The 54,524-nt window shown below is 68.6% G+C and carries 56 protein-coding genes and 4 tRNA genes (1 of these 60 cut by a window edge); 30 read left to right on the top strand and 30 right to left on the bottom strand.

The genetic code is table 11. The features are described from left to right. Window positions 1-307 precede the first annotated feature (307 nt). Complete coding sequence (locus JOD27_RS25310) at window positions 308-1,747, top strand: MDR family MFS transporter (protein ID WP_204764756.1); 1,440 nt, start codon at window positions 308-310, stop codon at window positions 1,745-1,747. 299 nt (window positions 1,748-2,046) lie between these two features. Here the strand turns inward: JOD27_RS25310 and JOD27_RS25305 are convergent, their stop codons facing one another. Then, the gene (locus tag JOD27_RS25305) at window positions 2,047-2,418 is read right to left on the bottom strand and encodes a hypothetical protein (RefSeq protein ID WP_204764755.1); all 372 of its coding nucleotides are present in this window, start codon (window positions 2,416-2,418) and stop codon (window positions 2,047-2,049) included. Window positions 2,419-2,559: 141 nt separating this feature from the next. Next, the gene (locus tag JOD27_RS25300; RefSeq protein WP_204764754.1) at window positions 2,560-2,793 is read right to left on the bottom strand and encodes a hypothetical protein; all 234 of its coding nucleotides are present in this window, start codon (window positions 2,791-2,793) and stop codon (window positions 2,560-2,562) included. A 123-nt stretch (window positions 2,794-2,916) separates the two neighbouring features. Between JOD27_RS25300 and JOD27_RS25295 the strand changes: the two genes are divergently transcribed. Then, a complete protein-coding gene (locus tag JOD27_RS25295) occupies window positions 2,917-3,651 on the top strand; it encodes a site-specific integrase (RefSeq protein ID WP_307830314.1) in 735 nt (244 codons plus the stop codon). A 78-nt stretch (window positions 3,652-3,729) separates the two neighbouring features. Here the strand turns inward: JOD27_RS25295 and JOD27_RS25290 are convergent. Beyond that, window positions 3,730-3,805: transfer RNA gene (locus tag JOD27_RS25290), tRNA-Lys, on the bottom strand. A gap of 374 nt (window positions 3,806-4,179) precedes the next feature. On the opposite strand from JOD27_RS25290, the gene JOD27_RS25285 reads away from it, so the two are divergent. Continuing rightward, window positions 4,180-5,295 carry a serine hydrolase domain-containing protein gene (locus tag JOD27_RS25285; RefSeq protein WP_204764753.1) on the top strand — a complete coding sequence of 372 codons (1,116 nt, stop codon included), beginning with the start codon at window positions 4,180-4,182 and terminating at the stop codon, window positions 5,293-5,295. On the opposite strand, the gene JOD27_RS25280 is transcribed toward JOD27_RS25285, so the two are convergent. Both JOD27_RS25280 and JOD27_RS25275 read right to left on the bottom strand, forming a co-directional pair. Beyond that, complete coding sequence (locus tag JOD27_RS25280; RefSeq protein ID WP_204764752.1) at window positions 5,296-6,207, bottom strand: CobW family GTP-binding protein; 912 nt, start codon at window positions 6,205-6,207, stop codon at window positions 5,296-5,298. It abuts the gene before it with no gap. A gap of 15 nt (window positions 6,208-6,222) precedes the next feature. Next, window positions 6,223-7,038 (bottom strand): LLM class F420-dependent oxidoreductase, encoded by an 816-nt coding sequence (locus tag JOD27_RS25275; RefSeq protein ID WP_204764751.1) that lies wholly within the window; start codon window positions 7,036-7,038, stop codon window positions 6,223-6,225. Between the two features lie 95 nt (window positions 7,039-7,133). Between JOD27_RS25275 and JOD27_RS25270 the strand changes: the two genes are divergently transcribed. Genes JOD27_RS25270 through JOD27_RS25260 form a run of 3 tightly spaced genes read left to right on the top strand, consistent with a single transcriptional unit; the run spans window position 7,134 to window position 14,010 of the window. Then, window positions 7,134-7,664: a hypothetical protein gene (locus JOD27_RS25270; protein ID WP_239568720.1), complete on the top strand. Its 531-nt coding sequence runs from the start codon at window positions 7,134-7,136 to the stop codon at window positions 7,662-7,664. Between the two features lie 2 nt (window positions 7,665-7,666). Further along, on the top strand, window positions 7,667-9,592 hold the full coding sequence (locus tag JOD27_RS25265; RefSeq protein ID WP_239568718.1) for a flotillin family protein: 1,926 nt from the start codon (window positions 7,667-7,669) through the stop codon (window positions 9,590-9,592). Next, window positions 9,589-14,010, top strand: coding sequence for a DNA repair ATPase (locus JOD27_RS25260; protein WP_204764750.1), 4,422 nt, complete (start codon window positions 9,589-9,591; stop codon window positions 14,008-14,010). Before JOD27_RS25265 ends, JOD27_RS25260 begins: the two co-directional genes overlap by 4 nt. On the opposite strand, the gene JOD27_RS25255 is transcribed toward JOD27_RS25260, so the two are convergent. Together JOD27_RS25255 and JOD27_RS25250 are read right to left on the bottom strand one after the other, a co-directional pair. Beyond that, the gene (locus tag JOD27_RS25255) at window positions 14,007-14,474 is read right to left on the bottom strand and encodes a hypothetical protein (RefSeq protein WP_204764749.1); all 468 of its coding nucleotides are present in this window, start codon (window positions 14,472-14,474) and stop codon (window positions 14,007-14,009) included. The genes JOD27_RS25260 and JOD27_RS25255 overlap by 4 nt on opposite strands. Window positions 14,475-14,566: 92 nt before the next feature. Then, entirely contained in the window at window positions 14,567-14,977 is a 411-nt protein-coding gene (locus JOD27_RS25250) for a PPOX class F420-dependent oxidoreductase (protein ID WP_204764748.1), read from the bottom strand. 34 nt (window positions 14,978-15,011) lie between these two features. Here JOD27_RS25250 and JOD27_RS25245 point away from each other — a divergent pair, with 34 nt between their 5' ends. Continuing rightward, window positions 15,012-15,833 (top strand): oxygenase MpaB family protein, encoded by an 822-nt coding sequence (locus JOD27_RS25245; RefSeq protein ID WP_204764747.1) that lies wholly within the window; start codon window positions 15,012-15,014, stop codon window positions 15,831-15,833. A gap of 84 nt (window positions 15,834-15,917) precedes the next feature. Beyond that, window positions 15,918-16,733 (top strand): glutamate ABC transporter substrate-binding protein, encoded by an 816-nt coding sequence (locus JOD27_RS25240; RefSeq protein WP_204764979.1) that lies wholly within the window; start codon window positions 15,918-15,920, stop codon window positions 16,731-16,733. 212 nt (window positions 16,734-16,945) lie between these two features. On the opposite strand, the gene JOD27_RS25235 is transcribed toward JOD27_RS25240, so the two are convergent. Next, window positions 16,946-18,058, bottom strand: a complete 1,113-nt coding sequence (locus JOD27_RS25235; RefSeq protein ID WP_239568716.1) for a L,D-transpeptidase — start codon at window positions 18,056-18,058, stop codon at window positions 16,946-16,948. A 360-nt stretch (window positions 18,059-18,418) separates the two neighbouring features. On the opposite strand from JOD27_RS25235, the gene JOD27_RS25230 reads away from it, so the two are divergent. Continuing rightward, window positions 18,419-18,622, top strand: a complete 204-nt coding sequence (locus JOD27_RS25230) for a cold-shock protein (protein WP_030473173.1) — start codon at window positions 18,419-18,421, stop codon at window positions 18,620-18,622. Window positions 18,623-18,703: 81 nt separating this feature from the next. On the opposite strand, the gene JOD27_RS25225 is transcribed toward JOD27_RS25230, so the two are convergent. The 4 genes from JOD27_RS25225 to JOD27_RS25210 form a co-directional block, all read right to left on the bottom strand. Next, window positions 18,704-19,003 (bottom strand): hypothetical protein, encoded by a 300-nt coding sequence (locus tag JOD27_RS25225; RefSeq protein ID WP_189253511.1) that lies wholly within the window; start codon window positions 19,001-19,003, stop codon window positions 18,704-18,706. A gap of 487 nt (window positions 19,004-19,490) precedes the next feature. Beyond that, the gene (locus tag JOD27_RS25220; protein WP_204764746.1) at window positions 19,491-21,662 is read right to left on the bottom strand and encodes a heavy metal translocating P-type ATPase; all 2,172 of its coding nucleotides are present in this window, start codon (window positions 21,660-21,662) and stop codon (window positions 19,491-19,493) included. Further along, window positions 21,662-21,868 (bottom strand): heavy-metal-associated domain-containing protein, encoded by a 207-nt coding sequence (locus JOD27_RS25215; protein ID WP_204764745.1) that lies wholly within the window; start codon window positions 21,866-21,868, stop codon window positions 21,662-21,664. The genes JOD27_RS25220 and JOD27_RS25215 overlap by 1 nt, the downstream gene beginning before the upstream one ends. 54 nt (window positions 21,869-21,922) lie before the next feature. Beyond that, a complete protein-coding gene (locus JOD27_RS25210) occupies window positions 21,923-22,183 on the bottom strand; it encodes a hypothetical protein (RefSeq protein ID WP_204764744.1) in 261 nt (86 codons plus the stop codon). Between the two features lie 154 nt (window positions 22,184-22,337). Here JOD27_RS25210 and JOD27_RS25205 point away from each other — a divergent pair, with 154 nt between their 5' ends. The 5 genes from JOD27_RS25205 to JOD27_RS25185 all read left to right on the top strand — a co-directional run bounded on the left by JOD27_RS25205 (window position 22,338) and on the right by JOD27_RS25185 (window position 23,756). Beyond that, on the top strand, window positions 22,338-22,583 hold the full coding sequence (locus JOD27_RS25205) for a hypothetical protein (RefSeq protein ID WP_204764743.1): 246 nt from the start codon (window positions 22,338-22,340) through the stop codon (window positions 22,581-22,583). A 125-nt stretch (window positions 22,584-22,708) separates the two neighbouring features. Beyond that, window positions 22,709-23,347 carry a ScbR family autoregulator-binding transcription factor gene (locus tag JOD27_RS25200; RefSeq protein WP_204764742.1) on the top strand — a complete coding sequence of 213 codons (639 nt, stop codon included), beginning with the start codon at window positions 22,709-22,711 and terminating at the stop codon, window positions 23,345-23,347. Between the two features lie 130 nt (window positions 23,348-23,477). Then, window positions 23,478-23,550 (top strand) — tRNA-Glu (locus JOD27_RS25195). 42 nt (window positions 23,551-23,592) lie between these two features. Continuing rightward, window positions 23,593-23,666 (top strand) — tRNA-Asp (locus JOD27_RS25190). A gap of 16 nt (window positions 23,667-23,682) precedes the next feature. Next, window positions 23,683-23,756, top strand: a tRNA-Phe gene (locus JOD27_RS25185). Between the two features lie 59 nt (window positions 23,757-23,815). Here the strand turns inward: JOD27_RS25185 and JOD27_RS25180 are convergent. Continuing rightward, the gene (locus JOD27_RS25180; RefSeq protein WP_307830313.1) at window positions 23,816-24,520 is read right to left on the bottom strand and encodes a protein phosphatase 2C domain-containing protein; all 705 of its coding nucleotides are present in this window, start codon (window positions 24,518-24,520) and stop codon (window positions 23,816-23,818) included. A gap of 61 nt (window positions 24,521-24,581) precedes the next feature. On the opposite strand from JOD27_RS25180, the gene JOD27_RS25175 reads away from it, so the two are divergent. Next, complete coding sequence (locus JOD27_RS25175; RefSeq protein WP_030473166.1) at window positions 24,582-24,791, top strand: helix-turn-helix domain-containing protein; 210 nt, start codon at window positions 24,582-24,584, stop codon at window positions 24,789-24,791. Continuing rightward, complete coding sequence (locus tag JOD27_RS25170) at window positions 24,788-25,315, top strand: Clp protease N-terminal domain-containing protein (protein WP_239568713.1); 528 nt, start codon at window positions 24,788-24,790, stop codon at window positions 25,313-25,315. Before JOD27_RS25175 ends, JOD27_RS25170 begins: the two co-directional genes overlap by 4 nt. Here the strand turns inward: JOD27_RS25170 and yczE are convergent. Then, window positions 25,281-25,919: a membrane protein YczE gene (yczE, locus tag JOD27_RS25165; protein ID WP_204764740.1), complete on the bottom strand. Its 639-nt coding sequence runs from the start codon at window positions 25,917-25,919 to the stop codon at window positions 25,281-25,283. The genes JOD27_RS25170 and yczE overlap by 35 nt on opposite strands. Here yczE and yczR point away from each other — a divergent pair. Further along, complete coding sequence (yczR, locus tag JOD27_RS25160; protein WP_443673966.1) at window positions 25,918-27,417, top strand: MocR-like transcription factor YczR; 1,500 nt, start codon at window positions 25,918-25,920, stop codon at window positions 27,415-27,417. The genes yczE and yczR overlap by 2 nt on opposite strands. A 296-nt stretch (window positions 27,418-27,713) precedes the next feature. Here the strand turns inward: yczR and JOD27_RS25155 are convergent, their stop codons facing one another. The 5 genes from JOD27_RS25155 to JOD27_RS25135 all read right to left on the bottom strand — a co-directional run bounded on the left by JOD27_RS25155 (window position 27,714) and on the right by JOD27_RS25135 (window position 33,697). After that, window positions 27,714-28,493: a hypothetical protein gene (locus JOD27_RS25155; protein WP_204764739.1), complete on the bottom strand. Its 780-nt coding sequence runs from the start codon at window positions 28,491-28,493 to the stop codon at window positions 27,714-27,716. A gap of 958 nt (window positions 28,494-29,451) precedes the next feature. Beyond that, complete coding sequence (locus JOD27_RS25150; protein WP_204764738.1) at window positions 29,452-31,557, bottom strand: CHAT domain-containing protein; 2,106 nt, start codon at window positions 31,555-31,557, stop codon at window positions 29,452-29,454. Continuing rightward, window positions 31,554-31,910, bottom strand: a complete 357-nt coding sequence (locus tag JOD27_RS25145; protein WP_204764737.1) for a hypothetical protein — start codon at window positions 31,908-31,910, stop codon at window positions 31,554-31,556. The genes JOD27_RS25150 and JOD27_RS25145 overlap by 4 nt, the downstream gene beginning before the upstream one ends. Continuing rightward, the gene (locus JOD27_RS25140; RefSeq protein ID WP_204764736.1) at window positions 31,907-32,437 is read right to left on the bottom strand and encodes an RNA polymerase sigma factor; all 531 of its coding nucleotides are present in this window, start codon (window positions 32,435-32,437) and stop codon (window positions 31,907-31,909) included. Before JOD27_RS25140 ends, JOD27_RS25145 begins: the two co-directional genes overlap by 4 nt. A 96-nt stretch (window positions 32,438-32,533) precedes the next feature. Further along, complete coding sequence (locus JOD27_RS25135) at window positions 32,534-33,697, bottom strand: pyridoxal phosphate-dependent aminotransferase (RefSeq protein ID WP_204764735.1); 1,164 nt, start codon at window positions 33,695-33,697, stop codon at window positions 32,534-32,536. 29 nt (window positions 33,698-33,726) lie between these two features. On the opposite strand from JOD27_RS25135, the gene JOD27_RS25130 reads away from it, so the two are divergent. Beyond that, on the top strand, window positions 33,727-34,974 hold the full coding sequence (locus tag JOD27_RS25130; RefSeq protein WP_372441730.1) for a DUF445 domain-containing protein: 1,248 nt from the start codon (window positions 33,727-33,729) through the stop codon (window positions 34,972-34,974). Here JOD27_RS25130 and JOD27_RS25125 read toward each other — a convergent pair. Beyond that, a complete protein-coding gene (locus JOD27_RS25125; protein ID WP_307830312.1) occupies window positions 34,947-35,444 on the bottom strand; it encodes a CGNR zinc finger domain-containing protein in 498 nt (165 codons plus the stop codon). The genes JOD27_RS25130 and JOD27_RS25125 overlap by 28 nt on opposite strands. An 86-nt stretch (window positions 35,445-35,530) precedes the next feature. Here JOD27_RS25125 and JOD27_RS25120 point away from each other — a divergent pair, with 86 nt between their 5' ends. The 3 genes from JOD27_RS25120 to JOD27_RS25110 are packed head-to-tail and all read left to right on the top strand — an operon-like array spanning window position 35,531 to window position 38,972. After that, window positions 35,531-36,055, top strand: coding sequence for a PadR family transcriptional regulator (locus JOD27_RS25120; RefSeq protein WP_204764734.1), 525 nt, complete (start codon window positions 35,531-35,533; stop codon window positions 36,053-36,055). Beyond that, window positions 36,052-36,741 (top strand): ABC transporter ATP-binding protein, encoded by a 690-nt coding sequence (locus JOD27_RS25115; RefSeq protein WP_204764733.1) that lies wholly within the window; start codon window positions 36,052-36,054, stop codon window positions 36,739-36,741. Before JOD27_RS25120 ends, JOD27_RS25115 begins: the two co-directional genes overlap by 4 nt. Beyond that, the gene (locus JOD27_RS25110; RefSeq protein ID WP_204764732.1) at window positions 36,738-38,972 is read left to right on the top strand and encodes an ABC transporter permease; all 2,235 of its coding nucleotides are present in this window, start codon (window positions 36,738-36,740) and stop codon (window positions 38,970-38,972) included. The genes JOD27_RS25115 and JOD27_RS25110 overlap by 4 nt, the downstream gene beginning before the upstream one ends. Here JOD27_RS25110 and JOD27_RS25105 read toward each other — a convergent pair. Together JOD27_RS25105 and JOD27_RS25100 are read right to left on the bottom strand one after the other, a co-directional pair. Beyond that, window positions 38,908-40,926: an NACHT domain-containing protein gene (locus JOD27_RS25105; RefSeq protein ID WP_239568707.1), complete on the bottom strand. Its 2,019-nt coding sequence runs from the start codon at window positions 40,924-40,926 to the stop codon at window positions 38,908-38,910. The genes JOD27_RS25110 and JOD27_RS25105 overlap by 65 nt on opposite strands. A 71-nt stretch (window positions 40,927-40,997) precedes the next feature. Continuing rightward, window positions 40,998-42,065, bottom strand: coding sequence for a methyltransferase domain-containing protein (locus tag JOD27_RS25100; RefSeq protein ID WP_204764973.1), 1,068 nt, complete (start codon window positions 42,063-42,065; stop codon window positions 40,998-41,000). A gap of 118 nt (window positions 42,066-42,183) precedes the next feature. Between JOD27_RS25100 and JOD27_RS25095 the strand changes: the two genes are divergently transcribed. The 5 genes from JOD27_RS25095 to JOD27_RS25075 all read left to right on the top strand — a co-directional run bounded on the left by JOD27_RS25095 (window position 42,184) and on the right by JOD27_RS25075 (window position 44,913). Continuing rightward, window positions 42,184-42,561: a helix-turn-helix domain-containing protein gene (locus JOD27_RS25095; RefSeq protein WP_189253533.1), complete on the top strand. Its 378-nt coding sequence runs from the start codon at window positions 42,184-42,186 to the stop codon at window positions 42,559-42,561. A 5-nt stretch (window positions 42,562-42,566) separates the two neighbouring features. Beyond that, window positions 42,567-43,226 (top strand): hypothetical protein, encoded by a 660-nt coding sequence (locus tag JOD27_RS25090; RefSeq protein ID WP_204764730.1) that lies wholly within the window; start codon window positions 42,567-42,569, stop codon window positions 43,224-43,226. Between the two features lie 200 nt (window positions 43,227-43,426). Further along, window positions 43,427-43,702 (top strand): DUF2516 family protein, encoded by a 276-nt coding sequence (locus tag JOD27_RS25085; protein WP_204764972.1) that lies wholly within the window; start codon window positions 43,427-43,429, stop codon window positions 43,700-43,702. Then, a complete protein-coding gene (locus tag JOD27_RS25080; protein WP_204764729.1) occupies window positions 43,699-44,355 on the top strand; it encodes an alpha/beta fold hydrolase in 657 nt (218 codons plus the stop codon). The genes JOD27_RS25085 and JOD27_RS25080 overlap by 4 nt, the downstream gene beginning before the upstream one ends. A 9-nt stretch (window positions 44,356-44,364) precedes the next feature. Further along, window positions 44,365-44,913: a type 1 glutamine amidotransferase domain-containing protein gene (locus JOD27_RS25075; RefSeq protein ID WP_204764728.1), complete on the top strand. Its 549-nt coding sequence runs from the start codon at window positions 44,365-44,367 to the stop codon at window positions 44,911-44,913. A 28-nt stretch (window positions 44,914-44,941) separates the two neighbouring features. Here the strand turns inward: JOD27_RS25075 and JOD27_RS25070 are convergent, their stop codons facing one another. Next, complete coding sequence (locus JOD27_RS25070; protein ID WP_204764727.1) at window positions 44,942-45,694, bottom strand: MerR family transcriptional regulator; 753 nt, start codon at window positions 45,692-45,694, stop codon at window positions 44,942-44,944. A gap of 74 nt (window positions 45,695-45,768) precedes the next feature. On the opposite strand from JOD27_RS25070, the gene JOD27_RS25065 reads away from it, so the two are divergent. Then, the gene (locus JOD27_RS25065) at window positions 45,769-46,329 is read left to right on the top strand and encodes a YbaK/EbsC family protein (RefSeq protein ID WP_204764726.1); all 561 of its coding nucleotides are present in this window, start codon (window positions 45,769-45,771) and stop codon (window positions 46,327-46,329) included. On the opposite strand, the gene JOD27_RS25060 is transcribed toward JOD27_RS25065, so the two are convergent. Further along, window positions 46,306-47,373, bottom strand: a complete 1,068-nt coding sequence (locus JOD27_RS25060; protein ID WP_204764725.1) for an LOG family protein — start codon at window positions 47,371-47,373, stop codon at window positions 46,306-46,308. The two genes, JOD27_RS25065 and JOD27_RS25060, sit on opposite strands and share 24 nt — an antisense overlap. A 125-nt stretch (window positions 47,374-47,498) precedes the next feature. On the opposite strand from JOD27_RS25060, the gene JOD27_RS25055 reads away from it, so the two are divergent. Beyond that, the gene (locus JOD27_RS25055; RefSeq protein WP_204764724.1) at window positions 47,499-48,473 is read left to right on the top strand and encodes an aminotransferase class III-fold pyridoxal phosphate-dependent enzyme; all 975 of its coding nucleotides are present in this window, start codon (window positions 47,499-47,501) and stop codon (window positions 48,471-48,473) included. Window positions 48,474-48,641: 168 nt separating this feature from the next. Here JOD27_RS25055 and purU read toward each other — a convergent pair whose 3' ends face one another. The 4 genes from purU to JOD27_RS25035 are packed head-to-tail and all read right to left on the bottom strand — an operon-like array spanning window position 48,642 to window position 51,539. Continuing rightward, a complete protein-coding gene (gene purU, locus JOD27_RS25050; protein WP_307830311.1) occupies window positions 48,642-49,493 on the bottom strand; it encodes a formyltetrahydrofolate deformylase in 852 nt (283 codons plus the stop codon). A 37-nt stretch (window positions 49,494-49,530) separates the two neighbouring features. Continuing rightward, window positions 49,531-50,256, bottom strand: a complete 726-nt coding sequence (locus tag JOD27_RS25045) for a maleylpyruvate isomerase family mycothiol-dependent enzyme (RefSeq protein WP_307830310.1) — start codon at window positions 50,254-50,256, stop codon at window positions 49,531-49,533. A 9-nt stretch (window positions 50,257-50,265) separates the two neighbouring features. Beyond that, complete coding sequence (locus JOD27_RS25040) at window positions 50,266-51,072, bottom strand: class I SAM-dependent methyltransferase (protein ID WP_204764722.1); 807 nt, start codon at window positions 51,070-51,072, stop codon at window positions 50,266-50,268. Next, window positions 51,051-51,539 carry a DUF2505 domain-containing protein gene (locus tag JOD27_RS25035; RefSeq protein ID WP_204764721.1) on the bottom strand — a complete coding sequence of 163 codons (489 nt, stop codon included), beginning with the start codon at window positions 51,537-51,539 and terminating at the stop codon, window positions 51,051-51,053. The genes JOD27_RS25040 and JOD27_RS25035 overlap by 22 nt, the downstream gene beginning before the upstream one ends. On the opposite strand from JOD27_RS25035, the gene JOD27_RS25030 reads away from it, so the two are divergent. Continuing rightward, window positions 51,538-52,638: a UDP-N-acetylmuramate dehydrogenase gene (locus JOD27_RS25030; RefSeq protein WP_239568702.1), complete on the top strand. Its 1,101-nt coding sequence runs from the start codon at window positions 51,538-51,540 to the stop codon at window positions 52,636-52,638. The genes JOD27_RS25035 and JOD27_RS25030 overlap by 2 nt on opposite strands. Window positions 52,639-52,721: 83 nt before the next feature. Continuing rightward, window positions 52,722-53,726: a chymotrypsin family serine protease gene (locus tag JOD27_RS25025; protein ID WP_204764719.1), complete on the top strand. Its 1,005-nt coding sequence runs from the start codon at window positions 52,722-52,724 to the stop codon at window positions 53,724-53,726. Here the strand turns inward: JOD27_RS25025 and JOD27_RS46145 are convergent. Together JOD27_RS46145 and JOD27_RS25020 are read right to left on the bottom strand one after the other, a co-directional pair. Continuing rightward, a complete protein-coding gene (locus tag JOD27_RS46145; RefSeq protein WP_275591792.1) occupies window positions 53,720-53,845 on the bottom strand; it encodes a hypothetical protein in 126 nt (41 codons plus the stop codon). The two genes, JOD27_RS25025 and JOD27_RS46145, sit on opposite strands and share 7 nt — an antisense overlap. A gap of 53 nt (window positions 53,846-53,898) precedes the next feature. Continuing rightward, window positions 53,899-54,524 carry the 3' portion of an SDR family oxidoreductase gene (locus JOD27_RS25020; protein ID WP_204764718.1) on the bottom strand. Its footprint extends 109 nt past the window's final position, so only the last 626 of its 735 coding nucleotides appear in the window; its start codon lies off the right edge, out of view; the stop codon is at window positions 53,899-53,901.

Here is a 54,524-nt window from a genome sequence, read left to right as displayed (position 1 = left end):
CCGCCGACGGCGACCTCCTGGCCGTCCACCGGGACGTCGTCAGACTCTCACCGTCCCAGTAACCCAGCTCACAGATTTCCCCGGACCTCGTGTCGATTGGCGCTCCTGCCGTTCGACGAGTGGGTAGACGGACTGGGACCCGATCCGCCGAGGGCGAAAATCGGGTGGACCAGGCGCGGCGATACGGAACACTCGGCCACACCGATGAGTTCCGCCCCGCCCGCCGGTCTCCACCGGTGTGACGAAGAACGTCGACACCGGCGGCCTTGGCCGCGACTGTGCCAGAAGCCCCGAGTGAGGTCCTGACATGCCTGCTGCGATCCAAGACCGCCAGACCGCGGAGAAGAGCAGAACACCGCTGGTGGTGCGCCTGCTGGTGCTAGCCACGTTCGTGGTGATCCTCAACGAGACGCTCATGATCAACGCGATCCCGCGGTTGATGGAGTCGTTGCACGTCACCGAGCAGGCAGCGCAGTGGGTCTCCACCGCCTTCATGCTCACCATGGCCGCCGTGATCCCGATCACCGGCTGGTTCCTGCAGCGCGTGACCACCCGCCAGGGCTACGCGATCGCGATGGGCGTCTTCCTCACCGGAACCGCCCTCTCCGCCGCCGCACCGTCCTTCGCCGTACTGCTGCTCGGGCGCATCGTGCAGGCCGCGGGCACGGCCGTGATGATGCCGCTGCTGATGACCACCCTCATGACCGTCGTGCCAGAACAGGACCGCGGCCGAGTGATGGGCAACGTGACCCTCTCGATCTCCGTGGCCCCCGCCCTCGGCCCAGCCGTCTCCGGCCTGATCCTGCAACTGGGCTCCTGGCGCCTGCTGTTCGTGGCCGTCCTGCCGATCGCGGGCGTCGTGACCTACTTCGGACTCCGCCAGATGACCAACATCGGCGAACCCCAGGTGAGCTCCATCGACTGGCTGAGCGCCGCCCTGGCCACCCTGGGCTTCGGCGGCCTGGTCTACGGCCTGAGCCTGTTCGGCGAGGGCAACGCCCAACTGGGCCCGACCATCGGCATCGTCGTGGCCGGCGCCGCCACCATCGCGATCTTCGTGCTCCGCCAGCTCAAACTGCAGCGCACCGGCGCCCCCCTGATGGACCTGCGCACCCTGGGCGTCCGCACCTACGCCCTGTCCCTGACCCTCATGTGCGTCGCCTTCCTGGCGATGATGGGCTCGATGATCCTGCTCCCCCTCTACCTGCAGAACCTGCGCGGCCTGACCCCACTGCAAACGGGCCTGCTCGTCATGCCGGGCGGCCTGGCCATGGGCCTCCTGGGCCCAACCGTGGGCAAGCTCTACGACCGCATCGGCGGCCGCCCGCTGGTCCTGCCGGGCTCGATCGGCATCGTCCTCGCCCTCGCGGGCTTCACCCAGGTCTCGACGACCATGCCGTACTGGCAGATCCTGGGCCTGCACGCCCTGCTGATGGTGAGCCTGGCCGCAATCTTCACCCCGATCTTCACCCTCGGTATGGGCTCCCTCCCACCCCACATGTACCCGCACGGCAGCTCGATCCTCGGCACGCTCCAACAGGTGGCCGCAGCCCTCGGCACCGCCCTGGTGGTCACCGTGATGTCCGCCCGCACGGGCCAACTGGTCGCCGACGGCGCCGCCACCGCCGCAGCCCAGCTGAGCGGCATGAAGCTGGCCTTCGTGGTCGCCACCGCCCTGGCTGCCGCCACGATCGTGGTCGCGGCCCTGCTGCCGAGCCGGACCGCCGAGGCACCCGCCGAGCACTGAACCATTGCCCGCTGAACGCGAAAACCCCCAGGCCTTTGACCTGGGGGTTTTCTGTCGAATGGGCCGCCAGGGACTCGAACCCTGAACTCGAAGAGTAAGAGCACTCGCTTGGTGTCATCGTCGATCTTCCTCGACAGTGCTCACTACCAGCGCGGACGCGCTCTTGGTCTGAGCACTGTGGACAGTCGCTTCTCGACGTTCCTCGACGTTTACGAGACTAAAGCGAATCATGGTCTTGGTCCTTCTGGACCGTCCGCACCCTGCAATCATCCCGACGAGGGTCACGGATCGCGTTCTGCTCAAGACTGAGATTGCGTACGGCTGACGACTGCAGCGGCCATGAGCGCTACAAGGTTGTCGGTCCAGCAGTCCGACTCCTTGGTGGCGACCTCGGCACCGCAGCCCGCACAGACGAGGTTGGGGCCGTCCTGGCCGTCAAGTCCGCAGCAACCGTTGCGGCGCCTGCGATCGGGATGCAGAGCAGTGCCTGGCACGTCGTCAGGATGCAGGATGAAGAGCGTGGCGTTGTAGTTGATCGCATAGGTGCCCTGCGCCACCCGTGGGTCTGCGATGCGATGGCTGGCCAGGTGATCGCCAGCCGGGAATGCCTCTGACTCCAGGAGATCGCCGGTGAGAGGGTGATCGCAGCTCGCGCAGACATAGAGGGTCACCGGGCCATTGTGCGGAATCGTGACCACACTTTGAGTGAGATCGCTCTGCCACGATCCCGACACTGAGCCTCGAACGCGGCGGTTGGTGCTGGGACAAAGTACGTACTCCAGCCTTGACGTGGTGCCGCTGGCCGTGACTGATCATGGGGTGTCGGGGTGGTGCTCCTCTGCCGGCAGGGCCTGGTCGACCCAGGCGAGCAACGCGGGCAACGCCTTGTCGGAGCTGAAGCAATCTCGGTCGGTGCCGAGCACTTGCGCTTCAAGATGAGGCCACCCGATCCGCAAGGCGTTGTAGTGCGCCTGACCTTCGCGCTGGGAGGGGTCTCGCCGCATGACCTCGTCCACCAGATCGAGATACCTGCTGATCGCGTCCACTGCGCCTCCCTCAGGTGAGGCTAGCTCGGTGACCATCGGCATCGCATCGGCCTGGCGATCGATGCGTTCCTCGGCGCGTTGTGGCGGTCGGTTGGGGTCGACAGTGCCAAGACGGCGCGCTCGGTGATCTCGGGTGCCCTGCGGATCGCGGTGCGGGATCGGGCGCTCGACACGAACCCCGTGAGGGACACGGATCCACTGGAGAGCGGTCGGAAGAAGAGCCCGAGGGCGCTCACTCGGGAGGAGCGTCTGTTGTGGCTGGAGATGCTGGAGTCCGACCCGGCGGCGGTTCGCAAGGACCTGCCTGACCTGTCGCGCTTCATGATGGCCACGGGTGTGCGGATCGGTGAGGCGCTGGCCGTCTACTGGGAGGACGTCGACTTCGAGGCCGGAACGGTCGACGTGAACTACACGGTCATCCGGGCCGGTGGGCTCGGGCTGATCAGGAAGTCGACCAAGACGGAGGCTGGGGAGCGGACGCTCCCGTTGCCCAGGTGGGCGCTCGACATGTTGCGGCGGCGACGTGAGGTCACGCTGTTCCCGAACGGGCCGGTCTTCCCGAACAGCCTTGGTGGCCTGCGTGATCCGTCGAACACCCGCAGGGACATCCGGAAGGCTCGGGGAGGGGACGAGTTCGCCTGGGTGACCTCGCACGTCTTCCGGAAGACGGCGGCCACGATTCTCGATGAGGCAGGGCTCTCCGCGCGGGTCGTCGCGGACCAGCTCGGGCACGCTCGGCCGTCGATGACCCAGGACACCCACCTGGCTCGGAAGGCGGTCGATCGGAAGGCGGCTGACGCGCTGGAACGGGCACTCGACCGGCCTGAGCAGGACGAACCGCCCGACCCCGCAGATTGAGAGTCAGGGAGTAAAGCGCATCAAAGGCGTATCAGCGATCATCCAATACGAAACCCCCAGGCCTGTGACCTGGGGGTTTGGTGGGCCGCCAGGGACTCGAACCCTGAACCCGAAGATTAAAAGTCTCCTGCTCTGCCAATTGAGCTAGCAGCCCTCGCCGGGACAGCCTACCGAGTGTGATTACCGGATGTCGCTCGGGTTGCCCACGTCACGGTTGACGCACCCCCTCACCCGAACGAGCCGCAGCTACCAGAGCGGGAGGATCAGGCAAGACCGCGAGCGAATCTTCGTACTGCGAACCAGAGATGCCGCTCGACCACGGCGTCACGCTGGGCCGATCCGGCGTCCTGTCAGCCCGTTCATGCTCTGCACGACGGTTGACGGCGAAGTGTCCACCGGCCGGTGCTGCAGAGCAGCGTTCGTCACTGAGGTGGAGTCAGCTCTACCTGATCAACGGCAGTGCACCTGACTGTGCCGGAAGGCAAGAGTTGGAAGCCTGTGCTCAAGCCGAAAAGGGGAGGCGCAGGGATGAAGAAGACGCTGGTAGGCGTGTTGGCAGTGGCCATGCTGTTCACCGGAACGGCCGTGGCCGCGCCGTCGGACACGGTGCAGAAGCAGCTCGACGGACTCGTCAAGCAGCACGGGTTTCCGGCCGCGCTCGCCGCCACCGCCGAGGCCAACGGAAAGGCGACGGCTCAGGTCGCGGGCACGTCCGAACTGGGCAAGCACGTGCCGGTGCCCAAGAACGGGCAGGTGCGCGTGGGGTCCAACACCAAGGCTTTCGTTGCCACCGTGGTCATGCAGCTCGTGGGTGAGGGCAAGGTTCAGCTGGACGCGCCGATCACGAAGTACCTGCCCGGCGCGATCAAGGACGAGCGGATCACCGTCCGGCAGTTGCTCAACCACACCAGCGGGCTCGCGAACTACACGCAGTACATGGGGCTCGACAAGTTCGAGGAAGTGCGGCACCGGTACTACGAGCCGCGCGAGTTGCTCGACATCGCCAACGCGCATCCGCCCACCCACGAGCCAGGCGCGAAGTTCAAGTACAGCAACACGAACTACGTGCTGCTGGGGCTGCTGGTCCAGAAGGTCACCGGGCGTCCGGTCGCCGAGCAGGTCGACCAGCGGGTCATCCGGAAGCTGAACCTCCGGGACACCTACTGGCCGGGCATCGGCGAGCAGGACATCAACGGCAAGCACCCGCACGGATATGCCAGGACCGGCAACGGTGTCGAGGACGTCACCGAGCTCGACCCCTCGTGGGGCTGGGCGGCGGGGCAGATCATCTCCACTACCAAGGATCTCAACGCCTTCTACCGCGGCCTGTTGAAGGGAGAACTCCTGCCGCAGAAGGAGCTCGACGAGATGCGCAAGACCGTTGACACCACTGGTGAGATGCCACCGGGCGTGCAGTACGGGCTTGGTATCTCCAGTTGGCCGCTCACGTGCGGTGGACGGTACTGGGGGCACGGCGGTGATATCCACGGGTACGAGACGCGTGGTGGTGTCGCCGAGACGGGCAGGGCGTTTTCCGTTGCTGTCACGGCGTTGCCCGGTACGTTCCAGGACACGCCGGAGGAAGCCGAGAAGGCCCACAACGCGGTTTTGGCCACTGTGGACAGTGCGCTCTGCGGGAAGTGATCAGTCGTGGGCGTACCGGAGCACCCAGAGCATGTCCTGCTCGGTGACCGGTCCGTCCGCGACGCACGCCATCAGCCAGTCGGTCAGCGAATCCGGCTCGATGCCCGCCCCGATCAGCACCAGCTGGGTCGGGGCGTCGTCGACTCGGGTGAACGAGATGTAGCCGCCGACGACGTGCAGCATGAACGTGCCGTGCTCGAAGCGCGCGAAACCCTTGGCGCGGAACAACCCCTCTGGCCGTGCCTGCAGGAAGTCCATGAACAGCTTGGGATGCAGGAACTCGGCGGACTCGAAGGACACGCTGTCGTACGAGGCGTGGGCGTGCGTCGAGTGGTCGTCCAGGTCGTCGAACGACAGCTGCCGCGGCCCCAGGTCCGGCGGCCGCACCTCGAACAACAACGCCGGATCGATCCGCCCGTAGGAAACAGGAACCACCGGCACCGGGCAGTCGAGCGCAGGCAACGCCGAAACGCGGTCGACCTTGTTCAGCACCACCAGGTCTGCCAACGACAAATCCCGGGACAGATGTGGCACGGCGGCGAACTCCACGGCGTCGACCACGTAGATCAGCCCGCCGTACTCCACTCCCGGCGCCTGCAACACCATCCGGACCAGCGTCGACGGCTCGGCGAGACCGGACGCCTCGATCACGATGACGTCCAGGTCCGCCGAGGCCAGCTTCTCCAGCATGGCGTCCAGCTCGGTGCCGTCGACCGCGCAGCACAGGCAGCCGTTCGACAGCGACACCATCGAGTCGACCTGCGCCGAGACCGCGAAGGCGTCGATGTTGATCCGGCCGAAGTCGTTCACCACGACGCCGATCTGCGTGCCGCCTGACGTGCGCAGCAGGTGGTTGAGCAGGGTGGTTTTGCCGGAGCCGAGGAAGCCGGCGAGGACGACGACGGGGATCACGGCCGTCCAGGCTACCTACCGCAGCGCGATCAGCTTCGCCAGTGCCTCGTCCAGCGGCATGTCGATCGCCGCGGGGAACACGATCAGCTGGTCGACGCCGAGGTCCTCGTACTGGCGGACCACCGAGGCGTCCAGCTCGGCCGTCGCCACGATGTTGATCTCCAGGGCGCCGAGGGAGTCCGGTCGTTCGGTGACCGCGGAGAGCCTGCGGATTCGCTTCAGGTTGGCCGCGGTCTCCTCGGGGGTGCCGATGCCGATCCACGCGTTGCCGCGGGTCAACGCGCGGCGCAGGGCGCCGTCGGACGCTCCGCCGACGGCGATTCGGGCGTTGGACGGTCGCGGGTGGGCGTCGATGTCGCTGAACGACACGTGCTTGCCCTCGAAGGCCGGCGCCGGCGAGTCCCACAACGCCCGCATGGCGTCGATGTACTCGTCGGTGCGCTGGCCGCGACCCGCGAACGGGACGCCTACCGCGGCGAACTCCTGCGGCAGGTAGCCCGCGCCGACGCCGAGCGTGAAGCGGCCGTTGCTCAGCACGTCGAGCGACGCCACCTGCTTCGCGAGCACCACCGGGTTGCGCTGCGGCAGGATCACGATGCCGGTGCCCAGCTCCAGCCTGGTCGTGGCCGCCGCCACGAAACCGAGGCTCACCAGCGGGTCGAGCAGCGGCGTGTCCGGCTCCGACGGCGACGGGTCGACCCGCGGGCTCGGCAGCACGACGTGCTCCGACGCCCACCACGACCGGTAACCGAGCTGTTCCACGAGCTCCGCCAGCCGAAGGGTCTCCGCGGGGGCGATCGTGTCGCCCATGTTCAGTCCCTGCACCCCCATGTCCATGATCACTTCAACGACCGAGTGACGTCGATCATTCCCCCAGGTTCAACAAATCCGCTCCCCAAGACATCTAGTCGGCAAGAAGGGGGGCGATGATGACCGAGTTCATGGCTGCCGCGCTGGCTTTCCCGACCGTGCTGTTCAGCTTCCTGGTGCTCGTGGTGCTGGCGTACTGGCTCACGGTCGCGCTGGTGGGCCTGGACTTCGACGCCCCGGTGCCGCCGATCTCCATCTCGATGTTCGTCGTGATCACGTGGTTCGCCGCGCTGGTCGGCACGGTGGTGACGCCGGAGGGCAAGCTCCGGTACGCCGTCCTGATCGGCGCGCTGCTGGTGGGCGCGCTCGCGACGAAGATCTTCAGCATCCCGGTGAGGAACTGGACCAAACCGGAGAAACCCGCGTCCCGCAACGACTTCGTGGGCCGCACGGCGATCGTGCGGACGGCGCGGGTCACCGAGAACTACGGACAGGCCGAGGTCACGGCCGACGACGGCGGCACGGCTGTCGTGCAGGTGCGAGCCGCGAAGAGCACCGAACTGCAAGCGGGACAAACCGCGCTGATCTTCGACTACGACGCTGAAGGCGAGTTCTTCTGGGTCGTGGACATCACCACAGGGGGCTGACAATGGGTGCGATTTCGACGGGTTTGCTCGTGCTGATCGCGGTGGTCGTGGTCGTGCTGGTCCTGGCGATGATCACGTTGAGCAGGCTGTTCAAGAAGTGTGAGCAGGGCAAGGCACTGATCGTCTCGAAGATGCGCAAGGTCGACGTGACCTTCACCGGCACAGTGGTCCTACCGGTGCTGCACAGATGCGAGATGATGGACATCTCGGTGAAGACCATCGAGATCCGCAGAGCCGGCAACGAGGGCCTGATCTGCAAGGACAACATCCGCGCCGACATCCGCATCACGTTCTTCGTGCGGGTGAACAAGACGGTCGAGGACGTCATCAAGGTGGCGCAGGCGATCGGCACCGAGCGCGCGAGCCACGAGAGCACGTTGCAGGAGCTGTTCAACGCCAAGTTCTCCGAGGCGCTGAAGACCGTCGGCAAGCAGCTCGACTTCGTCGACCTCTACACCCACCGCGACGAGTTCCGCGACCGGATCGTGCAGGTCATCGGCACCGACCTCAACGGCTACAGCCTCGAGGACGCGGCCATCGACTACCTGGAGCAGACGCCGCTCAAGCAGCTCGACCCGGCGAACATCCTGGACGCTCAGGGCATCCGCAAGATCACCGAGCTGACCGCGATCGAGCACGTCAAGACCAACGAGTTCACCCGCAACGAGGAGAAGGAGATCACGCGCCAGAACGTCAGCGCGCGTGAGGCGATCCTCGAGCTCGAACGGCGGCAGGCGGACGCGGAGATCAGGCAGAAGCGCGAGATCGAGACCGCCCGCGCGCAGCAGGAGGCGGAGACCCAGAAGGTCCAGGCCGAGGAAAGGCTCAAGGCCAACACCGCGTTCATCCGCACCGAGGAGCAGCTCGGCATCCAGGCCGAGAACAAGGCCCGCGAGATCGCCGTGGCGGAGAAGAACCGCGAGCGCGTGATCGCCGTCGAGACCGAGCGCATCGAGAAGGACCGTCTGCTGGAGGTCATCGCCCGCGAACGCGAGACCGCGCTGCGCATGATCGAGAAGGACAAGGAGCTCGAGCACGAGCGCCGCGCCATCGCCGACCTGGTGCGCGAGCGGGTCGCGGTCGAGAAGACGGTGGCCGAGCAGGAGGAGAACATCAAGCGCCTGCGTGCGGTCGAGGAGGCCGAACGCGAGCGGCAGCAGATCGTGATCATGGCCGAGGCCGAGGCGCAGCAGTCGCTGGTCAAGGACATCAAGGCCGCCGAGGCCGCGGAACAGGCCGCGCAGCACAAGGCCCGCGAGGTCGTCGTGCTCGCCGAGTCGCGCCAGCAGGCCGCCGACCTCGACGCCCGCGCCAAGATGCGGCTCGCCGAGGGCATCCAGGCCGAGACCGCCGCGGCCGGACTCGCGAACGTGCAGGTCAGGGAACGCGACGCCGAGGCCATCGAGAAGATCGGTCGCGCCGAGGCCGTGGTCGACCGCGAGAAGGCCCTGGCCGACGCCGAGGGCATCAAGGAACGCCTCAAGGGCGAGGCGGAAGGCCTGTCGCACAAGGCGGAGGCGATGGCCGCGCTCGACTCCGCGACCCGCGAGCACGAGGAGTACCGACTGCGCCTGGAGGCGGAGAAGGAGATCCGGCTCAAGGGCATCGACGTGCAGCGCCAGGTCGCCGAGGCCCAGGCCATGGTGCTCGCCGCCGGGCTGGAGAAGGCCGACATCGACATCGTCGGTGGCGACACGATGTTCTTCGACAAGATCGCCAGCGCGATCACCGCGGGCAAGCAGGTCGACGGGTTCGTCGGCAGCTCGGACGTCGTGCAGGCGTTGGGCGCCAAGTGGATGGACGGGACGGCGAGCTTCCCGGAGGACCTGACCAAGATCCTCAGCTCGTTCACCACGGGTGACGCGCAGAACCTGGCCGCCGCGCTGGCCCTGACCCAGATGGCCAAGGCCAACGGGCAGAACGCATGACGGTGTCCAATTCTCCTGGGCTGGACGCAGGGACCTACGAGGTGCTGAGAGCCCGGCTGGCCGAACAGGCCGCCGGGCTCGCCCGGAGCACCGAGGCGCTGAACACCCAGCGCGTCGAGACGTTCGGCAGCACGGCTTTCGAGCTCGTCGCCACCGAACGGATCCGCACCGAGAACAACTGCGTACCGCGCGACATCGTGCCGCTCGGCGACCTGATGTTGTTCGGCTACAACGTGTTCATGGGCCTCAAGCCCGAGACCGCGGTCAAGGACGTCTTCGCGGTCCACGGCAAGGATTTCGGCGCCGTACAGGCCGATTTCCTCAACGACCCGAGGTTCGTCAACGACTTCGCCGAGCTCTACCGCTACTACCGCGACACGCGGCTGCTCCAACTGCGGATCGTCGAGTCACGGCTGCTCGCGGTGTTCCAGACCGGCGCGCGGATCGAGGACATCCGCGTGCTGCGCTGGGACATCGCGGTCGACGGCACAGTCACCTACCTCGACAACCGCGGCGACCGCGACCACGTGTTCCCGCCCTCGCACGATGTCACGTGGATCGAGACCACCCGTGAGCAGCACGTTCTCGGTCGGCACCCGCACATCGCGATCGAGAACGAGGTCTTCGTCGAGACGGTCGGCGGCACGCTGACCGTCAAGATCGAGAACAACACCGAGACCGGCGAGGGCGTCTACGACGAGCCCGTCGACGAGCCGTTGCAGAGCCTCGCGGACGCCGACGTGCACTACGCCCGCGTCGGCCCGTTGATCCTGCTCAGGATCCGCCCGTACAACGAGACGGTGTGGCGGCATCTGGTCTTCAACACCCGCACCAAGACCGTGGCCAGGCTCGATGGCATCGGTCAGGCGTGCCAGCGCCTGCCGGAGGACCAGGGGATCATCTTCCCCGGCGGCTACTACCTCGTCACGGGTGCGGACAAGACGTTCGACGTCGACACGAACGACCTGGAGTTCGAGCGGGTCATCCGGTCGGCGAACGGCGAGGACGTGCTGTTCGTCTACCACGCCCGCCGCGAGGGTCGCAGCTTGTTGTTGCCCTACAACGTGATCCGCAAGGAGGTCGCGACCCCGATCACCTGCCACGGCTACTCGCTCTTCGCCGACGGCACGCTGGTGATCTTCCGCGAGACCGGCTCCGACCCCGTCCGCGTGCATCCGATGCAGGTCTGGCGCACGCCGTTCGTGCAGGACGAGGTGCTGCCGGAGCAGGCGGGCCCGCTCGCCCGCATCGGCAACGCCGACCTGGTCCGCGGCATCTCGGACTGCCTGAGCGTCACGCGCATGGCCGCCGAGATGACCCCGTCAGCGCCGGTGTTCGAAGGCTTGATCGCCCTGTGCACCAGGGTGATCGACGGTGTCCACTGGCTCGCCGAGCTGGGGCTCAAGGACGACGTCCTGGCCGTCCGCGCCACCGCGGAGCAGGTGCTGGACGAGTTCGAGGCCGTTCGCAAGCTCACCGAGCACGCCGCCGAGCAGCTTCACACCGCGTCCGAAAAGCTCGCCTCGCTGATCAGGCTCGCCAGGTCCGCCGCACCGCGCAGCGCCGACGAGTGGGTCCGGCTGCTGGCTGATCTGCGGTCCGCTCAGGGCCGGCTGATCACGCTCAAGGAGCTGAAGTACGTCGACCTCGACGAGATCGACCGCCGCGAGGCCGAACTGGTCGAGGAACTGGGTGCGTCGGCACGCCGCGCCGTCGCGTTCCTCAGCGGCGAGGGCGCGTTCGCCCAGTACCACGAGGAGATCGAGCAGATCGCGGCCGCGGAGCTGAAGACCGCCGCCGAGGCCATGCCGCTGCACGAACGCCTGGCGCAGCAGCAGACCGGCCTGGAGGTGCTGACCGAGGTCGTCAGCACGCTCGAAGCCGCCGACACGACCACCCGCACGCAGATCCTGGCGAGCATCGGCGAGGTCCTGGCCGCGGTGAACCGTGCACGCGCCACTGTGGACGGTCGCAGGGCCCAGCTGGCGAACGCGGAGGGCAGAGCCGAGTTCGCGGCGGAGTTCGCGCTGCTCGGCCAGGCCATCACCGGTGCGTTGTCGGTCGCGGATACCCCGCAGCGCTGCGACGACCAGCTCGGCCGCCTCCTCCTGCAGCTCGAGAACCTGGAGTCGCGGTTCGGCGAGTTCGACGACTTCCTCGCCCAGATCGGCGCCAAGCGCACGGACGTCTACGAGGCCTTCTCCGCCCGCAAGCAGACGCTGCTCGACGAACGGGCGCGCAAAGCGGACAGGCTCGTGCAGTCGGCCGAACGCGTACTCGGTACGATCCGCCGTCGCGTCGGGAAGCTCACCTCGACCGACGAGATCAACACGTACTTCGCCGGCGACCCGATGGTCGCCAAGGTCCGCACGGTGGCCGAGGAACTCAGAAGCCTCGGCGACGTGCGGGCGGACGAGCTCGACGCGAGTCTGCGTGATGCCCGGCAAGAGGGAGGCCGGGCGCTGCGCGACCGGGCCGATCTGTACGACGGCGCGTCGATCGTGCTCGGTCGTCACCGTTTCCCGGTGACGACCGAGCCGATGAACCTCACGCTGGTGCCGCGCGACGGCCGGTTGTTCTACGCGGTGACCGGCACCGACTACCGCAGCGAGGTCACGGGTTTCCAGCACACCCGCGAGTTCTGGGACCAGCTGCTGGTCTCGGAGACCCAGGACGTCTACCGGTCGGAACACCTCGCCGGATGCCTGCTCGCCGAGGGTCGCACGGACGTCGTCAACGCCGCCGCCGAACGTTACGACGAGGGCTACGAGAAGGGCGTCCACGACCACGACGCCGCGAAGATTCTCGCTGTCCTGCAACGACTCCACGCCGGTGCGGGACTCCTGAGGTATCCGCCGGCGGCTCGTGCCGCCGCGCAGATCTTCTGGTCCGATCAGCCGGAGGACCACCGGGCGGTCTGGGCGCGCAAGGCCGAGTCGCTGGCCCGTGCCCGCACGATCTTCGGCGGCACACACGGGATTCCGGAGCTGACGAAGCAGTTCGGCCTCGACGATCTCGCCGCCGAGTACCTGTTCGAGGAACTCGCCTGCGAGCCGCGGGGATTCGTCACCAGCAAGGCCGCCAGGGCCGTGATCGACAGGTTCAGGGCGGTGGTCACCGAGGACCTGCGCGACCGTGACCTGATCGAGGCGTGGCTGCGGGCGTTCCTCGGCGACGAGGACTGCCCTGAGTTCCCCGAGGTCGTCGCCGTCCTCCTCACCGACCTGCCGCGCTACGACTCCAGCGCCGCTCTGACCGAGTCCGTCACCGGCCTGCTCGGCACGCACCCGCGGATCCAGAACCAGTCGATGGAGCTCCGCCTAGACGAAACGCTCACCAGGTTGCGCCGTTTCCACCGGGATCAGGTGCCCGCGTTCCGCGCCTACCAGCGCCAACGCGACGACCTGATCGCGCGGGAACGCCGCAGGCTCCGGCTCGACGACTACCGCCCGGCGGTGCTGAACACGTTCGTGCGCAACAGGTTGCTGAACGAGGTCTACCTGCCGCTGATCGGCGACAACCTCGCCAAGCAGCTGAACGACGGCACGGGCCTGCTGATGCTGATCTCCCCGCCCGGCTACGGCAAGACGACGCTGATGGAGTACGTCGCGAACCGCCTGGGCATGGTGTTCGTCAAGGTCAACGGCCCGGCGCTGGGCAGCGGCGTCACCTCGCTCGACCCGCAGGAGGCACCGAATGCCACGGCACGCCAGGAAGTCGAGCGGATCAACTTCGCGTTCGCCCTCGGCAGCAACGTTCTGCTGCACGTCGACGACATCCAGCACACATCGCCTGAGCTGCTGCAGAAGTTCATCTCGTTGTGCGACGCACAACGACGCGTTGACGGCGTGTGGGACGGCGAGGCACGCACGTTCGACCTGCGGGGCAAGCGCTTCGCGGTGTCGATGGCGGGCAACCCGTACACCGAGACCGGCCGCGCTTTCCGCGTCCCTGACATGCTCGCGAACCGCGCGGACGTGTGGAACCTGGGCGACGTGCTGTCCGGTCGCGATGCCCTGTTTGCGTTGAGCTACCTGGAGAACGCGTCAGGCGCCAACCCGACACTCAACAACGTGGACGTGGAACCGTTGGTGCGCCTGGCGAACGGCGAGAGCGTTCGCCACGATTACGAGACCGTCGAGCTGGAACGGATGCTGTCGGTGGTCCGCAAGCTGCAACGGATCCAGGAAGTCGTGCTCAGGGTCAACCAGGAGTACATCGCGTCGGCGGCGAGCGGCGGGGAGTTCCTGTTGCAGGGCAGCTATCGCAACATGATCAGGATGGCCGCCAGGGTCGTCCCCGCGATGAACGACGACGAGGTCGAGGCGTTGATCGACGACCACTACCTCGGCGAGGCCCAGCTGCTGGGCACCCGTGCGGAGGCGAACCTGCGAAAACTGGCCGAGCTCAAGGCCTAGTCGCAGTCGAGGACGAGCTCGTGGCCGTCGTGGTCGCGCACGTCGATCAGGTCGTGGTCCTTCACGTACTGGCACAGCTCTTTCGGCGTGAGGGGCCACGGCAGGCAACGCCCGATGTCGTCCTCGCCGAAGTACTTGTAGTCGCAGCGCAGGAAGTCGAGGAGGTCACGAGGCCGCGACGACGTGGCGGGCAGCGACGTCGTCGGCACCGGTTTCTGCCGGGGAAGCGGCTTGGCGGCCACGGGCGGAGGAGGCGGCTCGGGAGTGGTGACCGCCACCGGACCGACAGCGGAGACGATCGTGGTCGCGGTGGCGGTGACGGTCTGCGGTGCGGGAGGTGGCGGAGCAACGAGCCGGATGTCCACCGGTTTGTCCGGACGTGCCGCGAACAACGCCGCCACCAGGGCAGCGCCCATCACTGCCACCGCGGCCACCAAGTAGCCGCGGCGTCTGACACCAGTCATCGCTTCCGCTCCCCAGGTTCCGCCTGCCCGGTAGCCGCCGTCCCCGTGGAAATCGTTGCTCCCGCTAACGGTGTTACCGGTCGGCGCGAGAATCACCCAGTCCTGTCCGGTCCCGCGCCGGTCAGCGAGATCCGCAGGATGACCCGCTGCTCGCGTTCCATCGCGGCCCGGTACTCGTTCCAGTCCTCGTGTTCACCGGAGATCGTCCGGTAGTACTCGACCAGCAGGTCCATCGCCTCCGGCAACGGCACGATCGTCGCAGTTCCGTTGATCTGGATCCACCGCCCGAAGAAGCTGTCCGGCAGCACGCACAACGAGACGTTCGGGTCGCGTTGGACCTGCTTGGTCTTGTAGGCGGTCGCTCGTGTGGAGACGAGCACATCGCCGTTGTCGTCCAACGCGACGAGCACCGGCGACATCGACGGCGTGCCGTCCGACTTCAACGCGCAGAACACCGCTCGGTGCTGGCTGCGAAGCACTTCCCGTGCCTGATCCAGGTCCATGGCCATCATCTTCGCGAGACGGGACGATGTGCGCATGCTCGTGCCCAACAATCCGAACTCCGTGAGCTGGCAGATGTACGCGGACCCGATGATGTGGGTCGCCGGCATCTCCAGCCTCTACCTGCAGTCGCTGCACCCGAAGGCGGTGGCGGGCGTCGTGCAGAACTCCAACTTCAAGACCGACCCGTTCGGAAGGCTGCGGCGCACGGCGGACTTCGTGGGACTCGGCGTGTACGGCACCGACGAGGCGATCCAGGCCGCTGCGGCACGGGTTCGCGCCACCCACCGCGAACTGCGCGCGGTCGTGGACGGCAGGACGTTCCGGATCGACGAACCCGAGTTGCTGCTCTGGGTGCATTGCTCCGAGGTCTACAGCTTCGAGACGGTTCTCGACCGAGCCGGTTATGGGTTGACGGACCGGCAGAAGGACCGGTACTACGCAGAGCAGCGGTTCGCGGCCGCTCTCGTGGGCCTGCACGCCGACGAAGTGCCGGGTTCACGACGCGAAATGGACGAGTACTTCGACGCCATCCGGCCGTCGCTCGGCAGGACGCCGGACTCCGAGTTGATCTACAACTTCCTGCACGGACCGGCCACGCAGGGTGTTCTGCGCCACGCTATGCCGATCTACAAGGTGCTGGTGGGGCACCTCGCGTACTCGGTGCTGCCCGATTGGGCAATAGATCTGCACGGGCACCCGCCGTACCGGAACGCGACTTTTCGGCTGCGGATGCTGCGCCGAACGGCTCTGCTCATCCCGCCGGGGCTGCGCCGGATGGTCCCACCTGGCCACATCCGCAGGGCCATCGCCCGCGAGGGCCGAAGTGTGACACCCAGGAGGACTCGACTGCCGTAGTTGTCACACATCACAGTTGATCATCGTCGCAGGTCCGTAGCATTGCGCACGAATCTCGAACAACCCTCCGGAAGGCCTGTTGTGATCCGTCGTGCCGCGCTCCTGACTGCCGTAGCGGTGCTCGCCACCGCCTGTGGGAGCGGTGACACCAGCACAGTCATCGGACGTGCGGACACCGGCAAGCTGACGATCGGCATCCGCTACGACCAGCCCGGCCTCAGCCAGCGGCGCCTCGACGGGCGTTACGTCGGCTTCGACGTCGACGTCGCCAGGTACGTCGCGAACGAGCTGGGCGTGAAGGAAAGCGGCATCACCTTCAAGGAGGCCCGCGGCGCGGCCCGCGAGTCGATGCTGCAGAACGGCGAGGCCGACCTGATCGTCGCGTCCTACTCGATCACCCACGCCCGCAAGGAGAAGGTGGCCTTCGCCGGCCCGTACTTCGAGACCGGCCAGGGCATGCTCGTCCGCTTCACCGAGCAGTCCATCCAGGGCCCGGAGACGCTGAACGGCCGCAAGCTGTGCTCGGTCAAGGGTTCCACCTCCGCGCAGAAGGTGAAGAGCGAGCACGCCCAGGGTGTGCAGATCATCGAGTACGGCCAGTACAGCGACTGCGTCATCGCGCTGATGGCGGGCAACGTCGACGCCGTCACCACCGACGAGGTCATCCTCGCCGGGTTTGCCGCGGAGAACCCCGAGCTGCTCAAGCTCGTCGGCAAGCCGTTCTCCAAGGAGCGCTACGGCATCGGCGTTCCCAAGGGCGACACCAAGTCGCGGGACGCCGTGAACGCCGCCATCGAGAAGATGATTTCGAGCGGTGAGTGGAAGCGGGCCCTCGAACGCAACGTCGGTCCGTCGGGTTACGAGATCCCGCAACCACCCCAGATCACCGAGAAGAGCTAGTAGAGCGTCGCGGCTTGGTTGTGCTCCGCTGAGTCGGGCAGGGGGCTGGGCGGTCTGGTGCTCGTCACCGAAAGCCCGGATGGTCGCGTTCTCATGCACGTCGCTGCCGAGTTGGCGGTAGAGAAATGCTGACGCAAACGTTTGCTGATCACCCCGACTGCTGCCAACCGTGCAGTTGGCAGCCATGAGAGCGCGATAGCGGCGACACGCTACTAGTTCTTCGCCGCGGACTTCGACGTCCAGGTCGCCCAGTCGAGCGCCCAGTCGTGGTAGGCGAACTGCGGCTCCTCGCTGAGGTGCACCGAGGAGTTCAGCACCTCGACCGGGTCGCCGATCATCGTCAGGTCGAAGAACGTCTTCGCGTTGGCCGGTGAGAGGTTCGCGCACCCGTGCGAGACGTTCTCCCTGCCCTGCTGCGGAACCGAATTCGCGTACTCGTGCACGAACTCGCCGTTGTCGGAGATCAGCACGGCCCACGTGACCGGGACGTTCTCGTAGCCGAACTTCTGGTTGGTCATGGTGCGCTTGGCCTCCTTCTGCATCACCACGTGCGTGCCGGAACGGGTGACGCGATCCCGGACACTCTCCTTCCCGTACGAGGCCGGGAAGTCGTACAGCTGCACGCCGTCGCGGTAGATGACGAACCGGTGCGACTTCGTGTCCGCCTTCACCACCAGGGCCCTGTCCGCGATCTTGAACTGGACGTGCACGTCCTCCGCCCCGTACGCGCCGCCCCCGAACGGCACGCCGTACACGTTGGCGTCCACGGAAACCTCGGTGTTCGGCTTCCAGTACTCGCGCGGGCGCCAGTGCGCCTCGGTGTCGGACAGCCAGGCCCAGGCGCCCTCGGTCGGCGTCGACGTCGTGACGGTCATGCTCTTCTGCACCGACGCCTTGTCCTGCACCGGCGAGCTGAAGGTCACCTTGATCGGCATCGCGACGCCGTACGTCTCGTGGTCGCCGACGTTCATCGACGCGCTGGTGAGCCGCTGCGGCTTGAGCGTGCGGAACGACCCGCTGACGGGCACCTCCGCGCCGTCCTCGCCCTTCGCCGACCCCGACCACGTGTAGACCTTGTCGTAACCCAGGTCCTCGGTGGCGACCCACCTGTCGGCCGTCAGGTCCCCCTTGACGGGCTTGCCCTCCGCGTTGGTGAGTGCGACGGCGGTCAGTGCACCTCCCGTGACACCCACCTGGAACGGACCCGCCGGGCTGATCCCCTCACCCGACGCCGGCGTCACGGTCAGTGCCGCCTTCGCCTTGTTCTCCACGACCGGAGCGGCCGGCGACGACGGTGCGTCGGGCGCGGCACTGCAAGCGGTCAACCCCAGTAGTACAGCCAACATCAGCGGCCTGAACACGTGCTCTCCCCAAGATCCCCTCGAACGATGCACAGGAGACGCACGGGGGTGCTGGCACGTTGCATGGGAGAACGCGATCACCCACCCGGACCAGCGGGTTTCCTCCTATTGAGGCACGCAACTGGCCAGTAATGACCTGTAGTGCTATGACGCATCACACGTTAGGCTGACCCGCGCAGGCCGTGGTTTCTGTGTTCGTGCTTCACACGCTCGCGGAACGACACGCGGGCGTGCCGTGCGCTCGAGTTGAGCGGACTGACCGCCCCCGGGACGGCCGGGGCTGCACGGTGCAGCCCCAAGCTTTCCTGCGATGGAGGCAGGTACATGGCACAGGGCACTGTCAAGTGGTTCAACTCCGAGAAGGGCTTCGGCTTCATCGCCCAGGACAACGGCGGCGCAGACGTCTTCGTCCACTACTCGGAGATCCAGGGTCAGGGCTTCCGCACCCTGGAGGAGAACCAGCGCGTGGAGTTCGAGGTCGGCCAGGGCACCAAGGGCCCGCAGGCTCAGAACGTCCGTGCGATCTGATTCGCCGCAAATCTAGTCGCACGTGAGAAGGACCCTCGGCCGGGCTCGGCCGAGGGTCCTTCTGCGTTGTCGTGTGACTGGCTACTGGCCGCGCTGACGCGCTTCCCACTCCAGTCGCTGCATGACCCACTCCGTGGCGAGCGCCTGCGGGGAGGTCTGGCGCTCGGCGGCGAGCTCCTTGAGCTGCTCGTTGGCCATGAGCTGCAGCCGCAGCTGGTACACCTGCGCGTTGCCGAAGCCCGACGCGGTGGTCTCGTTGTCCGAGTCCGGGGCCAGTGCTGCCAGGTAAGAGGTCAGCTCCTCGTCGGGCAACGTCTCCTGCGGTTCGTCCGCGGGACGGTGACGGCCGGACTTGGAGCGTCCGAGGGATCCGATAGGCACCGGAACACGATAACGGCTCGGTCACGGAACCCAAACACCTGTGACCTGAGTCACCCCAAGGTGTAAATAGGCCCACCCAGAGTGGACCTGGCGAGAGTGGGAACAAAGGCCGACGACAGAGACGACACCCGCCGGTCAACACAAGGGCGACGACACACCGGTCAAGACGACGGCGACGACAAGGACGCGACCCGCGCCGGGGCAGGACGAGGGGGCGGCAGAGACGACACGCGCCGGGCAACCTACGGGGGTCCGGGGGCGTGCCCCCGGCTGGGGTCTGGGGGCTCGGCCCCCAGAAGACACCCGCAGCGTCAGGCGGCGAGGCGTCAGCCGAGCAGCCTGACGCAGAGCTGCGGAGGCCCCCGCGCCAGGGGGAGGAACGCGGGGGCCGGAGGGGATCTCCACAGGCGCTGACCGGGGGTGTGTCAGCTACTTCGGATTGTTGCACGCGCACAAGGCGCTTGGGGAGTGTTCCCACGCAAGATTCTTAAGTTGCCGATGAACGGAAACCCCGTAGTCGCAAGCTGTTGGTAACAACGAACACGCTGCTGAACGCCATTGCGGCCCCCGCGATCATGGGGTTCAGCAGTCCCAGCGCCGCGAGTGGAAGTCCAGCCACGTTGTAGGCGAACGCCCAGAAGAGATTACCCTTGATCGTGCCCAACGTCTTGCGGGACAAGCGAATGGCGTCCGCTGCCACGCGCAGGTCGCCGCGCACGAGGGTCAGGTCGCTCGCCTCGATCGCGACGTCGGTGCCGGTTCCCATGGCCAGCCCCAGATCCGCGGCCGCGAGTGCCGGCGCGTCGTTCACGCCGTCGCCGACCATGGCCACAACTCGGCCCTGTGCCTGGAGATTCCGGACCGCTTCGACTTTCCCGGCGGGCAGGACGTCGGCGATGACCTCGTCGATGCCGACCTCCGCTGCCACGGCGGCGGCCACTTCGGCGTTGTCACCGGTCAGCAGCACCGGCCGCAGGCCCAGTTCGCGCAACGAGCGAATCGCTTGTGCCGACGTGGGTTTCACGACGTCCGAAACGATGATGAGACCGACAACCTTGTCATCAAAGGAAACTGCCACAACAGTGCCTTGTGCAACCGCTCCCGCAGTCAATTCCATCGGCAGTGAAACGTTCCGCAACCGCCCGACGACAACGCGTCGACCTTCGACCACGCCGCTGACGCCGACGCCGTCCGTGGAAACGAAGTCCGACACCGGCAGGAGTTCCGGAACTTCACGGACGATCGCCGCGGCGATCGGGTGTTCGGACGCGTTCTCGACGGCTGCCGCGAACCGCAGCACCTCGTCGCGCGACACGCCGTCCGCGGGGATCACGTCGACCAGCGTCAGCCGGCCGGTGGTGACGGTGCCGGTCTTGTCGAGCACCACGGTGTCCACGCGCCGCGTCGACTCCAGCACCTCGGGACCCTTCACCAGGATGCCGAGCTGAGCGCCGCGGCCGGTGCCCACGAGCAACGCCGTCGGCGTCGCGAGACCCAGCGCGCACGGGCACGCGATCACGAGGACGGCCACAGCGGTCGTCACCGCGAACTCGAGCGGCCTGCCCGCGAGCAACCACGCGCCGAAGGCCGCCAGTGCGATCGCCACGACGACCGGGACGAAGACGGACGACACCCGGTCGGCCAGCCGTTGCACCTCGGCCTTGCCCGCCTGGGCCTGCTCGACGAGCCGCGCCATGCGGGCGAGCTGGGTGTCCGCGCCGACGGAGGTGGCCGTGACGACCAGTCGACCGCCCGCGTTGACCGTGCCGCCGACGACCGCGTCGCCCGGACCGACCTCGACGGGAACGGATTCACCCGTGACCATCGAGCGGTCCACGGCCGAGTTGCCCTCGACCACTAGGCCGTCCGTGGCGATGCGCTCACCCGGACGGACCAAGAACTGTTCGCCGGCCCGGAGCTGGGCCACCGGGACCCGCGTCTCGGCACCGTCCCGCAGCACCGACACATCCTTGGCGCCCAGGGCGAACAACGACCGCAGCGCGGCGCCCGCGCTGCGCTTGGACCGGGCCTCGAGCCACCGTCCGAGCAGCAGGAACACGGTCACGCCGACCGCGACCTCCAGGTAGATGTCGCCGGAACCCGTGGGCTGCGGCAGGAGGCTGAACTCGTGCCGCATGCCGATCGTCCCGGCCTCGCCGAACACCAGCGCGAATAGCGACCACAGGTACGAGACCGTGACGCCCATCGACACGAGGGTGTCCATCGTGCTGGCGCCGTGCCGTGCGTTGACGGCGGCCGCACGGTGGAACGGCCAGCCACAGACCCACACGACCACGCTGGCGAGCGCCAGCGACACCCACTGCCAGGTGGGGAACTGCCACGCCGGGACCATCGAGAACGCGATCACCGGCACGCCGAGCACCGCGGCCAGGACGAACCTCAGCCGGAGGTCGCCGGAGTCGTCGGCGACCTCGGGTGTGGGCTCCTCCGCGTCGTAGCCCGCCGCGCGCACGGTCGACACCAGGTCGTCCACGCGCAGGTTGTCCGGGAACTGGACGCTGGCCTTCTCGGTCGCGTAGTTCACCGTGGCGGAGACGCCGTCGAGCTTGTTCAGCTTGCGTTCGATGCGCCGCGCACAGGAGGCGCACGTCATGCCGCTGATGCTGAGTTCGACGTGGCGGGGCTCGGTCGTGGTCATCAGGCGACCTGGTACCCGGCCTCGGAGACGGCGGCGACGACCTCGGCCCGGTCGAGCTCATGGTCGCTGGTCACGGTCACCGCGCCGGTCTCCAGGACGACGTCGACGCCCGTGACGCCGTCGACCTCGCCGAGTTCCTCCTTGACGGAGCTGACGCAGTGGCCGCAGGTCATGCCGGTGACGGTGTAGGTGGCAGTGACGGACATCGGGGTCCCTTTCTAGGAGCGGGACACCGATCATACCCCCCTGGGGTAAGCCGTCTACTGAGGACCGTCCGGTTTCGGCTGGTCCAGGTTCTGGATGTCGCTCTCGATCTTGTTGACCAGGTCGTCGAGGCCCTCGAGCATCTTGTCGAGCTCGGCCAGCCTGGCGCCGAACGCGGACTCGATGTCGGCGTCGATGCTCTCCAGGTTGATGCCGCTGATGGCCTTCAGGATCTCCTGCGGGTCGACCGGTGGCGGTATCTGCTCCGCGTTTTGGCCCTCTGCATCGGGGGAAGGCTCCGGCGTGGGATCAGTCATCGGTCCATCTTCCCTTGGCGAGATCCCCACGAGACAGGCACCGCACCTGTACGGAAAGTGACGCTGGGTGGCGGTGGAATCACTCTGCGGGGGGCTGCGGCCGTTGTCCCAGGTCGCTTAGCCTCGCGCCAACCTCAAGTCGGGGAGGGCACTCATGAGCGGGTCGTTGGAAGTACGGAAGTTCCTGATCACCCAAGACGACGGCATGTCACGGCAGGGCGGGCCGAACGTTCCGGCCCAGCGCAGCGGAGAACCCTCGCGGATCTCCGATGAGCAGGTGCACAGGGCCAGGCTCGCCGTCGCACGGAGCGCCCTGGGTACCGAGGACTGCAGGATGCTGCTCGACATGCTGGGCCTGTCACCGGGCGAGGACGGCGGTGCGCCTCCTGTGCAGCGGTGACGTGATGCGAATGCGGATGCGGCCCTGACTTCAGACGCGCACCCCCCGGAGCGCGTCTGCAGGACAGGGCCGCATCTCGAAACATACCCACGGGTCTCTTTAGCGGCAACGGCTAACCTTGACCCATGCCCCAGCAGGATCGGGCGTATGCGACACGCGAGGCGATACTCCACGCCGCGGCGGAGGAGTTCGACCGGCTTGGGTACGAACGCACGTCGCTGACCGCCGTGCTCGCACGCGCCGGGCTCACCAAGGGCGCCTTCTACTTCCACTTCGCTTCCAAGGAAGCCGTCGCCAGTGCGTTGATCGAACGCCAGAGCGAGCTGTGGGCTCAGGTGCGCGAGACGTGGCACGCGCGCGGCGTCGACCCGTTGAGCGCTCTGCACGGCATGTTCGCCGAATCCGCGGACCGGATGGCCGCCGACGTCGTGCTGCGCGCGGGCGTCCGGCTCGCCGCCGATCGCGAGATCGGCTATCCGGGTGTGCCTTCCACGCACATCATGTGGGAGAAGCTGATCGCCGGCTACGTGAGGGAAGCGGGCGAGCGCGGGGATCTGCGTCCCGGTGTCGATCCGGACGCGGTGGCGCGGGCGTTGTGCGGTGCCGCCCTCGGTGCCCGGTTGATCTCTTCGGCGACGACGGCGTGTGCCGACTTCCCGAGCCGTATCCGCGAAGTTCTCGGGTACGTGCTGCCCTGTGTCGCATCTTCCGCTTGGAAGTTGTCTGGATCACAAAACACCGTTGACGAGGCTTCAGGGTCGTGAGCAGGCGTTTATTGATCTGGGCCTTCTCGCCCCGGAGGCGGTTTGGGCAGGTCAGGGCATAAGTGGGACCCCCGTTTTGGAGGTGCGTGTACCCATGCCATATGCTTACGATGCTTCCAGCGACCAGCTAGTCCCCATCGTCTAGCGGCCTAGGACCCCGCCCTTTCAAGGCGGTAGCGCGGGTTCGAATCCCGTTGGGGGCACGCAGTAAAGTAAGTGCGGTAAGGTAAGATCTGCAAGAGCAAGGCCCAGTGGCGCAGTTGGTTAGCGCGTCGCCCTGTCACGGCGAAGGTCGCGGGTTCGAGTCCCGTCTGGGTCGCTTCTCCTTAGTTCATGGCCAGGTAGCTCAGTTGGTACGAGCGACCGCCTGAAAAGCGGTAGGTCGGCGGTTCGACCCCGCCCCTGGCCATCCCTCTTCGAAAGAAGCCCCGCAGCGTGCTGCGGGGCTTCTTTCGTCATGTGGCCAAGTCATGTGCACAGCCTGGCGATCGCTTGGTCGTCATGCGTTTTGTAGCGCGGCCAACGCTTGTGCTCCGAATCGCCGCGTTCGGCTTCGCGGATTCGGTCCAGCGCTTCGCCCAACGGAATTCGGGCGAGCTCTTCCCAGGTGAAGAGTCCGTACTCGGACACTCCACATGAGACGCCGTCTGTGGCGACGATCACCTTCTCGATCTCCGTTCGCGGCCAGCTCGCGGTCAGGGCCTGGTGTGCCGCAACGGGTTCGGCCTCGGCGACCCAGTACCCGCCAGGCTTGTTCCTCCACCGGAGGATGTCCGGGTCCGGCCGGAGGTCTTCGAGCCGCGTGTCCTCGACCACGTGGGTCGTCTGTCCAAAAGCGACGATCGGGGTGTCGCACAGGACGAGCGCGTCGATCGTGTCCTCGGTCCATCGCACGATCGCGGCTGTCGAGGACGGCGAGTCGCCGGGGACGAGGTCGTGTCGCGCGACGAGGTTGGTGATCGCCTGGGCCAGCAGGTCGGCGAGTGGCGACGTGCCGTCGATGAGGCGGGCGAGCTCGTCGGCGAGCTGTGTGGCGTACCAGCCGCCGTTGCGATCTGGTGGCCTGGTTCGCGAGGTGACGCCGTCGAGCACCACGACGGCGTTCGGCAGCACGCGGATCCGATCCTCCGTGACCCGGCCAGGAGCCCCCTGCTCAGCGGTCTCGATCTTCACGGTTCCACCGTACGTGTCAACTTGGGTTGACGGCGCCCGGTTGTCAACGTACGTTGACATCATGACTGAAGCGACGGATCTCGCCACGGCGGCTGGAGACCGCGACCCGAAGGTGGGGTTGCGGGCCGTCAGCGCCTTGCGGCGACTTTTGGAACATCTGGAGGCCGCCCAGGTCCGCAGTGCGCGGGCCCAGGGCTGGTCGTGGCAGGACATCGCGGCGGAGCTCGGTGTCTCCCGCCAGGCGGTGCACAAGAAGCACGGGGGTCGATGATGATCGCGGAACGGTTCACCAAAGAGGCCCGTGAGGCCGTGAAGGCAGCGGTGCGGAACGCGGAGGAGGTCCATGCCGCCGAGGTCGGCGTGGAACACCTGCTGCTGGCGCTGCTCGACGCGCCGGTGCTCGCCGGGTTCGACCTGCCGCGTGAGGAGCTGGAGACGGCCTTCCGTGACTACCGGCGCAAGGGCGGGCTGACCAAGGCCGACGCGGAAGCGTTGCGGGGCTTGGGAATCGACGTCGACCAGGTGATCGACTCGGTGGAGCAGTCGCTCGGGTCCGGTGTGCTGCGGCCGGGGCCGCGCCGGCGGTGGTTCGGCATGCCGCTGGAACCCGCGTTCAAGAAAGCCCTGGAGAACTCGTTGCGCGAGGCCCGCGACCTCGGCCACAACTACCTCGGCAACGAGCACATCGTGCTGGCTCTGTTGCAGGGCAAGGGAATCGTGGCCGAGGTGCTGACCGAACGCGGGGTGACCTATGCCGAGATCAGGAAGCGGGCTGCGAGCGCTCGCGCCAGGTGAGGCCAGGCAGGAACAGCTGGGAGAGCGGGCCGATGCTGACGGCGTAGAGGATCGTGCCGACGCCGACGGTGCCGCCGAGCAGCCAGCCGGTGCCCAGGACGACGAGCTCGATGACGGTTCGGGTGAGGCGCAGGGAAAGGCCCGTGCGGCGGCAGAATCCGGTCACCATGCCGTCGCGCGGACCCGGCCCGAGGCGTGAGCCGACGTAAGCGGCGAACGCGACCGCGTTCAGCACGATGCCCAGTGTGAGCAGCACGATTCTGGGCAGAAGTTCCTGCGGCGCCGGAACGATCGAGAGCGTCACGTCGACGCTGATCGCGATGACCACCACGTTGGCGATCGTGCCGACGCCGGGCTTCTGCTTCAGCGGGATCCACGCGAGCAGCACCAGCACACCGGTGATCGCGGTGATCAGGCCGAAGCTCAGGCCGGTGCGTCTGGCCAGGCCCTCGTGGAGCACGTCCCAGGGATCGAGGCCGAGGGTCGAGCGGATGTGCAGGCCCATGCTCGCGCCGTAGAGCCACAGACCTGCGAAGAGCTGGGAGAGGCGACGGATGGGCGCGATCCTCACGGGGACCTGGTTGAGTGCGGTCAATGTGGCCATGTGGCCATACTGGGTGGTGATTGGCCTGGCAATCCATAGCCAATTCAAGATAATTGGCCTCATGCTCCCGCCAGGTGGACGTATATCCGGAACTCGGCTCGCCCGGCTGCTCGGGTCGTGGCGCCGGGGCGGTGCGCGGCAGGGGTCGGCTGATCTCGCGGCCGCCCTGAAGTTGATGGTCGCGGACGGCAGGCTGCCCGTCGGCACCCGGCTGCCGTCCGAGCGCGAGCTCACCGACGCGCTGCCGGTGAGCCGGACGACGATCACCGCCGCACTGGACCAGCTGCGTGCCGAGGGGGTGGTGGAGTCGCGGCGCGGGTCCGGGTCTTGGATCAACGGCCCGGTCGGCGGTGGTGGAGGCATCACCGGTTTCGACGACACGTTGATCGACCTGTCCCGCGCCGCGCCGCCGGCGTTGCCTTCGGTGCGGGCGGCGATGGAGGTCGCTCTCGCCCAGATGCCGGAACACCTGGCGTCGCACGGGTACGACGAGCGGGGATTGTCGGTGCTGCGGCAACGGATCGCGGACCGGTACACCGCGCGCGGCCTGCCGACGTCTCCTGACCAGATCGTGGTGACGTCGGGCGCGCAGCACGCGTGGGCGTTGGTCCTGCGGCTGTTCGTCGGGCCTGGTGATCGCGTTCTCGTGGAGCAACCGAGCTATCCCAACGCGCTGGAGGCGGTGCGGGCGTCGTTCGGCATCCCCGTGCCGGTGCCGATGCTGGGCGACGGCTGGGACGTGGACGGGTACGAGGCCGCTCTGCGGCAGGCAGGTCCCCGGTTGGCCTATCTGATCCCGGACTTCCAGAACCCGACCGGGTTGTTGATGTCGCCGGCGCAGCGTGAAGCGCTTTCCGCCGTGCTGCGGAGGGCTCGCACACCCGTGGTCGTCGACGAGACGCTGGTGGAGCTCGGGCTGGACGTTCCCGAGATGCCGTTGCCGATGGCCGCGTTCGGCGCGGATTCCGTGGTGACGCTGGGATCGGCGAGCAAGTCGCACTGGGGTGGACTGCGGATCGGATGGATCAGGGCGTCCGCGGAGATGGTGCACCGGTTGCTGTCGACGCGGGCGGCGATCGACCTCGGCACGCCGGTGTTCGAGCAGCTGGTGCTCGCCTCGTTGCTGGAGGATCCGGAAACCGTTCTGGCGCAACGGCGTGCGGAGGCGCTGGAGCAACGCGACGTGACGGTCGCGGCCCTGCGCGAGCACTGTCCACAGTGGAGCTTCAAGGTGCCTTCCGGCGGCCTCGGCGTGTGGTGCACACTCGACGGGCCGGTGAGCACGCGGGTCGCCGTCGTGGCGCAGAACCACGGCCTGCGGCTCGTGCCCGGTCCTCGGTTCGCGGTGCACGGCGGGTGCGAGCAGATGCTCCGAGTGCCGTACACGCAGTCGCCCGAAGTGCTGCGCGAAGCGATCGGCCGTTTGGGTGTGGTAGCTGCATCCGTTGCGGGAACAGGGTTCCCGGTGGATGCCGACCTCTCGGTGCCGGTCGCGTGAGACACGTCGGCCCGGTCTACCGCAGCGGTGGAGACCGGGCCGACGAACTTGCCACCGGGTGGCCTGCGGCGGGGAACGTCCCAGGGATTGACGTCCCCCGTCCGCAGGTTTCCCGTGCGGTCCGAGACTGCGGGGGCAGCGCGGCACTCGGACCAGACCTGACCTGCCAGGGCGCGGTCGGCAGGTCAGGAAGACTTGGGTTCCTTGCGTACAACGGGAAATGCGAGGAGGAGTTATGCGCGCGACGGAACGAGACGGTCACAAATCACGCAGAGGGCAGAGCTGTCCCGTCTGACTCAGTCGGGTGACGAGCTCGGCAGCCCGGGAAGGCTGCCCGGAGAGCGACCGTCGCGGCGCTCCTCGACCGACCACACGGACGGAGGGAAGAGCGAGTTGTGCGACGTCAGGACGGCGAGCACGCCGCGCGTGCCGCCGGAGTTGTCGGTGTGGCCGGACGACGCGGAGGCCGTCGCGACCACGGGGGCCTGCTGCGGTGCGGGCAGCGGCGCGTCATGGCCGGGAACCGACCAATTGAGGTCGCTCTTCGGCGACGGTTCGGTCTTGGCCGGTCCGGGAACGGGCAGATCGGGCAGTTTCGGCACGACCTTCTTGACCGCAGCGGCCGGCGGTGCTGGAGGCGCGGGAGGCGGAGCTTCCGCGGCGGCCTTCGCGGCCTTGGCGGCGGCGCGGGCCTGGGCCTTGGCCGCCATGACCGCGGGCGGCGCCTTGTTCGTCACGGTGCCGGATCGGGTGTTGCCCTGCGAGCCGCCGGTGAAGTCGACCACCGGACCCTCGTCCTCCGGCTCGTCCGCGGGTTCCTGCGGCTTCGTCACAACCGGGGACACGAGCTTCTGCGTCCGGTGCTCTCGCAGCACGGACGCGGTGAACGCCTTGACCCAGCCTGCGGGGTTCTCGAGGAGCTGCGGAGCGTCCTTGGCCTCGGTCGTGACCTCGACGGCCGGCGGTTCCTCGGGGCTCGCGAACGCGTCGGTCCCGCCCAGCAGCCAGGCTGCGGCGGTCAACCCGCCCAGGGCAGCGGCCCGCAGCAGCAGTGCACGAGCTCCACCACCGGCCACAGGATCACCACCGTCCACCGTTCAGGTCACCGCCAACGCACAGCGCCGTCGGAGGTCGACGTTGAGCTATGTCTAGCACTGGTGAGTGACTTTGCGAACGAACTCCGCGCGAAACACTCGGAAGGGCGTCCCCGTGCGGCTGTCCGGGTTGCCCTGATCAGGCATGAACACCGTCAGTGTCGTCATCGGATCGAGTGACTTTGTGCCTCGCTCCCCTGTGGACCGTGTCGCGCCGGGGGATCGTGTCCGATGTGGACGCTCCTAAGCAGGTCAACAGCCTCTCTGAGCTGGTCGGTCAGGCCGCGGCGGCCCTGGGTCCTGTGCACGCCCACGACCCTGAGGGCCCAAACGAGTGCTTGGTCCGTTCGGGCGAATTGATCGTCCCTCCGTCAGACGCACCCACTGTGCGCAAGCGATTGCGAGGCGTCTACTCCCATGAGGAGATCGCCACCGGCGCCATCCGCATGTACACGAAAGCGCCAGATCGCCTCCGCGTCGTTGACATCGCACGCGACGTGGGTGCCACCCCCAACCACGTGCACGTTTCCTGTCCGATCATGATCGGCACCTCTCGCCCGGTCGTGGGCGGCCACATCCCCGAGTTGCTGGGTGAGGGCACCGTGGCCCTGCTCGACACCCCGCTGGACGCCGCGCACGGCGCCCTGGTCGCGGGCGTCCTGCGCCACCACGGCGCCACGGTGCGCCCGTTCCCCGTCCTGACGGCCGCGGGCTTCGGCGACGACCTGACCCTCGCCGCCGCCCTGCGCGCCACCCGCTCGCTCCCCGTCGTCCTGGTCGCGTCGGGCACGTATTCGTTCAACGACGAATGCCCGCCGGTCCTGGCGGCCACCGGCCGCAACGTGGTGGCCGCCGCCGGCAACGGGGGCTCCACCCGGCCCTGGTGGCCGGCGGCCTTGCCCGCAGTGACCGCGGTAGGTGCCTCGGCACCGTTCTCGGGTCACGGGCCGTGGGTGAACGTCGTCGCCGAAGGGGTCGACGTGCCCGCGACGGTGGGTTCCACGCAGGCGTTGTGCACCGGGACGTCGTTCGCGGCGGCCCTGCACGCGGCGACCCTCGTTCCGGTGCCGTAGCAGCTGAACCCGAGGTGGGCGACGGCTCGTGCCGCCTCGACGGGGTGGTCGATGAGCCGATGAACCTCGGCCATGGCCTTGCTGACCTGCGCATCGGGCACCGGCAGCACGCTGGCGATCACCGCTCGCGTGCCGGCGTCGAGGAACGCGCGGGCCAGTCCCGACTCACAGGCCGACAGCACCACGATTTCCGGCGGGTTCTCGAGTCTCGCGATGTCGTAGCCGTAGAGCGGACCGTCTTCCAGCTCCAGGTAAGAGAACAACGGGTTGTCGACGTTCACGACGCCGTGGGCGGCGATGTGCACGATCCCGGCACCTTCCAGTGCGGCCAGGGTGTTGTCCGCGAACGGTTTGACGCGATCGCCACCGTGCTCTTGCTGCAGTGCGGGCACTTCGTCGTGAAGCAGCCGTGGGCCGGTGATCCACACCCGGCGGCCGGGATTCCGGGGCCGTCGCCAATGTCGCAACGAGGGAATGACGTGAATTCGTCGGCCGAGAGCGCCCCACGGCATTGCGTGCAGGACGCCGTCCGGGATCACCACGATCTCGTCGGCATCAGGAAGCAATCCCTCCGGCGTCGGCACAGCTCTGCCCGCGGCGACAGCCAGCCGCGTGTCATGGACGAGTGTGGTGGCGCCGGGAACATCGCGGAGGCGAGCCCGGCCATCCACCACGGTCACCGCGCGCATGTGTCCGTTGTGGACAATGAAGCTGACGAGCGGCAGATCTGGTTCTGCGACGCTCGCCCGGACGCCTCGTGGAACGGCCGTGAGAGCGAGTCGTCGAACATCTCGCTCCAACGCGTCCAACGGCAACCCGAACGCCCTCGCCCGCCGCAGGCGCGTGAGTGCCCGTGCGAGCTCAGGTTCCTTGGGAGGCAAGGGGACTGACGCACGATGCCGCTCTGACCAGTGCAACACCTCGCGTGCGGTCCTGGCGAGTCCCAGCGCGTGCCCGGTCAGCTCGCGGCGTGGCCAGTCGCCGAGGTGTTCGTCCAGCAACCTGAGCCCCGCCCGGCACGCCGCCAGCGCGCCACGCCGATCCGACCTCCTCGCCTGCGCGAGCCACCCGAGCGCCCGCGTCTGGACCGGCCCGCGAAACCTGTGCGCCGCAACGGCATCGAGCTTCCCCGCGGCGAGCATGAACTCGACGTCCGAGCCACCGAGCCGCAAGGCCGGTGCCGGATCCCCGGCCCGCAACGCACAACGCGCACTCAGCACCGCCAGCTCCGGCACGTGCCGGTTGCACCTGCGGAGCAACTCCAGCGCCGGAGTCAGCACCCGACGCGCCTCGGTCGTGAGCCCGGCGGCGAGCAGTGCCTCGGCGCGATCGACCAGAGCCTCGGGCCGGCTCGTCGAGTCGAGGCCTGCCTTCGCCGCGTCCTCGTAGCGCCGCAGCGCCAAAGGCAGATCGCCGGCGAGCATCGCCACGAATCCCCTGTTGTGCAGACACATCGCCGCACGTCCAGGCTCGCCGATGGCGTGCAGCAACGTTTGTGCGGACGTGAAGTCGGCGTCCGCCCTGGCCACTTGGGTGGCGTTGCACCGGGCGATCCCACGGCCGATCAACGCGTTGGCGAGCCACCGCTGATCCCCGTGTCGCCGCAGTTCCTTGATGACCGCGGTCAGCTCCGCGATCGCCAGCCGTGGTTCGGCTGACTGGCAGAGGTGAAGTCCGCGCAGACACCTCGCCCGTGCGAGCTCCCTGCCTCGCAGGTGTGGTGTCGCCAGATCGAGGTGCGCGAGGCTTTGTTTTCCGCGTCCTCGGTCCAGGTCGATCCACGCCAGCGTGAGGTGGAACCGGGCTTCTCCGGTGAGCCGCAGCCCGCGCTGGGCGTACCGGGCGGCGACGTCGAGGTGGCCGAGCTCGGCGTGGGCGATGCTCAGGTCGTGCAGGGCATCGGCACGCTGGGCTTTCGTGCCCCGAACGGCAGTGGCGTCGATGGTGGCCCGTGGGTCCGCGCTGGCGCTCATGCGACGAACCACCCCGTCGTCAGCCCCAGCGAGGGGACGGTCACGCACACGGGTCCAGGCGTGACGTCGGCCCTGAACCAGCCCTCGGCGTCCGGGCACAGCGTCTGGACGGAGCGAGGTGAACGGACCTCCACCGCCAGCGACCGGTCGATGATCCCGGTCAGGCGGGTCGAGTCGAGCTGGAGGTGGAGGCGGCCGGCACCGACGTGGAAGACGAGCTGCCGGGACGGTCCGCGGACGGGCTCGTCGACGGCCTCCATCGGTTCGAACCCGGTCGGGCGGGCGGTGAGTACGGGCGGCGGCGTGTCGGAGCTGAGCAGATCGGCGATCTCGTCGAGCAGTGCGTCCCTCACAGCTGTCCCTCCAGCTTCCGCCGCAGTTCGGCGAGGCATCGGCTGCGTGTGGAGCCGACGTTCCCCAGCTTCATCCCCAGGGCTTCCGCAACCTGTGCATAACTCAGCTCCGGGCTGTGGGCAGCGATGCACAGGAGCCGCTGGCACCGCTCGTTCAAGGTCATCAACGCGGTCCACAGGCGGTGCTGCCGATCGTTGGTCACGACGACCTCTTCCGGCGAGGGCAACGACGATTCCGGCTCCCAGCGGTCCAGCGAGACCTCCCGCCCGCGGGCGCGCACGACGGCGATCGACTGGCGGGTGGCGGTACGGATCAGCCACGTGCCGAGCTGCTCGGGTTGCCGGATGCGAGTCAGGTGTTCGGCCAGGCAGAGCCAGGTGCACTGGTACACGTCGGCCGCGTCGGCATAGCTCAGGCGGAACGATCTGGGCACCGACCAGACCAGGCGGGAGTAGCGCTCGACCAGCAACTCCCAGCCCGACAGGCCTGCACGTGCCGCCTCGAGAACCTCGGTGTTCGAGTCCATGCCATTTGGAGTCGAACCCGCGCCTCAAGGCTCCATGCCTCACCCGAAAGTGGGTTGTCCACAGGTGTGGAGGAACTCATCCACACCTGTGGACAACTACAGCTTGTGGAGGCGCTCCACAGCCTCGTCGATCACCGCGTCCTGCTTGCAGAACGCGAACCGGATCAGGTGCTGCCAGTCCTCGGGGTGGTCGGTGAACACCTGGACGGGCACGGCGGCGACGCCGATCTTGGCGGGCAGGTCGCGGCACAGGGCCCAGCCGTCGGTGTAGCCGAGCGGACGGACGTCGGCGCAGATGAAGTACGTGCCCTCCGACGACCGCACCTCGAAACCGGCCGCACGCAGCCCCTCGGCCAGACGCGCGCGCTTCGAGGCCAGCGAGTCGCGCAGCGACGCGACCCAGTCCAGTTCGGCCGTCAGGGCGTGCGCGACGGCGGGCTGGAACGGGGCACCACCCACGAACGTCATGAACTGCTTGGCCGCCCGCACCGCGGACACGAGCTCGGCAGGCCCGCACACCCAGCCGATCTTCCAGCCGGTGCAGTTGAACGTCTTGCCCGCCCCGGAGATCGACAACGTCCGGGAGGCCATCCCCGGCAGCGACGCCAGCGGGATGTGGGCGAGACCGTCGAACACCAGGTGCTCGTACACCTCGTCGGTGATCGCGAGCAGGTCGTGCTCGATGCAGAGGGCGGCGATGGCCTGCAGCTCCTCCAACCGGAAGACGGTCCCGGTCGGGTTGTGCGGCGAGTTGACCAGGATGGCGCGGGTCCGCGGCGTCACCGCGGCGCGCAGAGCCTCGACGTCCAGCGCCAACCGGCCGGAAGCGTCCTCGCGCAGACCGACCGTCACGCGGGTGGCACCGGCCATCGCGACCGAAGCGGCGTAGGAGTCGTAGTAGGGCTCGACGAGGATCACTTCGTCGCCGGCCTCGACCAGCGCCAGCAGCGACGCCGCGATCGCCTCGGTGGCGCCGACGGTCACCAGGATCTCGGTGTCCGGGTCGTACGCGACGCCGTACCGCGAACGGTGCGCGGCGATCGCCCTGCGCAGCACCGGCATGCCGGGGCCGGGCGGATACTGGTTCACGCCCGACGAGATCGCCGACCGCGCGGCTTCCAGCATCGACTCGGGGCCGTCGGTGTCGGGGAAACCCTGACCGAGGTTGACGGCGTCGTGCTGCACGGCCAACGCCGTCATCTCCGCGAAGATGGTCGACGTGAACGGCTGCAACCTGGGGACTAGCGCTGGTACCCGCACAACGCAGGATCTTCACGGACAATGGCGGTGTGGAGCAACTGACCGCCGCTGACCAGCAGAAGCGCACCGACCTGCGCCGGATGAAGCTCGTCGCGACCAGCTTCCTGGTCGGCGCCACGGTCGTCTTCTTCGCCACGCACGCGTTCGAGGGCGCGTGGGTCGGCTACGTGCGAGCCGCCGCCGAAGCCGGCATGGTCGGCGCGCTCGCGGACTGGTTCGCCGTCACGGCCCTGTTCAGGCGCCCTCTCGGCCTGCCGATCCCGCACACCGCGATCATCCCCACCCGCAAGAACATGTTCGGCAAGACGCTCGGCGACTTCGTCGGCGTCAACTTCCTCAGCCTCGAGGTGGTGCAGGACAAGCTCAGGCGAGCGGGCATCGCCGAGCGCGCGGGTGCGTGGATCAAGCAGCCGGAGAACGCCGAACGCGTCACGAACGAGCTCGCGAACGTCATCAAGGGCGCGATCACCGTGCTCAGGGACGAAGAGGTGCAGGCCGTCTTGGAGCACGCGATCGTCAAGCGCGTCACCGCCCAGCCGTGGGGGCCTCCGCTGGGCAAGTTGCTGGGCCAGGTGCTCACCGACGGCGCGCACCACAAGCTCGTCGACCTCATGTGCGACCGGGCCTACGAGTGGGTGCGCGACAACTACGACAAGGTCACCCTGATCGTCACCGACCGCGCGCCGACGTGGTCGCCCAAGTTCGTCGACGCGCTGCTCGGCGACAAGGTCTACACCGAGCTGGTCAACTTCGCCTGGGCGGTCAAGACCGACGTCAACCACCCCATGCGGCTCGCGGTGGACCAGTTCCTGCTCGAGTTCTCGACGGACATGCAGAACGACCCGGCCACGATGCAGCGTGCCGAGCAGGTCAAGCAGCAGGTGATCGAGCACCCCGACGTGCAGAAGCTCATCAACAGCGCGTGGGGCACGGCGAAGAAGATGCTGATCGACGCCGCCGAGGACCCGTCCAGCGAGCTGCGCAAGCGCGTGACGCAGGGGTTGATCACGCTGGGCACGAACCTGACGGACGACGCCGGCCTGCGCGCCAAGGTCGACGGCTGGCTGGAGCAGGCCGCCGGGTACGTCGTGCAGAACTACCGCGCGGAGATCACCACGCTGATCACGGACACGGTCGAGCGCTGGGACGCCGAGGAGACCTCGCGCAAGATCGAACTGCAGGTCGGCAGGGACCTGCAGTTCATCCGCATCAACGGCACGGTGGTCGGCGCGCTCGCCGGCCTGGTGATCTACACCGTGGCCAACGCGCTGTTCTGAGACGTGTTCTGGGCCCGCGTTCGTTTTCGGAACGTCCTGGCCTTCTCGCGGTTGCCGCACACCTGCATCGAGCACCAGGTGCGCGAGCGGTTGCGCGAGCGGTCGAAGAACGCACGCAGGCAGTCGTCGGCAGGACAGATCTTGAAGCGTTCCCAGGAACCCAGCACCGCGAGCCGCGCGGACGCCGCGAGCACGGCACCCAGCGCGTCCGAGCTGGACAGCACGGGAACGCCGTCGGTCAGCTCGATGTGGACGACTCCCGCGGTGGTCCGGGGGCCTGACGACCCCTCGATCGACGACCGCAGTGCCGCCCGCGCGGCGCGCGCCTGTGCGATTTCCCCGCTCCGCCCGAGGCCGCGTTCGGTCACCCACGCGCGCCAGGAGGCTTCACTGTCCAGTACGTGTCGAGTGTTCAGGAAGTCGAGCAGCAGCTCGACGTCGTGATCCCAGCCGACAGTCAGACCAGTCACCCCACCACTGTAGGCGCCACGGCGGTTGCGCGTCAGGGCATCCGACGAATACACCCGGTGTATACATCGTGTGTATAGTCCCTCTCATGTCGATCGGACACGCACTGTTGGGCCTGCTGGAGGGCGGTCCAAGGCACGGCTACGACCTCAAGCGCGCCTATGACGAACGCTTTGGTCAAGACCGGCCGTTGCACTACGGGCAGGTGTACTCGACCCTGTCGCGGCTGCTGAAGAACGGCCTCGTCACCGAGGCGGGCGTCGAGGCGGGTGACGGTCCGGAGCGCAAGCGGTACGCGATCACGGACGCCGGGGTCACCGATGTAGAGCGCTGGCTGAGCACCCCGGAGAAGCCGGAGCCGTACCTGCAGAACACGCTCTACGCGAAGGTGGTGCTGGCCCTGCTGTCCGGCCGCAGCGCCACGGAGGTGCTCGACACGCAACGCGCGGCTCACCTCACCACGATGCGCGAGCTGACCAGGCGCAAGGCCGACGGCGACCTCGCCGACCAGCTCATCTGCGACTTCGCCCTGTTCCACCTCGAAGCGGACCTGCGGTGGCTCGAACTGACCGCCGCCAGGGTCGACCAGCTGGCAGCGGAGGTCATGCGATGAGCCTGTTGAGGGCAGAAGGCCTGTCCAAGTCGTTCGGCAAGACGCACGCGCTCGAGGACGCGGGCATCACGATCCGCGCGGGCGAGGTCGTGGCGGTGATGGGGCCGTCGGGCTCCGGCAAGTCGACGCTGCTGCACTGCCTCGCGGGCATCCTCCCGCCGGACCGGGGCACGGTCCACTACCGCGATCATTTTGGCAGCGACCGCGAGCTGACGGCGATGAACGACGGCGAGCGCAGCGAACTGCGGCGCACCGAGTTCGGGTTCGTCTTCCAGTTCGGCCAGCTCGTGCCGGAGCTGACCTGCCTGGAGAACGTCGCGCTCCCGCTGCGGTTGAGCGGCATGAAGCGCAAGAACGCCGAACGCGCCGCGCGGGACTGGCTCGCCCGCCTGGAGGTCGACGGGGTCGCGGACCAGCGTCCCGGCGAGACCTCGGGTGGTCAGGGACAACGCGTGGCCATTGCCCGCGCCCTCGTCACCGGGCCGAAGGTGATCTTCGCCGACGAACCCACCGGCGCGCTCGACTCGCTCAACGGTGAGCGCGTCATGCACCTGCTCACGACCGCGGCACGGGAAACCGGCGCCGCCGTCGTGCTCGTCACGCACGAACCGCGCGTCGCCGCCTACTCCGACCGCGAGGTCGTGGTGCGCGACGGTCGTTCGCGTGACGTGGAGTTCGCCCGGTGAAGCGGGTGGTCAGCGACCTCGCCCTCGGGGTCCGGCTGGCTGTCGGGGGCAGCCGGAAGTCGTGGGCGCGGCTCGCGCTCCAGGGCGTGGGCATCGGGCTCGGCGTCGCGTTGCTGCTGTTCGCCGCGTCGCTGCCGAGCGTGATGGACGCACGGAGCGACCGTGAGGCCTCGCGCGAGATCGTGGCCGAAGGCAACGGCCCGGCACCGCTGCTGGCCGAGCACCAGGGCCACGCGTTCCGCTCCGACTACGTCGCCGGGCACTACCTCAACACCCTGAGGCCGGACGCTCCGGTGCCGCCGGGCATCGACCGGCTGCCGGGCGACGGCGAGATCTTCCTCTCGCCCGCGCTGGCGAAGCTGCTCGACTCACCTCGCGGCGAGCTGCTCAGGCCGCGCTTCCCGCAGAAGGTCGTCGGCACGATCGGCCAGGCCGGCCTGCAGAACCCCAACGAGCTCCAGTTCTACGCGGGCAGCGCGAACATCAAGGAGGACGGCAACGCCGTCCACGGCTGGGGAGTCGCGAAGCAGGGCGGCGGGATGAACCCGGTGCTGTGGCTGCTCAGCGTCGTCGGCCTGGTGGTGCTGCTGTTCCCGGTGCTGGTGTTCGTAGGGGTCGCCACGAGGCTCGCCGCGGCCCAGCGCGACCGTCGGCTCGCGGCGTTGCGGCTGGTCGGCGCGGCCGCGAGCCGGGTGCGGCTGATCGCGTCCGGTGAGTCGCTGGCCGGGGCGCTGGCGGGGCTCGCGGTCGGGTTCGGGATCTTCTTCGCGGTCCGGCCGTTCGTGGACCAGATCTCCATCAACGAGCTGTCAGCCTTCCCGAGCGAGGTCATGCCGACACCCGCGCTGACGCTCACCGTCATCGTGGCGGTGCCGGTGCTCGCGGTCGTCACGTCGCTGCTGGCGATGCGCCGCACGATCATCGAGCCGCTGGGCGTGGTGCGGAACCAGAAGCCGGTCCATCGCCGGGTGTGGTGGCGGCTCGTGCCCGTGGTGGTCGGCGTCGCACTGCTCGTCAGCCAGATCGGCAAGATCACGCAGACGGAGAAGCCCGACCAGTGGCCCGTCGTGTTCGGCATCGTGTTGCTGATGCTCGGCATCCCGGTGCTCTTGCCGTGGCTGGTGGAACGGGTCGTGTTCCTGATGAAGGGCGGCACGCCGGCGTTGCAGCTCGCCGTGCGCCGGTTGCAGCTGGACAGCGGTACGGCGGCTCGTGTCGTCGGCGGTGTCGCGGTCGTGCTGGCGGGCACCGTGACGTTGCAGATGATGCTGGCCGGCGTCGAGAAAGAGGTCCAGGCCAATGAGAAGAAGCAGGCCTCCTTCAGCTACCTGAGCGTCAAACCGCGGCAGAGCGCCGACCTGAGCGGAATCGCCGCGGCGCTGGGGAAGGGCAAGGGCGTGACCGCCGTGCACCGGGTCGACACGGCCTGGGGATCGTTGGACAACGGCGGCTACGTGAGCATCAACATCGCCCCTTGTGCCGCGCTCACCCAGGAGGCGGCCATCCCGAACTGCACGGACGGCAAGATCTACGCCGTGCGGGAATCCACCGGGCAGCCGGCCGCTCAGGCGGGTGATGTCGTGACGTTCCGGCAGTCGGGCGAGAAGTGGACCGTGCCGCAGGTGGAGGTGATCGACGGCACCAGCAACACCGGCGGCCTGTTCATCACCCCGGCCGCCGCGCGTGGTCTGGTGCCCTACAGCGCGGAGTTCCTCGTCGTGCTCGACCCCGCGGTGCCCGATGCGGCCGAGCACGCGCGCAACGCCATGGCGGGCTACTCGTGGCAGGTGTACAGCTACTTCGGCGGCCAGGACGACACCAACGAGGCGGAACGGGTGTTCGGTGTGGTCCGCAGGGCGTTGCTCGCCGGCTCGCTGCTCACCTTGCTGGTCGCGGCGGCGTCACTGCTGGTCGTGGCGCTGGAGCAGGTCAGGGAACGCCGTCGCCCGCTCGCCGTGATGGCCGCGAGCGGGGTGCCGCGCGGCACGCTGGCCCGGTCGTTGCTCTGGCAGAACGCGTTGCCGCTCGCGATCTCCACCGCGGTGTCGCTCGCGACCGGCATCGGACTGGGTGTGCTGGTGATCCGCGTGTTCGGGGCCGAGGTCGCCTTCGACTGGGCAGGCATCGGGCTCATCACCGGGATCGTGGTGGGCCTGACGTTCGCGGTCACTGCTCTGACGTTGCCCTCGCTGAGAAGGGCGACCGGAGCACTTGGCCTGCGGAGCGAGTAGTCACCTCGTGCTCTGCCAGGCGGTCCTGCACCAGTCCGTGCCGGAACTGGTAGCAGGCTCCCGCTCGGCAGAGCACGCCGAGCCTGCGCGAGTCCTCCAGGAAGACCATCAGCTCCCAGGGCAGCTTTCCGCGCAAGGCCAACCAGATCCGCGCCACGGTGAACCACCACCAGCGCAGGTGCAGCACGGCCAGCGCGAAGCCGAGCATCAGCCCGGACGCGAGCCCGAGCCCGACCATGCCCGACTGCCCGGGACCGAACACCAGCGCCGCCGCCGAGCCGAAAACCACGGCCAGCGTGAGAGATCCGGTCCACACCGCGATCCGGTCGCGCGACATCGTCCACTGAGGACTGGAGGCCTGGGAGAGCTCGGCCGAGCTCGACAGGGCGAACCGCAGCGCGACCGCCACGGCGAGCCCGAGACCGGCCACGAGTCCTGCGGAAAGTCCGTACAGCGCACCGAAAACCAGGCCGGCGGCAAGTCCGAGCACGCCCGGCACGAGCAGAAGACTGCGCCAGATTCCCAGGCGCGGCTTGGCTTTGCGTTCCTGCGACGCGGTCAGCGCCGCCGCACCGACACCGATGCCCGCCACCAGACCGGTGATCGGGGCGAGCGACGGCGTGATCGAGTACGCCATCAGCCAGGCGACGCCGAACCCGCCGATCGCGCCCAGCACCAGCGCGCCGAGCAGCGCGAGCCACGTGTTGCCGACCGACCGGCGCAGCTCCCACCACGCCAGTTCGCGGATGTCGCGGTCACGCATCTCGTGGGCGAGGAACTCGAGCCACCGGCGGGCCCTGTCGCGTGGCCAGACCTGCGTGGCCTTGGCGTGGTGCGCGAACGCCCTGTTGCCGAACGCCCGTGACACCAGCTCGTCGCAGAGGTGGTCGGAGATCGCCCGCGCGTCCGGGAAACGACCGCGGTCGAGCAGTTCGGTCGGCTCGGCCTCGCTGTCCGCGTACACCATGCTGGCGAGCCACATCGTCAACGGCGTGGACAGCGCGTCGGCGAGCCTGCCGTCCGGTTCCTCCCGCAGCTGGATGAACACCGGCTCCCACCGCGCGGCGCCCACGGTGTCCGCGCTGGCCCGCAGGTAGGCGGCGACCTCCTCCAAGTCGAGCGGGGCCATCTCGACGACGTCGGCGCCGGGCAGCGGACCGGCGTCGTGCACCGCCTGCTCGTACTCGGCGGTGCGGCAGGTCAGCACGAGCGGCCGGCTCGCGGGGAAGGCCTTCGCGATGCGCGCGAGAGCGTTCGCGCGCTGGTGGTCGGGGATGTCGTCCAGACCGTCCAGAACGGGGAGCACGCGTTGCTGCTCGACCAGCAAGTCGCCGGCGTAGCTGCCGTACAGCTCGGTGTTGCGCAACGCCGGATGGTCCTCGTACAGCCTGCGGGTGAGCCACGTGCGGATGTCCTCGACCGCCGGGTTCCACGTCGACAGCGGCAGCAGCACCGGAACCATGCCGCCGTCGTAGCGGTCCAGCAGGCCGCACGTCAGCAGCATCGCGACGGTCGTCTTGCCGGTGCCGGCCTCGCCGAGCATGACCATCCGGCGGTTGATCTGCCGTTCGAACGCGCCGACCACCGCGTCACTGCGTCCGGGAGGTGCGTCCGGCTCGGCGCTCACGTCCAGCTCGGGGGCGGTCCAGTGCAGGTCGAGCACGTCGGGGTCGGTGAGGCCGCGTGAGCGCACCTCCTCGTTCCACTGCGCCTGCAGGCCGATCGCGAGCTCCCTGCACGCGGCGTCGAGGTGCTCGTCGGTGCTCAGCGCGGCGTTGTGCCTGCGGCGGACCCACGGGTCGAGTAAAGCCAGGAAGCCCAGGAACGCCAGTGCGAGGACGATCAGCCACAAGTGCGGGTTGATGCCGTGGTCGGTCACGAACAGACCGGCCGCGGTGAGCAACGCGGTCAGCACGCAGCCGGTCAGCAGCGCCTGCTGACGGAATCTGGACATGCGTCGCATCATGACGCACCGCATCTGCCAGGTGTCGATTCAGTGACCCGTGTCGTGACGTTCGTTCGTGATCACAGTCGCCACCTGTGGTCGTTCAGCGTCAGGAACTGGCCGTCGCGCCCGACCGTGATCCCGAAGTGGTGCCTGCGGGGCTTGCCGAGGTCGTGCCACTCGGCGACGGCCCGTTCGGCGAGGTCCCACAGGTGGCGGGGGCCTGCCTGGTCGACGTGCGAGCCGCGGTGGTGCACCCACGAACCGTCCGGATGGGCGAGCCAGTCGTGGCCCGCGACGACGCCGGGCAGCGCGATGCCGGCGAAGAACTCGAACGGGCTGGTCGGGTCGACCACGGTGTTCAGCGGCAACGTGGTGGCGCGGCGGTCGAACGCGCCGGAACCCGCGAGCGCCGGAGGACGGGCGTGCGCGCGCAAGGGCATGAAGCGGCCGTCCTCGACGAGCACGCGGCCCTCGCCGGTGCCGTCGCCGTTCGACTCGATCTTGACCAGGCCCGCGCCGATGGGGCGGTGCAACGTCGTGACGACCAGGCCACCCGGCCGGGTCTGCTCCAGCCAGGCGGTCGGGATGGTCGAGACGGAGCAGGTCGCGAGCAAGCGGTCGTACGGCGCGCGCTCCGGATGGCCGAGCGCGCCGTCGCCCGTGACGCACGTCGGGAAGAACCCGTTGCACAGCAGGTGTTCTCGCGCCCGCCCGGAGATGTTCGGGTCTACGTCGATCGTGGTCACGTTCGCGTCACCCACGACGTGGCAGAGAAGAGCCGCGTTGTAGCCGGTGCCGGTGCCCACCTCCAGCACCGACTGTCCGTTGTGGACCTCCAGCGCCTCCAGCATGATCGCCATGATCGTGGGCATGCTCGACGAACACGTCGGTGTGCCGCCGGTCACCGTGTCGTCGCCGTCGAACTGGGTAACCCAAACCCGGTCGGCGTAGACGAGTTTCAGCCAGTCCGGGTGCTTCGCGGTGACCAGTTCCCAGTCACCGCTGTGCAGCTGACGGTAGAAGCGCGGCAGGAACTCGTGCCTCGGAACCGTGCGGAAAGCCTTGAGCCACCTGGAATCACGCAGCGCGCCGTCACCGAGCAGGTGGTCCGCCAGCTCGGCGCGCAAGGCCCCGGCGTCGTCCATGTCACCCACAACGGTATCCCTGTGGTCGAGCACACGCAGCGGTTGCTAGCAGGGTGCTTGCAAGAGCTAGCACTCAGCGCTAACGTAGTTGGTGGCACGAGGAACGGGAGCGGGAACAGTGGACAAGTCCATCGACAAAGCAGTCGCGGACCTCGGCCGCAACATCGGTGAGTACATCCGCGAACAACGCAACAACGCGAAGATCTCGTTACGCGAGTTGGCGAAGCAAGCGGGTGTCTCCAACCCATACCTCAGCCAGATCGAGCGAGGACTGCGCAAGCCATCCGCGGAGATCCTGCAACAGATCGCCAAGGGACTGCGCATCTCGGCCGAGGTGCTCTACGTCGAGGCCGGGATCCTCCAGCAGCGCGAAGGCGGTGCGTTGGCGGACGCCATCGTCGCCGCGACCGATCTGACCGAGCGGCAGAAGCAGGTGCTGCTCGACGTTTACGAATCTTTCAGGCGGGAGAACGCCGCCAAGAACAAGGAGGAGTGATCTCCATGCCGAAGCTCACCCAGGACGACGTCCGCAAGACCGCCGAGCAGGCCGCGCACGCCGCGCGTCAGGCCCTGCTCGCCGCGCTCGGCGCCGGTGACCTCGCCGCCAAGGCGGTCGTCGAGGCGCTGAACAAGGCCAAGGAGCGCGCGGAAGAGGCCCAGACCAAGGCTGCCGACCTCCCCGCCGAGCTCAAGGACCTGCGCGAGAAGCTGCAGCCGGCCGAGCTCAAGAAGCTGGTCGACGCCTACACCGCCTCCGCGGTGAACCTGTACACCTACCTCGCTGAGCAGGGCGAGCAGACGCTGGAGCAGATCAAGGCCCAGCCGCAGGTCAAGCAGGCCGTCGAGCAGGTCGAGCACGCCGTCGAGGCCGCGCAGAAGCGCGCCGAGTCCGCCGCCGCCGACGCCCGTGTGCTCGCCGACGACGTCCTCGGCAAGGTGACCCGCCGCACCCGCTCGGTCGGCGAGAAGGTCGCCCACGAGGTCGAGGAAGGCGCCGAGAAGCTGGCCGAGGAGATCGTCGAGGTCGGTGGCGAGGCCGCGCACGAGGTCCGCAGCACCACCCGCAAGGCCGCGAACCGCACCGCGCCGCGCAAGCCGGCGACGACCACCCGCAGCACCACCGCGGCGAAGAAGACGACCACGACGAACACCACCAAGTGAGTCGCTGAAGTCCTCCGAGAGGGGAGCAGCGACAACCTCAGGCGACGTGTGTCCGCGGAAAGCGCGGACCACGTCGTCTGTCGTGTCATCTTGGGGCACCCCAGACCCCGAGCACGGGCGTGCTCCCCTCTTGCCGTACCGGCACGTAGTCTGGGCTCGTGTTCTACGTGCCGACCTTCAGCTTCTGGAACCTCGACGGCATCGTGTACTTCTTCGCCGACCTGGGGTTCACGATCCTCGGGCTGTTCGCGTTCTTCCACGCGCTCGCCCAGCGCGTCGACGCGTTCACCGCGGCCGAGAGACTGACGAAGCCGGCCTGGCTCGGCATCACCGGTGGCGGAGCGGCCGCGATGCTGCTCTTCTCACCCGGCGGCGTCGGCTCGATCTTCTGGCTCGCGGGTCTCGTCGCCGTGCTCGTGTACATGGTCGACGTGCGCCCGAAGCTGATCGAGGTCCAGCGCGGCCCACGCTGGTGATCACGCACTCCTACGGCACCGGTTCACCCGTCACGCTGGTGGCGCCCGGCCTCGGCGCCACGCCGGGCGAGGCCAGGATCCCCGCCTCCGGACTGCCCGGCACCCGCGTCGTCGTCACGCTGCCTTCGCACGGCGAGGCGCCCGACGCACCGCCCGGCTACTGGGACTACGGCACGATCGCCGCCGACCTGGCGACCGTTTCCGCTGATCACGCCGTCGGCGTCTCGCTCGGCGCCGGGGCGTTGGTGCGGCTGTTGTCCCTCGAACCCGATCGTTTCCAGCGGGTGGCGCTGCTGCTCCCCGCCGTGCTGGACCAGCCGCGGCAGCCGTTCACGTTGCAGCAGCTCTCCGACCTGACGGTCGGACCGCCGATCTACGTCGCCGAGCGGCGGCGGGCGCTGACCCGTCTGTCGGCGGCCGCCGAGCAACTGCCCGGCCAGGTCGCCGTCGCCGACGCCTCGCTGTTGGCGGACGTTTCGATTCCGGTGCTGGTCATCGGGGCTGTCGGTGATCCGCTGCACCCCGAGGACGTGGCCAAGGCGACCGCGGCGGCGTTCCCCAACGGCGACCTGTGGCTGATCGACTCACCCTCGCCGCTGATCACCCACCGCGCCGAGGTGCGGCACCGATTGGTCGACTTCTTCACCGGGTAGCCGAAGTGCATGGCCGAACAGAAGAAGATCGCATTCCTGGTCGACACGGAGGGCATCGAGCAGGTCGAGCTCACCGACCCGTGGGCGCACGTCGAGAAGGCGGGCGGAGTCCCGCGGCTGCTCGCGCCCAAGCTCGGTGAGGTTCGCGGGTTCAACCACCTCACGCCCGCCGACGCGTTCCCGGTCGACACCACGTACGCCGATGCCGTCGCGGACGACTACGACGGAGCCGTCATCCCAGGTGGTGTGGCCAACGCGGACTTCCTGCGAATGGACTCCGACGCCGTCCGGCTGGTGAAGGCCCTGGTGGCGGCCGGCAAGCCGATCGCGGCGATCTGCCACGGGCCGTGGCTGCTGGTCGAGGCCGACGTGGTGCGCGGCAAGAAGCTCACCTCGTTCCCGAGCCTACGAACCGACATCCGCAACGCGGGCGGTGACTGGGCTGACCAGGAGGTTCGGGTGTGCGAGCTGAACGGGTGGACGCTCGTGACGTCCCGCAACCCCGATGACCTTCCCGCGTTCGACCGGGAGGCCCTGAAGGCGTTCGGGCTGGAGTGAGCAGGGTCTGCAGCCCCTGCTCGGTTCTCTAGAGCCGCGTCTGCGCGTAGTGCTTCATCGCGGCGTTCATCCACTCGGCAGTGCCCTCGGCCTGGGCGTCCAGCTGTGGCCTGAACTCGTCCTCGAGGTACAGGTCAGCGAGTCCCGAGTAGGACTCCCGGTTGGGCGTCCAGGACAGACAGATCCACCGGTGGTGCCGGTCGATCAGCTCCTGCGTTTCGGGCGCGTCGACCGCGACACCGGCCGTGAACAGCTCCGTTGCCCGCGTGACGATGTCCTGCCACTCCCGCAGGAACCTGTCCGCGTCCGCCTTCGTGGCGCCCTGCCAGCGCTTCCTGCTGTCGGCGATGTGCTCCTTGACGCCGTCGCCGAAGCGCTCGACGAGCTGCGCCTCGTACTCCTTCTGCTTGGCGGCGTCGAAGCCGTCGAACAGCTCTTCCATCTTCACCTCGTCCCCTCCTTCCAGTTCGGCGATCGTGCGCGCGACGGTGCCGGCGAGCCGGTCCAGCCGACGGCGTTCGTCCTGCAGCCACCGGTGGTGGTTGCGCAGGATCGTCAGCTGGTCCGTGCCGTTCAACATGTCCGCCACCACGTCGAGGGCGAGGCCCAGGTCGCGCAGCAGCAGGATCTGCTGCAGGCGGTGTACCTGCTCCTTCTCGTAGTAGCGGTAGCCGTTGTCACCGACCCAGGCCGGCGACAGCAGCCCGATCGAGTCGTAGTGCCGCAGCGTCCTGGACGTCACCTTCGACATCCGGGCCACCTGGGCGATCGACCAGGCCATTCCGGTTCCCCCTTCGCGCTTGGTCTCGAAGGTAAGGGTTGACGTAACGTCAAGGTCAAACCGAGTTTGGCAGGATGGTTCGCGTGTGGACCATCGCTGGATCGTTGGAACCCGTACCCGTGCTCTCGCGTCTCGACCTGGTGCCCGCACCCGTCGAGGCCGCGCTGAAGAACCTGGACGGCGCTGATCGCGTCGCCGTCGCCCCGATCGACGGCTCGCTGGCTGACACCGCCGAGTTCTGCGCGCACTACGGCTCGCCGCTCGAAGCGTCGGCGAACTGCGTGGTCGTGGCAGGCAAGCGCGGCGGCGAGATCCGTTATGCGGCCTGCATGGTGCTGGCGACCATGCGCGCGGACGTCAACGGTGTGATCCGCAAACGCCTCGACGCGCGCAAGGCGTCGTTCGCGCCGATGGACGAGGCCGTGGCGTTGACGGGCATGGAGTACGGCGGCATCACGCCCATCGGCGTGCCCGCGGACTGGCCGATCCTGGTGTCGCCGGAGGTGGCCGCCGCCCCTGAGCTGGTCGTGGGCAGCGGCATCCGGGGCAGCAAGATCCTCATCCCCGGCGACGTGCTGATGAAGCTGCCCGGCGCCGAGGTCCTGCCGGAGCTAGCCCGCGTACTTGACCAGTAGCTCGATCGCCTCGTCCGCGTCGTCGGTGACGAGGATCCACTGCTCGGCCTCCCGGCCAGCCGCCAGCTTCTGCACGAGCGGCGCTGCGGGCACCTCGTCGGTCCAGAACGCCTTGCCCAGGAACACCATGGGCGCAGCGGGGCCGACGCTGCCGTAGTAGTTCTGCGTGAAGTCCTGGAAGACCTCCTGGACCGTGCCCGCCTTGCCAGGCGTGTAGACGATGCCGCCGGTCGCGACGGTCAGCAGGCCCTCCTCGCGCACCGAGTTCGCGAAGTACTTGGCGTGCAGCTCGCAGGCGGCGTTGGGCGGCTCGTGGCCGTAGAACCAGGTCGGGATGCCGATCGTGCGCGGCGTGTCGAAGCTGGGGATCTCCGGGAACGCCGCGAGCCACCGGCCGATCGACTCGTCGTCGTGACCGAACGTCGGTGCCTGCGCGAGGGCGTCGAGGACGTCCTTGTCGGCCTCGCCGAGCCGCACACCCAGCGGCACCGCCTCCATCGCGCCCGGTCCGCCGCCCGTCAGCACGGTGAAACCGGCTCTGCCCAGCGCGGCGCCGAGCTCGACGGCGTTGCGGTAGCCGTCCGAGCCGCGGGCCAGCGCGTGACCGCCCATGACCGCGACCGGCGAGCCCGTCAGCGTCTCGTCGAGCGCCTCGGTGATCGAGTGGTCGTGCAGGCGTTCGGCCAGCGCGTGCAACGGGTCGGGGTGGTGGCCCTGCTGCTTGCTGTGCTGGTAGATCACCGCGTCCGGGGTGTCCGCGTACGACTTGGGGTTCGCCGGGTCGAAGCCCGCGAACAGCTCGGCCGGCGTGTACAGCGACGACCGGTACACGTCGTACGGCAGGTCCGGGATCACCGGGAAGATCAACGCTCCGGCCGCCTCCGCCCGGCGCTGCATCGTCTCGCTGAGGGTGCAGCCGAGCAGCAGCGCTCCGTCCAACGGGACCCGCACGTCCTCGCGGGTGAGGTCCAGCCCGATGATGACCGCTTTGCGCAGGTCAGGCTCTGCCCGCAGCTGCTCGAGGTCGGTGATTTCGATCCGCACGGGAAAAAGCCTATGCCGCCGCCGAACCATCTGGCCGCGGAATCCGAATGAGTTGTGGGAACTGAGGTCCGCTCGTCGTCCGTCGAGCGGCCGTGGGCCGCGCTGCCCAGGAAAGGTTCCCCGCAATGGCTACCGAACAGCTGACCGGCTGCGCCGCCCGTGGCGCCCGAGTGGTGGATCCCCACCGCGTCGAGTACCTGGACTGCGGCGGCTACGGAGTCCCCCTGCTCGGCCACGCCCATCCTGCCGTGGTGCAGGCGGTGGTCGGCCAGGTGCGCCGTCCGTCGCTGCTGGACCGCCTCATGCTCGACCTGGTCACCCCCAACGGCCTCGACCACGTGCACGTCTTCCCGTCGGCGTCCGAAGCCGCCCAGTTCGCCGTGGCCCTGGCCCAGGCCAACGGCCGCCCACGTGTGTTGACCACCGGCGAGGTCCCGTACGGCGGCATCGACTCGTTGCGCGCTGTCCTGGCCTCCGGCCCGCCCGCCTGCGTGCTCGTCGAACCCGTCCGCGGCGTCTCGCTCCCACCCTCCGGCTACCTGAGCGCGATCGCCGAGGTGTGCCGCGAGCACGACGCCCTGCTGGTCGTCGACGAGACGCGCACGGGCCTGGGCCGCCTCGGCGTGTGGTGGGGCTCCGACATCGACGGCGTGACCCCGGACATCCTGCTGGTGGGCGAGGGCCTGTCCGGCGGCGTGCTTCCGATCGCCGCGGTCGTGGCGTCAGCCCACGTCGAGGTGCCGCTGTGGCGCGGCCCGGAAGCCGTGTCGCCGCTCGCCTCCGCCGCCGTCAACGCCTGCCTGCGCGTCATCGCCACCGAGGGCCTGGTGGAACGGGCGTCGCTGCTCGGCGACGAGCTGCTGTACGGACTGCGCGCCGTCGTGGCGGGCAAGGCCCACGCGACCGGACGCGGCCTGCTGCTCGGCGTCGAACTGCCGGACAAGCGCGCCGCCGACGTGTTCACCGGCGAGCTGCTGCGCCTGCGGGTGCTCGCGGACTTCCGCGGCCGGACGGTGAGCTTCACCCCGCCTGCCGTCATGACGGCCGCGGACGCCGGGTGGCTGGTCGAGGCCGTCGGAAGGGCTGCGGCCAAGATCTGAGTTCGGCACGCACGGCGCACTCCTGCCGCCATCGCAGCCGGGGTGCGCGGTGCGTCGTCTTCTCTCGAATCGTCGCGGGATCTGGGCAGCGCGGCCAGAAGAAGGCCGTGCGGCCGGAGGAGGACTTCGCCGAGCAGGCCGTCTACCGCAAGGAGAGCTGGTGACGCGTCAGAAGATCACCGTCTGGTTGCCGTGCACCAGCACCCGGTCCTCCAGGTGCCACCGCAGCCCGCGCGCCAGCACGACCTTCTCGATGTCCCTGCCCTTGCGCACCATGTCCGCGACGGAGTCGCCGTGGTGCACGCGCAGCACGTCCTGCTCGATGATCGGCCCCGCGTCGAGGTCCGCCGTGACGTAGTGGCACGTGGCGCCTACCAGCTTCACGCCGCGGCGGTGTGCCTGGTGGTACGGACGGGCGCCGATGAACGACGGCAGGAAGCTGTGGTGGATGTTGATCGTGCGGCCCGTCCAGGCCGCGCACAGCTCCGGCGGCAGGATCTGCATGAAGCGGGCCAGGACCACCGCGTGCGGGTCGTGCTTGTCGACCAGCCGGCGCAGCTGGGCGAAGGCGGCCTGCTTGCCCTCCGGGTCGCCGGCGGGGAACGGCACGTGGTGGAACGGGATGCCGTGGGCGCGCGTGACGTCGCCCAGTTCCGGGTGGTTGGCGATGACCGCGGAGATCTCCACCGGCAGTTCGCCAGTCGCGACGCGGCCCAGCAGGTCGTACAGGCAGTGGCCTTCCTTCGACACCAGGATCACCACGCGCTTGCGGTCGCCCGTGTCGGTCACGGTCCACGTCGACTGCGCGCCCAGCGAGTGCGCCACTTCACCGAAGCGCTCTCGCAGCTCGTCCACGCCGAACGGCAGGGAGTCCGCGCGGACTTCCTGGCGCGTGAAGAACCAGCCCGTCTCCGGGTCGGTGTGGTAGGCGGCCTCGACGATCCAGCCGCCGTTCTCCGCGAGGAACGACGAGATCCTCGCGATGATGCCGGTGCGGTCCGGGCAGCCGAAGGTGATCACATAGCGACGCTCAGGCGATGACACGCCGCATGAGTATTCACGGCCTCGGCAGTGCCGCCAACAGGGACTCGTCGCCGGACACGATCGCGTGGCTCGGTCGGCCCCACAACTTGCGGTAGATGGCGTCGGCGGTGCCCGCGAGGGTCGCGTCGGAGTCGATCGCCGAGTCGTGCGCGGCGGTGACCACGAGAGGTTCGCCCTTGGTGAGCTGCACCTCCCACGTGCGGCCCGCGTCGGCGGCGTGCACCACGAGCCGGCCGGTGCCCTCGATCACGCGGCCCCGCTGCAGCTGCCGCGGCACCATCACGGTGAGGAACTCGTCGATGCCGTCGGCGGCGAACTCGGAGTCGAACAGCAGCGTCGGCACGTCGTGGCCGGTCGCGAGCTCGGCGTCCAGGCGGTGGATCGACGTCTCGTGCGCCTGCCTGCGCGGCCAGAAGCTCGCACGGTGGGTGCCGTCGAACGTCCACGCCGGACTGTCCGGAGGCGTCTCGCGCAGCCGTTCCAGCAGCACGGAAAGCTCGGTGTCCCACCAGGCGAGCGCCTCGTCGAAGTCCTGCGGCGGCTTCGGGAACTCGGGCAGGCCGGCCTCGACCGGCGTGACGACGGCCTTCGCCGCCCACGAGTGCACCGCTGCCTGGTGCCGAACGAGGTCCAGCACCGTCCATCCAGGACACGAGGGAACCTCCGCGTCCTTGCCGGCCTTCACGACGGCGGAACGCATCAACGAAGCCTGGGTCTCGATCTGCGCGACGAAGTCCACGAAACCACCCTAGGGCGCGACGGCCGCCCATTCGAGCGAGATTTCGCCGAGGCGCCAACGACGCCGGTCGTCCACCACGGGCCAGCCGCGCGAGGCCAGCAGCCGCGCCGACTCCACCCACCGCGCCCGAGGCCCGAAGGGAGCGAACGGCGCCGCGGTCGCCCAGCACGCGTCCAGCTCGGCCAGCAACGCGTGCACACGCTCGCCGGGCACGTTCTTGTGGATCAGCGCCTTGGGCAGCCGCTCGGCGAGGTCGGACGGCACTTCGATCCCGGACGGCTTGCACGCCAGCGTGAACGTCAACGGCCCCTCGGACGACAGCGTCACCCACGTGCACCGGCGGCCGATCTCGTCACACGTGCCCTCGACGATCAACCCGCCGGGAGCCATGCGCGACAGCATGGTGTCCCACGCCTCGAAGGCCTGCTCCTCGGTGTACTGGCGCAGCACGTTGAAAGCGCGCAACAACACCGGCCGCGCGCCGGCGAGCTCGAAGCCGCCGCGCCGGAAGTCCAGCCACGGCGGATCGGCCACCGCCTTGCCGGCCTCGACCCGGTCGGTGTCGATCTCCAGCCCGAGCACGCGCACGTCAGGCCGCACCGTGCGCAGGCGCTGGGCCATCTCGACGGTGGTGATCGGCGACGAGCCGTACCCGAGGTCGACCACGAGCGGATCGGCAGCGTCCAGCAGGAAGCCGGACAGCGTCCCCGTCATCCACCGGTCGACCCTGCGCAGGCGGTTCGGGTTGGTCGTGCCGCGCGTCGGCAGGCCGAGCGCTCTGGCCCGGCCGGCCGCTAGCCGCGGTTTGCGAGCCATTCCGACGTGAACTCGCTCTCCTTGTTCAGCAGCACGACGACCTGCTCGGCGATCAGCTTCTCGAGCTTGCCGCCCATGAGCGGGATGCTGACCTTGACCTCCCCCGCGAGGGAGAGCTTCGAACCGGAACCGTTGTCCGTGATGGTGAATCCGCCGTCCAGCCGGCCGGGCACGCCGTTGATCGTCACCTCGACGGTGCCCGCGAGCGCGGCCCAGTTCTCGACGCGCTGGATCACGAGGTCGCCGCCCAGCAGCGACTTGGCGATCGACGGCAGGTGCTCGGCAGGCACACCCTGCTTCAGCTGGTAGGACGTCCTGGTGTCGGTGGTGGTGAACGTCACGAGCTCGGCGTCGTTGCCGCCGATCGCGGCCAGGCGGTCGCGCAGATACGTCTCGTCGACCAACGCGCCGAAGACCTTCTCCGCCGAATGGGGTGACGTGGTGTGGTGCTCGATGCGGCGTGCCATGTCGCGGAGGCTACCGTTGACGTCTGTGACCACCACGCAGTCCGTACCTCTGGCCGAGCGCACCACGCTCCGACTCGGTGGCCCGGCCGCGCGGTTCGTCCACGCCACGACCGCCGCTGAGCTGGTCGAAGCCGTGCGAACAGCCGACGCCGCCGCCGACGAGAAGGTCCTCGTGCTCGGCGGCGGATCGAACCTCGTGATCTCCGACGGCGGCTTCGACGGCACCGTGGTGCACGTCGCCACCAAGGGTTTCCGGCTCGACCCGCTGGGCGGCGGCATCGTCCAGTTCACCGTCGAGGCGGGCGAGGAGTGGGACGCGGTCGTCGCCGAGGCGGTCGCGCAGGGTCTCGGCGGCCTCGAGTGCCTGTCCGGCATCCCCGGCCTGAACGGCGCCACTCCGGTGCAGAACGTCGGCGCGTACGGCGTCGAGATCTCCCAGGTGCTGCAGTCGGTGGATCTCCTGGACCGGCGCAGCGGCAAGGTGCACCAGGTGCCCGCCGCGAAGCTCGGCCTCGACTACCGCACCAGCGTGCTCAAGGGCACCGACAACGCTGTCGTGCTGCGCACCAGGTTCGCGCTGACCGCCGGCGGCATGTCCGCCCCCATCCGCTACGCCGAGCTGGCGCGCGTTCTCGGTGTGGCGCAAGGTGATCGCGTTCCGGCCGACGAGGCCCGCAAGGCGGTGCTGGAGCTGCGCCGCGGCAAGGGCATGGTGCTCGACCCCGCCGACCCCGACACGTGGAGCGCCGGCTCGTTCTTCACCAACCCGATCATCGACGACGCCACCCTCTCGAGCGTGCTGATCCGCATCGCCGAACGTCTCGGTGCCGACGTCGACGTGCCGACCTACCCCGCGGGCCAGGGCTTCAGGAAGCTCTCCGCCGCCTGGCTGATCGAACGGGCGGGCTTCCGCAAGGGCCACCAGGGCCCCGGTGGCCGGGTGTCGCTGTCCAGCAAGCACACGCTGGCACTCACCAACCGCGGTGGTGCGTCCACCGAGGACCTGCTCGACCTGGCGCGCGAGGTGCGCGACGGGGTGCGGGCGGCGTTCGGCGTGGAACTGCACCCGGAACCCGTTTTCGTAGGCGTTCAGCTCTAGGGCTGTTCGGGTGACTCCGTGTGACCAACCGCTACCTTGCGCGTTTCATTGAGGTAGGGCCCGCGGGCGGAACGGAGGTCGCCATGAGCTACCTCGGCGAGAACGCGCGAGAGGTCATCCGGCCGATCAAGCGCATGGTGGAAGACGAGTTCCTGTCCCGGCCCGGTGTGATCGGCGTCGACATCGGCGAGAAGATCACCGGCGGCCGCCCGACCGGCCGGGCCGCGATCGTGGTCTACGTGTGCGCCAAGGGGCCTGACCATCCGCAGCAGATCCCGCCGGAGGTGAGCGGCGTCCCGACCGACGTGGTGGCGGAGTCGATCGTGCTGCACCGTGCAGGGCTCACCCGCGCCGCTGACGTCGATCCCGTTGTGGCGGAACGGCATCCGGTGCTGCGCGGCGGCATCAGCATCGGCCCCGCACGGTCGATCAGGGTCGTTCCTCCCGAGGTCCCCACGGCCGGTGAGTACGTGATCGCCGGCACGCTCGGCGCATTCGCGGTCACCAACGACGAGCCGCGGAAGGTGTTGGGGCTCACCACTTTTCACGTCGGCTGTGTCGACGACTCGTGGTCGGTGGGCGACGAGTTCGTGCATCCGTCCAGAGTGGACGGTGGGGTGCCCGGTGCCGACCAGGTCGCGGTGCTCGACCGCGCGGCGCTCGCCGGGTCGGTGTGCGCGGCGGGGCTGCGGATGGGCAACCGGCCGTTCCGCGCGGAGGTCCTCGACATCGGCGCGATCACGGGCTCTGCGAAAGCCGTTGTCGGCTCGACAGTCCGGAAACGCGGCCGCACGACGGAACTCACCGATGGCGTGATCGCGTCGACGGACGCGACGCTGCGCCTGGACTTCGGCGACGGGCTCGGCGTCAGGACGTTGCGCGACCAGATCCGCGTGCACTCGTCCGACCGTTTCGGCGACCACGGCGACAGCGGCGCGGTGCTGGTCGACGCCGACAACAGGGTGGTCGGCCTGTACGTCGCCGGATCGGGCTCGACGGGATTCGCGAACCCCATCGAGCCCGTCCTGCGTCAGCTGGACGTGGAACTGCTCACGCCCGGCGTACCCGAGTCACGAAAGGCTCAGTAGCCGCCCGTGCAGCCCGGGACGGCCTGCGGAATGCCGCACTCCGCCGCCGATGCCGCCGGAGCGAACGCGAGCACCAGCGCCGCGACGGTCACGACCGCCGCCACCAACTTCTTGATCATGTGTAACCCCCAGGATGAGAACGGCGGAGCCCCCTGCCCCGCCGAAATTCATCCTAGAGATCGCGGTGCACCCGAGTCGCGGAGAATTGAGCGCGCGGCTTGAGCACGATCTCGTCGAGGTTCACGTGCGACGGCCGGGTGACCGCGAACGCGATCACGTCCGCCACGTCGTCGGCCGTGAGCGGCGTGAGGCCCTGGTAGACCTTGGCCGCGCGCTCGGTGTCCCCGCCGAACCGGTTGGCGGAGAAGTCCGTCTCGACCATGCCCGGCAGGATCTCGGTGACCCGCACCGGCCGGCCGAGCAGCTCGCCGCGCAACGTCCGGTGCAACGCCGACTGCGCGTGCTTGGCGCTGGTGTAGCCGGAACCGTTGTCGTACGCGTCACGTGCGGCGACGGACGTCACGGACACGATGTGCCCGTCCCCGGACGCGATCAGCTTCGGGATGAACGCCTTGGTCACGAGCAGCGTGCCGAGGACGTTCGCCTCCCACATCCAGCGCCACTCGGCGGGATCACCCTCGGCCACGGTCGACAGCCCGCGCGCGCCACCCGCGTTGTTCACGAGCACGTTCGCCTCGGGTACCCCGTCGGCGAAGGAGGCGACGGAGGCCTCGTCGGTCACGTCCAGCTCGATGGCGGTCCCGTCGATCTCCTTCGCGATAACGTGGAGACGGTCCA

It is taken from the genome of Lentzea nigeriaca, assembly GCF_016907955.1.
GTDB lineage: Bacteria > Actinomycetota > Actinomycetes > Mycobacteriales > Pseudonocardiaceae > Lentzea > Lentzea nigeriaca.
Note: the sequence above shows the minus strand (reverse complement) of the source record. Positions and strands in the feature narration are given on the sequence as shown.

Excerpts from the sequence above, each read along its gene's own strand:
- JOD27_RS25310 (WP_204764756.1), top strand. The coding sequence starts at position 308 with ATGCCTGCTGCGATCCAAGACCGCCAGACCGCGGAGAAGAGCAGAACA.
- JOD27_RS25285 (WP_204764753.1), top strand. The coding sequence starts at position 4,180 with ATGAAGAAGACGCTGGTAGGCGTGTTGGCAGTGGCCATGCTGTTCACC.
- JOD27_RS25275 (WP_204764751.1), bottom strand. The coding sequence starts at position 7,038 with ATGGGGGTGCAGGGACTGAACATGGGCGACACGATCGCCCCCGCGGAG.
- JOD27_RS25270 (WP_239568720.1), top strand. The coding sequence starts at position 7,134 with ATGATGACCGAGTTCATGGCTGCCGCGCTGGCTTTCCCGACCGTGCTG.
- JOD27_RS25265 (WP_239568718.1), top strand. The coding sequence starts at position 7,667 with ATGGGTGCGATTTCGACGGGTTTGCTCGTGCTGATCGCGGTGGTCGTG.
- JOD27_RS25260 (WP_204764750.1), top strand. The coding sequence starts at position 9,589 with ATGACGGTGTCCAATTCTCCTGGGCTGGACGCAGGGACCTACGAGGTG.
- JOD27_RS25255 (WP_204764749.1), bottom strand. The coding sequence starts at position 14,474 with ATGACTGGTGTCAGACGCCGCGGCTACTTGGTGGCCGCGGTGGCAGTG.
- JOD27_RS25250 (WP_204764748.1), bottom strand. The coding sequence starts at position 14,977 with ATGGACCTGGATCAGGCACGGGAAGTGCTTCGCAGCCAGCACCGAGCG.
- JOD27_RS25245 (WP_204764747.1), top strand. The coding sequence starts at position 15,012 with ATGCTCGTGCCCAACAATCCGAACTCCGTGAGCTGGCAGATGTACGCG.
- JOD27_RS25230 (WP_030473173.1), top strand. The coding sequence starts at position 18,419 with ATGGCACAGGGCACTGTCAAGTGGTTCAACTCCGAGAAGGGCTTCGGC.
- JOD27_RS25220 (WP_204764746.1), bottom strand. The coding sequence starts at position 21,662 with ATGACCACGACCGAGCCCCGCCACGTCGAACTCAGCATCAGCGGCATG.
- JOD27_RS25215 (WP_204764745.1), bottom strand. The coding sequence starts at position 21,868 with ATGTCCGTCACTGCCACCTACACCGTCACCGGCATGACCTGCGGCCAC.
- JOD27_RS25210 (WP_204764744.1), bottom strand. The coding sequence starts at position 22,183 with ATGACTGATCCCACGCCGGAGCCTTCCCCCGATGCAGAGGGCCAAAAC.
- JOD27_RS25205 (WP_204764743.1), top strand. The coding sequence starts at position 22,338 with ATGAGCGGGTCGTTGGAAGTACGGAAGTTCCTGATCACCCAAGACGAC.
- JOD27_RS25200 (WP_204764742.1), top strand. The coding sequence starts at position 22,709 with ATGCCCCAGCAGGATCGGGCGTATGCGACACGCGAGGCGATACTCCAC.
- JOD27_RS25175 (WP_030473166.1), top strand. The coding sequence starts at position 24,582 with ATGACTGAAGCGACGGATCTCGCCACGGCGGCTGGAGACCGCGACCCG.
- JOD27_RS25170 (WP_239568713.1), top strand. The coding sequence starts at position 24,788 with ATGATGATCGCGGAACGGTTCACCAAAGAGGCCCGTGAGGCCGTGAAG.
- yczR (WP_443673966.1), top strand. The coding sequence starts at position 25,918 with ATGTGGCCATACTGGGTGGTGATTGGCCTGGCAATCCATAGCCAATTC.
- yczE (WP_204764740.1), bottom strand. The coding sequence starts at position 25,919 with ATGGCCACATTGACCGCACTCAACCAGGTCCCCGTGAGGATCGCGCCC.
- JOD27_RS25150 (WP_204764738.1), bottom strand. The coding sequence starts at position 31,557 with ATGAGCGCCAGCGCGGACCCACGGGCCACCATCGACGCCACTGCCGTT.
- JOD27_RS25140 (WP_204764736.1), bottom strand. The coding sequence starts at position 32,437 with ATGGACTCGAACACCGAGGTTCTCGAGGCGGCACGTGCAGGCCTGTCG.
- JOD27_RS25120 (WP_204764734.1), top strand. The coding sequence starts at position 35,531 with ATGTCGATCGGACACGCACTGTTGGGCCTGCTGGAGGGCGGTCCAAGG.
- JOD27_RS25115 (WP_204764733.1), top strand. The coding sequence starts at position 36,052 with ATGAGCCTGTTGAGGGCAGAAGGCCTGTCCAAGTCGTTCGGCAAGACG.
- JOD27_RS25105 (WP_239568707.1), bottom strand. The coding sequence starts at position 40,926 with ATGTCCAGATTCCGTCAGCAGGCGCTGCTGACCGGCTGCGTGCTGACC.
- JOD27_RS25100 (WP_204764973.1), bottom strand. The coding sequence starts at position 42,065 with ATGGACGACGCCGGGGCCTTGCGCGCCGAGCTGGCGGACCACCTGCTC.
- JOD27_RS25090 (WP_204764730.1), top strand. The coding sequence starts at position 42,567 with ATGCCGAAGCTCACCCAGGACGACGTCCGCAAGACCGCCGAGCAGGCC.
- JOD27_RS25075 (WP_204764728.1), top strand. The coding sequence starts at position 44,365 with ATGGCCGAACAGAAGAAGATCGCATTCCTGGTCGACACGGAGGGCATC.
- JOD27_RS25070 (WP_204764727.1), bottom strand. The coding sequence starts at position 45,694 with ATGGCCTGGTCGATCGCCCAGGTGGCCCGGATGTCGAAGGTGACGTCC.
- JOD27_RS25065 (WP_204764726.1), top strand. The coding sequence starts at position 45,769 with ATGGTTCGCGTGTGGACCATCGCTGGATCGTTGGAACCCGTACCCGTG.
- JOD27_RS25055 (WP_204764724.1), top strand. The coding sequence starts at position 47,499 with ATGGCTACCGAACAGCTGACCGGCTGCGCCGCCCGTGGCGCCCGAGTG.
- JOD27_RS25040 (WP_204764722.1), bottom strand. The coding sequence starts at position 51,072 with ATGGCTCGCAAACCGCGGCTAGCGGCCGGCCGGGCCAGAGCGCTCGGC.
- JOD27_RS25030 (WP_239568702.1), top strand. The coding sequence starts at position 51,538 with ATGTCGCGGAGGCTACCGTTGACGTCTGTGACCACCACGCAGTCCGTA.
- JOD27_RS25035 (WP_204764721.1), bottom strand. The coding sequence starts at position 51,539 with ATGGCACGCCGCATCGAGCACCACACCACGTCACCCCATTCGGCGGAG.
- JOD27_RS25025 (WP_204764719.1), top strand. The coding sequence starts at position 52,722 with ATGAGCTACCTCGGCGAGAACGCGCGAGAGGTCATCCGGCCGATCAAG.
- JOD27_RS46145 (WP_275591792.1), bottom strand. The coding sequence starts at position 53,845 with ATGATCAAGAAGTTGGTGGCGGCGGTCGTGACCGTCGCGGCGCTGGTG.